A 53,270-nucleotide genomic window follows, 5' to 3' on the forward strand; every position below is an offset into this window, starting at 1 on the left:
TTCTAAAAGTTTCTTTCCTTAGACAGTCAGAAACCTATAGACGGAAAGCGGCGTGCGTCCGTTAAGGCGCGCTCAAAACGCCCACGGAAGAGTCAGGAGAGCCGAAAAATTGATTCAACCTTGAGCCAACCCTTGGCAACTCATGCAGTTGGCGGTCCACGCTGGATTTATCACCACAAGAAAACGGCGGGGAAGCAGGAAGATTCATGGGGAACGAATCAGCTCTGGGCGAGGTCGACGCGGTGGGAGGACTGATCACTGATCACCACCCACTCGACTTCCACACCTTGGGGCTGGCCGGTTGCATTGACCGGCTGACGGGCCCCCTCCGCCAGCAAGGAACGGCAGTCCGCTGGGATACTCCGCACTGGGGCATCGAGATCCCGGCGGACTGCGCGCTCCTCCTCTACCAATCGGCGCGCGAAGCGCTGAGCAACGCCCTAAAATACTCCGACGCCGCCGAGCTCACCGTCCAGTTGTCCGCCGTTGACCACGGCATCCGTCTTGTAGTGTCCGACGACGGCACGGGCTTTGACTGCGACCTCGCGTTAAGCGGCAAGAACCACGGCTACGGGCTGCGGCTGATGTCCGTGGCAGTACATGAGGCCGGCGGCACCGTCAGCGTCTGTTCGAAGCCAGGGGAGGGCACCACCGTGACGGTCACCCTTCCCCTGGACTGAGCCTGTGGGCTTGGGAAGGCTGGACTACCGTGAAAGCTTGTCCGGATCCGGGTCCGGATCGCCGATGTGGCCCGGCGCATTGGCGGCCAGTACCCGCTGGACGAACGCGCTGTATTCCTCCATGTAGTGCCGCAGGAACTTGGCTGTGCCCTCATCCCGGACCTCGCCGTCGTCGCCAAAGACGCCTGGCTTGAAGTGAATGTACACTTCCGGGGCGTTCAATTGGGGGGCGTCCAGGAAGCTCAGCACACTCCGCATGGAGGACTGCATCACCGCCGTGCCGATACTGCCCGGCGAGGCACCGATGATGCCGGTGGGCTTGCGCGCGAAGGAGTTGGTGCCCCAGGGCCGCGATGCCCAGTCGATGGCATTCTTGAGCGCTCCCGGAATGGAGCGGTTGTATTCGGGGGACACAAACAAGATGCCGTCCGAGGCCTCGATCGCTTCCTTGAGGGCGCGGCCTGCCGGCGGGAAATCGGCGTCGTAGTCGTAGCTGTAGAGGGGCAGGTCCTTAATAGGGATCTCGGTGAATTCAAGGTCCGCCGGGGCCAGCTTGATGAGGGCCTTGGCGAGTGTGCGGTTGATGGAGCCGGTGGCCAGACTCCCCACAAAGTATCCAATTTTCTGCGTTGCCATGAGATAGTTTCTTCCCAACAGCCGGCAGAACCGGCTGGCCGTAGAGCTTTACAGGATGAAGCGGGCAAAGTGCGCCCCCAGTCCAGCACAGAACACGTGCCGCCGCCAGAGCTCTGGAAGGGTTCTTGACACCCCGCTTCGGGAGGCGCTGAATGATGGTTGAGGCACATTCCACACACCATAGGAGCGGTTGAGATGAAGGAAAAACCAGTCGTGGCGCAGCGCATCCACAGCGAGGCTCCGGCCGAAGGGGACGAGTTGGCGGACCCCACCGACATCCGAGTGCACTCCCAGGAACCCGCCGAAGGCGCCGACACCGACGACGACTAACCGCCGTCTCCCTCCCCTCTAGCCCACGCGCCCCTGAAGCCTTGCCCCTGACGCCTTGCCTGCAACAGCGACAGGTAAGCATACTGACTGTATTCAGTTTGTCATCAGACCGTTCCAGTCAAAGGAGACGTTGTGAGCAGCAAAGTCGAGAAGCGGATTGTGGTTGACGTGCCGGTCAGCACCGCCTACAACCAGTGGACCCAATTCGAGGATTTTCCGCGGTTCATGGGTGGCGTGGAGAGCGTGACCCAGCTCAGTGCCGACCGCCTGAAGTGGGTGGCCCATATCGCCGGGGTCCGCCGTCAGTGGGAAGCCACCATCGTGGAGCAGATCCCGGACCGCAGGATCGAGTGGGCGTCCACCGAAGGCGCCACGAACTCCGGTGCCGTGGAATTCTCCGACGCCGGCGGCAACAAGACCGAGCTCTCCCTCACCCTGGAGTACCAGCCGGAGGGCATGGTGGAGAAGGTGGGCGACCTCCTCCACGTCGTGGCCCGCCAGGCGGAGCACGACCTGAAGAAGTTCAAGGAATTCATCGAGCACGAGGGCCATGCCACGGGCGCCTGGCGGGAATCCGTGCCCACGGGCGAGCCGTCGGCGTACAACCGGTACACGCACCCGTTCGACCAGACGGGCGGAATGGTGGATCTTGAGGGCGAGTCGGACGGCTCGGCGGAGGGCGAGGCCCACAGCCGGGGTGACCATAGGATCCCCAAGCGGGACGACGGCACCACACCGCCCCTCGGCGGCAACCTGGGCGACCGCTAAGGGCGGAGTCGCACCTAGGGCGCCACGCCGCCGTCGTACTTTGCAACAGCAGTACGCGGCATCAGCTGCCCGGCCCCATACAAGCTGCCCGGCCCCGCACGAGCGGTGCTGCCCCGCACCGCTCAAGCGGGGCAGCACCGTCCCTACGTAAGCGGCCTAATCTCGGGCCGGCACCAGCACTACTTCGTGGGGGCTGGCCGGCCGCATGAACTGCGCATTCACGGCAGCCAGGGTGTTCCCGAACCGCGCAACCGTAGTGGGAACATCGAAGTGGGGACTGGTGATGGTGTCTTCGATCTCGCCGGAGGAGAGATCGTTGGAGAGGTCAATCCGGACGATCTGGTTCAGGAAGTTCTGCACCGCCCAGACGGTATGGCCCCGGACCAGGATGCCGTCAACCTTCGGCACATCCACACCCTCGATCAAGGCACTATCGCCGGTTTCCGGGTCGACGGTGTAGAGGGCCCTGTTGTTCGAATGAGCCACGATCAGGACCCGGCCGCCCTTGGCGGCGGCAATGCCGTTGATGTTGAAGGGACCGGTCAGCCCGGCAGCCGGCCCGCACAGCGGCAGGATCTCAACAGTGCCCAGCTCGCCGTGCCTGCCCACGGGGAGGAAGTAGAGCTCGCCGGCGGCCGAGTTTGTGAACCAGGCGCCGTCCCGCGTCAGGGCGACGTCATTAATGAACCCCGGAGCCAGCGTGAAGTCATCCACCGGCTCGCCGGATTCAGTGTCATAGACGAACGCCTTGCCGGTCGCCCCGCCCGCTACAAACAGCAGGTTGTTTCGCGTATCGGCCTTCATCCCGACGGCGGCCCTCGGCTGCGAATCAAAGTCCGATACGTCGATGAACATCCGCGCTTTGCCTTCACGGATGTCGCCGCGGTAAATGTCCCCAAGTGCCAGGTCTCCGGCGTAGAAGGTTCTTCCCTTGCCGGCGGCTATCCCCTCGGCGGAGGTGGCGCCCTTGAGCACAACGACCGAGTCATCCGGCGGCGACGCCGAGGCCGGGAGGACAGGCACCAACAGCCCCATGAGTGCAATGAACCCAATGGCGGTACGGCGCTGTACTTTTCCTGAATTCTGGGCTGTGCGGACCATGATTCTTCCTTGAATTTAGGTGATCCGCACGGGCCAACCTGCGGCAGGCCCGCACGATTGTCCTGCCAGTCTATGCACCCCGAGAACCACCCCGCCAGACTCCGGTGCCCCCTCCTTGTGCGGTCACACTCCGCCCGCCGGAGCCCCCGGAGCGGCAAGGCGCCGCGGTCTCTGCTTACAATCGAAACCTCAATCAACTACTGAGGGACCCATGAAGAAACTCGCCACCGCCCTGATCGCTGCCGGCCTCGTGCTTTCCGCTTCTGCGTGCACCACGCCCACCAAACTTTCCACCCCCGAAACCTGCGACCGCGTCAAGGCTGTCCTGGCGAACCCCGCGAACAACGTGGGCAAGACCGGCCTGGTGCGCCTCGCCAACCAGATCCGGCCCATCGAAGTTGTGGCATCGGATGACCTCAAGCCTGCGCTCGGATCCATCATCGCGTTCACGGACGAGTCCGCCAAGGAAGCCCCGGACGAGGCCAAGCTCGCCGAGCTGGAGGCCAAGTACCAGGAAGCCGGCGCCGCCTTCACGAAGCACTGCAGCTAAGACGCCTCCTGCGTTAACGTTCGACGGCGGCCGGTTGGCCGCCGTCGTTGGCTTATCCTTGGCTCGTGGATCTCTATCAGTCACTGCTCTCGTTCGGCCTTGTGGCCGGACTCCTGACGCTGGTTCCGGGCATCGACACGGCACTGGTGCTCCGTTCGTCCCTCGCCAGGACCCGCGGTTTCGCTTTCGCCACGGCCCTGGGCATCTCCACCGGACTGATGGTGTGGGGAATCGCGGCAGCCGTGGGCGTCTCGGCGCTGCTGGCAGCATCTGAACTGGCCTACCGGGCGCTCACCATCGCCGGTGCCGCCTACATGGTTTGGCTTGGCGCTTCACTGCTGTGGAAGAGCCGGGCCAAGGACCCGTTATCCGCCTCGCCCGAGGTTGGAGTGCCCGCGGCCTCCCGCCATCAACTGTTCCAGGGCTGGCTGACCGGGACAGGCACTAATCTACTTAATCCGAAGGTGGGGGTGTTCTACATCGCCACGATTCCCCAGTTCATCCCGCCGGGGACACCTCCGCTGCTGATGGGAATTTTGCTGGCCGGCGTCCACTGCGTCCTGGGCCTTGCGTGGCTGACCTTCCTGATTTTCGGAGCAGGTTTCGCCTCCAAATGGCTGAACGACGCCCGCAGCCTCCGGACCATCGACCGCATCACCGGCACCGTCCTGATCGGTTTCGGGCTGCGGCTCGCCCTCGAACCACAGCACTGACGCTAGTTCAGGGACAGCACCACGTAGAGCACGGTCAGGATAACCACTGTGGGTGTCATGACCAGGCGTTCAGGCTTACTGCGGGAGATTCCGTTCAGCACGATGCCCACCGCGAAATAGGCCGTCAGCACCCAACAGAAGACGTCCGTGAATCCTTGGTTCACCAGCGGGGCCGCCATGCCAGCCTTGGCCAGCCCAACATAGGCGAAGACGACGTAAAGGATGATCGAGGTGGCGCTGCCGATCCGCAGCTTGGTGGGCAGGACGTTGTGCTGGCCTCCCCACGCGAACCGTCCCAGTGGTGCTCCCGCGATCAGGGCGGCCTGAAAAACCGCGAGCGCGGCCAAAAGTACACACGCAACAATCGCGGCTAGCTGGGCTAACTGCATCGAAGATCCCCATTCTGCGGGTGCCTGTTGCAGGCGCCGTCCGGACGTAAGCTTAATGTGACCTCCGCCTCATGATGGGACGATCACGCTGTCCCTTCCGTTAAACCATTGGCGAAAGGAGGCCATGTGCTTATTGTCTTAACCGGAATCGACGGCTCGGGAAAATCCACGGCCGCCCGCGCCTTGGTAGATGCGGCCCAGGCTGACGGCGAAAACGCCCTGCTGCTCAGCAACCATGCCGGCAGGCGGAGCATGTCCGTGCTGGCTGAACGGCTGGCCATCCGCTGGCCCCGCCGCCTGGCCGACGCCGTGGAAACCACCCTCCGCGTGGCCAACGTGCTGGTGTCCCATGCCCGAGCCGGCCGTGTCGACGGACTGGTGGTGATGGACCGGCACCTCCACTGCCAGCTGGCCCTGCGCGCGGCCAAAGGACTGCGGCGTGGCCGCCTGCTCCCCTGGCTGATTTCGTCCCTGCCGGAGCCTGACGCCGTGGTGCACCTGGACGTTGAGCCCGCGCTGGCACACCAGCGCATCGTGGCCCGCGGCACCGATTCTGAGACGCTGGCTGACCTGGTGGACCTGCGGGACGCCTACCGCTCCATGCCCGAATACCCCGGTTTCGTACAGCTCGACGCCGACTGCCCGCCGGCCGAGGTTGTGGCCAGGCTCAAGCGGATCGTGCACAAGCGGCTCGTGCGCGCGGAAATTGCCGTGGCTGTATAGCCCCCACCCTAGCCCCGGCAGGCCAGCTCCGACTCAAATCAGCGCGCTCAAATCAGCGCGTGGGATCCCCTGCTCCGCGGCCGACCGAAGGACGCCGTACCCAGGAATTCAATGGCGACGAACGGCTCGGAGCCAACCACCCACTCATCGTGCCCGGGAGGCAACGCATAGGTGTCATGGGCGCGGATGGTGGACCTCACGCCGTCGGACGTTTGAATCTCCAGGCTTCCGGACACACAGTAACCGAGGTGGTTGTGCTCGCAGAAGTCCGTCAGTTCAGTAGGCTTGGCGGACTCGGACCAGCGCCAGCCTGGAGCGAGGATGAGGCGGGCCACCGAGTAGTCGTCAACCGTGACGAGATCGAACTCGGCCTTGTCCGGACACCGCTTCTTGTCCGGGATGTCAAGGGATTTAACAGCCAGTGCTCTGATGAAATTTGCGGTCATGGGGAAACAGCCTTGGGATCATTTGCGGCGGGCGCTTAGGGCTGGGACCAAGCGGTTGTGCGTGGATGCCGGCTAGCGGCTACGTAGTGCGGATCACGTACTGCGGAGACCAGAAGTGCGTACCTCTAACCGTATCCATACGGCGCCTCAAGTCAATGGACCGCCGGACATTCGCAGAACGGGTAACTGACCCCCGCACACGTCCCTGCCCCGGACCAGCCGGAATACTTCAAATGACGCCGGAGTTGTTGTTCAAAGTGGAAAGCCGATTCACTGGTTTCCTGTCTTTTGCCATCAGAGTCTCCCGAAGGAACGCCATGAGCCCCCAACTGACCATCAAACTTCAGCCAGGTACCCAGGCCCCCGAGTTCACGCTGCAGGACGCCGAGGGCAAGGAAACCTCCCTGGCCAACTACCGCGGCAAGAACGTCATCGTGTACTTCTACCCGGAGGCGGCAACCCCCGGGTGCACCACCGAGGCCTGCGATTTCCGCGACAGCCTCTTATCCCTGCAGTCCTCCGGTTATGAAGTCCTGGGCATCTCCCCCGACGCCCCGGAGAAGCTGGCTAACTTCACCGGCGACTTCAACCTGACCTTCCCGCTGCTCTCCGACGAGGACCACGAAGTAGCCCTGGCCTACGGCGCGTGGGGAGAAAAGCTGGTCGACGGCGAGATCGTCGAAGGCCTCGTCCGCTCCACCGTGGTGGTGGATCCGGCGGGCAACGTGGCGCTGGCGCAGTACCAGGTCAAGGCGCAGGGTCACGTCGCTGCCCTGCGGGAGTCCCTGGGGGTCTAGTCTGACGGGGCACAGGTACCCACCAACCGGGAGTCAGGCATGGCGATCGAAGTCCGTCCCGGAACGCTGTTCGAAGACGTCAAAACGCTGGTTGGACCCAAGCGGCCCGATGCCAACGTGTGCTGGTGCCTGAGCTACCGCATCCCGTCCAAGCAGAACCTTGCGCTGCGCGGAACAGCCCGCGGCGACCTGATGAAGGAGCTGGTGGCGCAGGATCCGCCGCCAGGGGTTCTGGCGTACGACGGCGACGAAGTAGTCGGGTGGGCAGCTGTCCATCCGCGCGCCGACACCAGCTTTGCCCGCAACCGCAGGATTCCGCACGTGGACGACCTCGATGTTTGGTCTGTGTGGTGCATCCGGGTCCGGCCCGGTTACCGCGGCAAAGGGATCTCCCATCACCTGCTCAAAGGTGCCGTGGAGCTGGCCCGCGGATACGGCGCGCCCGCCATTGAGGGGTACCCGGTGGACAACGGCGGCAGCAAGGTGGACCTCACCATGGCGTACGTGGGCACGCGCAAGCTCTTCGAGAAGGCCGGGTTCGTCAAGGCCGCTGATACGGATTCGGTACTCAACGGATTCCCGCGCGTCCTGATGCGCCGGGACCTGCGCCGATTCCGCGCGTACTGACGCGGGACCAGCTGACGCAAACTGCGCTACATCAGGGTTTCTTCCACCAGCTGCTCGGCCAGTCGTTGTCTATGAACCACAAGGCCAGCAGCACCGCGTCCATGGTCAGAAGCCCAGCTAAAAGATAAGCCCACCCGGTGTACCAATGCACGGCAATCTCCTGACCTGGTATCCCCCAGCCACTCGATTGTCACCAAGTGTGGCACGGAAAGGGTCAGGAGGGAACGGCTACTTTGCGAGCGCCGCCAGGCGGCCGTGAACTTCGGTTTCGCGGTTGAGGAGGCGGGTGAGCTGTTCGACTTTTTCCGAGAGCTCCACGCCGACGGCCAGCCGGTCCCCCGGCCAGCTCGAGGCCTCCCAGGACTCCCCCAGGGCCTGGGCCAGCGAGCGGGATAGCGAGCGGAGTTTCCAGGAATGGCTCAGGTAGTGAACGGTGCTGCGCGGGCGGCGTCCCTGCTTCAAGAGCCGCCGCCACGAGCGCCCCAGCCTGCCGGGCAGTCTGACGGGCAGTCTGACGGATTCCGCTGGTTCCATAAGTCCTGCACCGTCCTCCGGCAATCCGCGCAATTCCTTCAAAGCTGGTCCTTCGAGTGTGGCCAAGGAGCCTCAAGGTCCCATCAAGGGCGGGCAAGTATTCCGGCAAGTCTGGGCCACGCCAGGCCGGTCAATGGCCGACCGCCCCGGAATGTCGAGTGCTGCACCCGACTTTCAACCCTCGTTGTCAGGTCTATGACATGCTTCACGGGCCCTAATACTGTAGAAGTAGAGGCATGCCTTCCATGCCCGAACCGCGCCGTGCCGTTGTGATTGAGGACGATCCGGACATCCGAGGCCTCCTTGTCCGGATCCTGACCAAGCAGGGTTTCGAGGTCACCCACGCTGAAGCCGGCCTGCCCGGCGTGGAGGAGGTCCGCCGCGCCAAGCCGGATCTCATCACACTGGACCTGAACCTCCCGGACGTGGACGGGCTGGAAGTCTGCAAACTCCTCCGTGAATTCTCTGATGCCTTCATCGTGATGCTCACCGCCCGTGCCGACGAACTGGACAAGCTCACGGGCTTGGACAACGGCGCCGATGACTACATCAGCAAGCCATTCAGCCCGCGCGAACTCCAATCCAGGATCAACGCCCTGTTCCGCCGCCGGCAGCCGTCCGCCGCGGACACAGCCGTGGCGAGCGAGCTGGAACGCGCCACGGAGGTCCAGCAGAGCCTGCTACCCCAGGAGGACGTCCGGGTGGACGGGTACGACGTCGCCGGCGTCTTCCGCCCCTCCCGCAGCGTCGGCGGTGACTTCTACGATTGGTACCGCACGCGGGAGGGCCTGCACCTGACGTTCGCCGATGCCATGGGCAAGGGCATGGGCGCCGCCCTCATCGCGGCCACCGTCCGGGCCGTCATGCGGTCCACGGGACAGCGCCAGGACCTGGACGCCGCCTTCGCCTCCGCCAGCACCACCATCGCGGCGGACCTGGATTCCTCCAACTCATTTGTCACCCTCTTCCACGCCCGCCTGGACGCCGCTTCCGGCGTCGTCAGCTATGTCGACGCCGGCCACGGACTGGCGCTGCATGTCACCGCAGAGGGGTCGGCGCACCGTCTTCCCAGCGGCGGTCCGCCCGTGGGCGCCTGGGCCGGATCCGCCTGGCCGCAGTCCGCCGTCGGCCTGGCCCCGGGAGACTCCCTGGTGGTGGCCAGCGACGGCGTGCTGGACGTTTTTGACTCGGTGGAGCAATTCACTGAGGCGGTGCTCGCCGCAGCCCATGGCCAGGTTTCTGCGCAGTCCGCCAGCGACGCCATCATGGCACTGGCCCCTGCCGAAACCGCCGAGGATGACGTCACCGTAGTGGTGGTCCGCCGCCTGCCTGAGCCAGCCCCGGCATGACGCGCTTCTGGACCCGCCTGGTGGTGGTCCTGACGGTCATATTCGGCCTGAACTATGTGGGCTGGCGCTGGGCGTCCTCGCTGAACTGGGACGCCTGGTGGATCGCCGTGCCCTTGGTGCTGGCTGAGACCTACAGCCTGATCGACGTGATGCTGTTCGGGATGACCGTGTGGCAGCTCAAGATCCGCAAGGGAGCCCCCGCGCCGCCCCACGATGCCACCGTGGACGTCTTCATCACCACATACAACGAAGACCTGGACATGGTGATGACCACTGCCCTGGCGGCCCAGAAGATCCGGCACCCGCACAGCACCTGGATTCTCGACGACGGCGCCCGCCCCGAGCTGAAGGCCCTCGCCGAAGAGCACGGGCTGGGTTATGTGACGCGGAGCGAGGACTGGACCAGCAACGTGCCGCGCCACGCCAAGGCCGGCAACCTGAACAACGCCCTGATGGTCACGCACGGCGAATTCCTGCTGATCCTGGACGCGGACCAGGTCCCCGAACCGGACATCCTGGAAAAGACCCTCGGCTATTTCAACAACCGCCGGGTAGCCCTGGTCCAGACCCCGCAATACTTCAGCAACGTGCCCGCCCACGATCCACTCGGCAGCCAGGCACCCCTGTTCTACGGCCCCATCCAGCAGGGCAAGGACGGCTGGAACGCGGCGTTCTTCTGCGGCTCCAACGCCATCCTGCGCCGCGACGCACTGATGCAGCTGGGCCTGGTGGGCTACGTCAAGGAGACTGAAAAGAGCATCCGCCGTGCCCTCACGGCTTCCCGGTCCGCCATCCGCCAGGCGCGGAAATCCGCTGACATGGACACCCCGCTCGTAGCTGAAGTGCTGGACGCGGTGGAGGCCGCCACCCGCGAAGCCCAGGAGCAGCTGGCCGCCGGACAGCCGTTGAGCGAGATCACCTACCGGGTCCGCCGGCGCGTGGACGCGGCCGTGCAGACGCTGGTCCAGGCTGACATGTCCGCGCTGCAGGCCGACCTCGAAGAGATCGCCGCCATGGAACTCGCCCAGGTGGGTGACGCCGGCGTCCCAGTCGTGGCCGACGACGCCGTCCAGCGCATGTCGGCCCGTGACTGGTCGCCGCTCGGCGCGCTGGAATCCGTGCAGGCCGTCCTGGATGCCCTGAGCGTTGAGCGCAACGACGAAGCCCAGCCGGTCATGCCGCTGGCCACCATCTCCGTCACCGAGGACATGGCCACGGCAATGCGCATGCACGCCATGGGCTGGGAAAGCGTCTACCACCACGAGATCCTGGCCTATGGACTGGCGCCCGAGGACCTCAAGACCATGCTGACCCAGCGCCTCCGCTGGGCGCAGGGGACCATGCAGGTGCTGCTGCGCGAGAACCCGCTGGTGCAGAAAGGCCTGAAGATCGGCCAGCGGCTCATGTACTTTGCCACCATGTGGACCTACCTGAGCGGCTACGCGGCGGTCATCTACTTCGCCGCCCCCATCATCTACCTGCTGCTGGGCGTCCTGCCCGTGGCCAGCCTCAGCTGGGACTTCTTCCTGCGGTTCATCCCGTTTATGGTCGCCAACCAGGTGCTGTTCGCGGTGGCCGGCCGGGGAATCCCCACCTGGCGCGGGCAGCAGTACAGCCTGGCGCTGTTCCCCACCTGGATCAAGGCGTGTTCGACGGCGGCCCGGAACGTCTGGTTCGGCCGCCCCCTCGGGTTCGCCGTCACCCCCAAAGCCCGCCAGACCGGCGGCCCCAGCTGGAGCCTCATCCGGCCCCAGATTGTGGTGAGTGTGCTGCTGGCGGTGGCCGCCGTCGTCGGGATTATCCGCCTGGCCACGGGACTGGCGGAGCCGCTTGGCACGCTGGTGAACGTGGGCTGGGTTATTTTTGACCTGGTGGTCATGAGCATCCTGGTCCGGGCTGTTTTGTACAAGGGCTACGAACCCGCTGTGGACGTTGATGCTGGAGAGAGGAAAGCCGATGGAGTTTAGTTACGTGGTCAAGGATTCGTACGCGGAGGTCAAGGCGGACGGGCGGCTGAACATGGTGTCCGCGCCCAAGCTGCGCGAATTCGTCACCGATGTGATCGCCGGCGGTTCCTCGCGGATCGTGGTGAACCTGGAGAACACGGCGTTTATGGATTCCTCCGGCCTCGGCGCGCTGATCGGCTGCCTCAAGGCCGCCCGTCAGGCCGGCGGGGACCTGCGCATCGCCGCCGTCCAGCCGCAGGTCAAAATGGTTCTTGAGCTGACCAGCATGGACCGGGTGTTGACTGCCTACGCCTCCGCCGACGATGCGTTCAGCAATGACTGAGGTCCTGGCCCGGCGGACGTTCCGGGGACTGTCCGCTGCTGAGTCCATCGACTCCGTCCACAACGAACTGGACAAACTCTGGGAGGACGCCCCGTTCGTCCAGGCCATGGACCAGATGACCTTCACCACGGCGGTGATCGAGGCCGCGTCCAACATCGTCCAGCACGCGCGGCCGGCCAAGGCGCAGAAACCCGTGGAGCTGGGAGTGGACATCAGCGTCCAGCCCACCCTCCTGCAGGCCCGGGTCAGTGCGTTCTTCGCCAAGCCGCCGTTCGGCCCCCTGGAACCGGGAACCCCGGACGACGATTCCGAGTCCGGCCGCGGCCTGGCGCTCATCGAGGCGCTGGTCACCACCGTGACCTTCGAACGGCAGGACGGCACCAACACCTGGATCCTGTCCCGGACGTCACAGCCCTGACCCTCCCCACCCCCGGTTGCTCTATCACCTATAGCTCCCATTCGGCCGTTTTGGCAGCTATACGTGATAGAGCAACGGCAATGATGAGTAGGCTAGAGCGCATGTCTTTTGAAGAATCCCCCGCTGAGCGCCGCGAGGTCACTGTCCGCCGGGCACCGAAATATGTGCCGTTCCTCATCCTCGGCGCCCTGATGGGCGCAGCGGTAGCTGCCGCCGTCGCATACGGTCTCCCCGGTGACGAATCCTTCGAGCGCGGCTCGGTGTTCGGTTTCTTCCTGGTGATGTTCGGCGCCGGCGGCGCGGTGCTGGGCGCCGTGGTGGCCCTGCTGCTGGACCGGCGGAGCGTCAAGCGCCAGAAACGCGCCATCGTGGAAGCCGTCCCGGATTCAGAGCCCGACGACGGCGCGCAGCCCTAGGTTCCAACACCGTCGTCCGGCCTCCGGGCACAGTCACAATGCCGGCGGCGGAAAAGTCGTACCGCATCTCGTGAGATAATCGACCAGTGGCACGCGGCGATGGAAAACTTTCTCATGATCTTCTCCCTGGCGAAAAGGGACCTCAGGACGCTTGTGGCGTTTTCGGGGTCTGGGCGCCAGGTGAAGAAGTAGCAAAACTAACCTATTACGGGCTGTATGCATTGCAGCACCGCGGTCAGGAGTCGGCTGGTATAGCTACCAGTGACGGCAAGCGGATCAACGTCTACAAGGACATGGGCCTCGTATCCCAGGTCTTCGACGAGACCACGCTGAACACCCTCACCGGGCACCTGGCGGTGGGACACTGCCGCTACTCCACCACCGGAGCCAGCCACTGGGCCAACGCCCAGCCCACCCTCGGCGCCACCAGCACCGGCACGGTTGCCCTGGCGCACAACGGCAACCTGACCAACACGGCCGAGCTCAACGCCATGATCATGGAACGCAACGGCGGCCAGCTCAGCGGCGAAATGAAGCAGGGCAACACGTCGGACACCGCCCTGGTCACGGCACTGCTTGAAGGCGAGGAGGGCAAGACCCTCGAACAGACCGCCATGGAGCTGCTGCCGAAGATCAAGGGCGGTTTCTGTTTCGTGTTTATGGACGAAGGCACCCTCTACGCGGCACGCGATACCTACGGCATCCGCCCACTGGTCCTGGGCCGGCTGGAGCGCGGCTGGGTGGTTGCCTCCGAGCAGTCCGCCCTGGCCACCGTGGGCGCCAGCTTCATCCGCGAAATCGAGCCGGGTGAATTCATCGCCATCGACGAGGACGGCGTGCGTTCCAAGCGCTTCGCGGAGGCGACGCCGGCCGGCTGCGTTTTCGAATACGTTTACCTCGCCCGTCCGGATGCCGCCATCGCGGGACGCTCCGTGTACGAGTCCCGTGTGGAGATGGGCCGCCAGCTGGCCCGCGAAAACACCCAGGACGCGGACATCGTCATCCCGGTCCCGGAGTCCGGCACCCCCGCGGCCGTGGGCTACGCCGAGGAATCCGGCATCCCGTTCGCGCATGGCTTCGTCAAGAACTCCTACGTGGGCCGCACGTTCATCCAGCCCTCGCAGACCCTGCGCCAGCTGGGCATCCGGCTCAAGCTGAACGCCCTCGAGTCCGTGATCCGCGGCAAGCGCGTCGTGGTGGTGGATGACTCGATCGTCCGCGGCAACACCCAGCGCGCCATTGTCCGGATGCTCCGCGAGGCCGGCGCCGCGTCCGTCCACATCAAGATCTCCTCCCCGCCGGTCAAATGGCCGTGCTTCTACGGGATCGACTTCGCTTCCCGCGCGGAACTGATTGCCAACGGCGCCACCATCGAGGAAATCTCCCAGGCCATCGGCGCCGATTCCCTGGCGTACATTTCCGAAGACGGCATGATCAACGCCACCAGGCAGCCGCGCGAGCGCCTCTGCACGGCCTGTTTCACCGGCACGTACCCCATCGAGCTCCCGGGCGCGGACAAACTGGGCAAGAACCTGCTGGAGCGTACCGACCTCGGCGGCCTCACCCCGTCGCCCTCTGCCCTCCCCGGCGCAACGGCGGCCCTTGCGATCGACGCCGAGGAGGACCCGGCGGAGAAGGCCGGCGCCACCGGCTGCGATCCGGGACCGGACGCCGAGTTCGAGAACCTGCTCACCGAAGAAGACCACGTGCCTGCGATCCGCCACGAAGCCACCATCCCCGGCGCTGAAAAGAAAGAGTCCGTATGACTTCCGCAACCCCCGCCGCCGCCGGTAACAGCCCACTGATCCCCGCAGGCATCACGTACGCCTCCGCCGGTGTTGACGTTGAAGCCGGCGACCGCGCCGTGGAGCTGATGAAGGGTGCCGTGAAGGCCACCCACAATTCCTCCGTCATCGGCGGAGTGGGCGGCTTCGCCGGCCTGTACGACGTCTCGCGCCTGCTGACCTTCAAGCGCCCGCTGCTGGCCACGTCCACCGATGGCGTGGGCACCAAGGTTGCCATTGCCCAGGCCATGGACATCCACGACACCATTGGCTTTGACCTGGTGGGCATGGTGGTTGACGACATCGTCGTAGTAGGCGCCGAGCCGCTCTTTATGACCGATTACATCGCCTGCGGCAAGGTTGTCCCCGAGCGTATCGCGGACATCGTCCGCGGCATCGCCGCGGCCTGCTCCGTGGCCGGCACCGCCCTGGTGGGCGGCGAAACCGCCGAGCACCCCGGACTGCTGGGCGAGCACGAATACGATGTTGCCGGTGCCGCCACCGGTGTTGTCGAGGCCTCCGACCTGCTGGGCCCGGACCGCGTCCGCGCCGGCGACGTTGTGATTGGTATGGCCTCCTCCGGCCTGCACTCCAACGGCTACTCCCTGGTCCGCCGCGTCATCAACCACGCCGGCTGGGCACTGGACCGCCAGGTCTCCGAACTCGGCCGCACGCTGGGCGAGGAACTGCTGGAACCCACCCGCGTCTACGCTGCAGACTGCCTGGACCTTGCCCGCGCCTTCCCGGTGAACAGCGCCAACGCCGTGCACGGCTTCAGCCACGTCACCGGCGGCGGCCTGGCCGCCAACCTGGCCCGCGTCCTGCCGCAGGGCCTCGTGGCCACCGTGGACCGCGCCACCTGGGAGCTTCCGGCCATCTTCAAGCTGGTCTCCGAGCTGGGCAACGTCCCGCTGGCCGACCTCGAGCGCACCCTGAACCTCGGCGTGGGCATGGTGGCCATCGTGTCCGCCGAAGCCGCCGACGCCGCCGTGGCCCGCCTCAACGACCGCGGCGTCCCGTCCTGGATCATGGGCACCGTCACCGCGGACTCGGATTCCATCCTCAAGACCGGTCCGGACTACGTCCAGGGCGCCAAGGGTGTGGACGGCGGCGCCGTCCGCTTGGTCAACGCCTACGCCTAAACCCTCATCGAGTGCTCCGCAACCGCCCTTTTGAACCTTGAAAACGGCGGTTGCGGAGCACTCGATGCGTTAAGCGTCAGGCGCTAAACCTCCAGCAGGCTGAACACACCGCCCTGCGGGTCCTTGAGGGTGGCCGTGGCGCCGGGAGTATCGTCGTCATCCGGCTCCGGCGCGATCAGCACTTCCGCGCCCGCCGCCACGGCTTTCCGCACGGCATCGGCCACGTCGGTGACGCCGAAGTAGATCTGCCACCTGGCAGGCGCCTCGGCCGCGACGATCCCGGCCACCTCCGCGCCGTTCACCATCAGCGTGCTGTACGTCCCGCCGTCGTCCTGGGGATACTCGGTCACCTCGTGGCCGAACAGCTGCTGGAAGAACCCGACGGCGGCCCGCGGCTCGGGCGTCATCAGCTCCGTCCAGGACAGCGCACCGGCCTCGTTGTACCGGCCGGAGCCCGTGTGCGTTCCGGGCTGCCACACGCCGGTGGTCCCGCCGCCGGGAGGATCCACAAACACCATCACGCCGGTGTCCGCCACTTCCTCGGGGCCGAACTGCACTGCGCCGCCGGCGTGGGGAACTTCCTCGGCCAGCGCACCGGCGTCCTCGGCCGCGAAGTAGATGTTCCATTGGGCGTGCGTGCCGAGAGATTCCTGGTGCGGGTTCTGCGGCGCCACCACGGCCACCAGGTCCTCCCCCACGAACGCCTGGGCATAGCTGCGCCCATCGGGCGTGGGCAGGTCCTTGAAGGTCCACCCGAACACCGCTGCGTAGAAGGCCTTGGCTGCCTCCACGTCCCGGGTCTGGACGTCAGCCCAGCACGGTTCACCGTGGCGGTAGCTGGTGGATGAGGAGTTTCCTGGCATGGGAGGTCCTTTCGCGGGCGGCACACGCATCAACGCCTCCAGTCAACACCAAAAAGCCCGCCACCGGCACCGGGTTCCGGCGCAGGCAACGGGCCTGCTAACTGAGGCCAGCACCGCGGGTCCGCTGGGATCCGGGGTGCTGAAAAGAAGCGCTGTACTAACGAACGGCGTCCGAACGTACTGCAGCGTCGCGGGGCCGGGCGCCTTGCGGCGGGGCCGGCGTGCAACAACTAGCCGATCCGACGGGTGTGTACCTCGTCGTCGTCTTCTTCCAAATCGTCCGCGTACTTATCCACATAAGCCGAATAATCCGGTTCAACCGGGTCATTCGCGAAATGGCTCGTGGCACGACCTTCAGGACCTTTGAGCTCTCGCTGAAGGGCCGAATAGTCAGTGTTCGGGGAATAGTACTTAATATCCCGAGCCTGCTTGGTAGCTTTTGCCTTTTGACGGCCGCGCCCCATGGCGTGACCCCCTTTTGTACTCGGACCGGAGGTGGTCACCTTGGCTATCGGTGAGGCCCCGGAATGTTTGGTCAATTTGTCGTAACACCTAGATTACATGCTTTCCGCGCCCGGTGCGCCCCGGCCCGTGCGCGCGGACGCCATGTCGGGTACCCTATCCGCGGCGACGCGCGGGGTTCCCGGCTTTTTTGTTGGATAGAGTCTCTTCATCAGCTGCCGATCCGGGTGCATGGGGCGTGCAGCATCACGAGGCGACACCCAGGAGGGGTATCCGGATGGAGAACCAGGAATCGCGCCCCGTCCCGCCCAAACCCGGCGCTCCGCCCACCGCGGGGTTGCCGCAGGTGGCGGTCACGGCGCCTGCCATGGAGGGCCCGGTCCGGAAGCCCCGGCAGGTCGCGTCTACTTTCCTGAAGGCCGTCTTTGTGGTGGTTCTGCTCGGCGTGGTGGGAGGCCTGGTGTGGCTCGCCGTGTGGCTGGATTCCGAGGCGCCCCAGACGTCCGACGACGGCGGCTCGGGGATCGTGGAAATCTCACCCACTCCCCTGGTCACGCCACTCCCGCTCCCCCGTGAGGGTGTGGAGCCGCCGGACTACCGGCTGGGCGACTGCTTCAAGGATTTTGACCCCGAGGCTTTGCGGTCAACGGTGGTGGCCTGCGATACAGGCCACTCAGCCCAGCTTGTGGCCGTTTTCCGCTACCCCGCCGTCGGCTCCTATCCGGGCCGGGAGGCCCTTGCCGCCAAGGCCCTGGAGGCCTGCCAGGCGGCCAAGCTGGGACCGGCAGCGAACGAGTACACGCTGAACTTCCAGCGGGCCTACCCCAGCAGCACCAGTTGGGAATCAGGCGACCGGCGCGTGGACTGCTACGTCACAGCCGACGGCGGGAACGTCATCAACGCCAGCGCACTGCCCTAACAGACCGCATTACACGCGAACGGATACAGAGCCTACGGCTTCATTGCATTCGGCGGTTCGCTGGTTTGACCTTTGGGCTGGGGGTTTAGACTCGGGGCATGTCAGCTCTTTGGGGGACGCAGACTCAGCGCACACGGGTCCTGTTCGTTTCGGCCGCACTTGTGGTATCGCTGACGGGCTGTGAGCACGGTGGCCCGGCTGAGGGTGCGGCTGGCTCCTCGTCCCAAGGCGCAACGGCGCAGCCCGGCAAATACAAACTGCACTTCCTGTGCGAAGGACCCGCCGACGTCGAGTTGTCATTGGCGAGCTGGGCAGGCGCCGCCGTTCTGGAACCAGTCCGTGTCGCGTGCGACGGCGGGGTGTTCGCGGCGCAAGTGAAGCTGGACACCGACGGTGCAGACTTCACCATGAATCCCGGCAGCGGCCCAGACGGACGCTATGCCTTCAGGCTCGTTCCCGCTTCGTAGCGGCTTGGAGGAAATTGAGCGCGATGACTGGCGCAGTTTCTGTTGCCAAGCCTGCTGGCGGCGCCCGACCCGATCATCGTCAACGTGACCTCGCGCCTGGGCTCCCTGTCGGCCAGGCCAGCGGTACGTTCGCAGACCTGTCAACAAGTTATGCCTACAAGATGTCCAAGGCGGCGCCGAACATGCTGACCATCGCGTTGGCTCAGGACCTTCAGGGGCGGGTGTGGCCGACAAGACACAGTCCAACATCTACCTGCCAACAGACCTAGTCAAGCAGGTCAAACACGCAGCAATCGAACGCGGACTATCACTGTCGTCGTTCGTCGAAGAAACGCTGACCCAGGCCCTCAACAAGGAAGGTTCAACCAAATGAGAGTTACTCCGATCCGCTTCGTGCGGAACATCGAGCTCGCCAACAAGTTTTATTCCACCCTTGGGTTGAACGAGAACGCTGCAGCAACAAGCGGAACCTGGGCGGACCTGTACGGCAACGGCGGGCAACTTCGGCTCCACATTGCCCAAGCGGGAACCACACACTCAGATGCCGGAGCAGTAGCGCTGCACTTCTCCACGGACGAAAAGCTGGAGCTCACCGCAGAGCGACTAAGAGCTGCCGGATATGCCCCGTCGGACATCATGGACGAAACGTTCGGCCGTTTCATCACCGTCAATGACCCTGACGGATACCGCATCCAAGTCAACGAAATGGATGCGGACCACCAAAACCTCAGCTATGAAATACGGGAATCTGCTGCCCCGAAATAGGGTTCGCCCGAGCCTTGCAGGACCGCTATTCCTTCCGCCGCACCACCAGGCCCGTGCCGGCCGGAGCACCGCCGTCGGGCGCTGCCAGAGCCTCCAGTCCTTCGATGGTGAGTTCGTCGACGTCGGCCGCGGTGTCCACGAGCACCGTGTCACCGTCCGCGATGTCGCCGGACAGGATGGCCCTGGCCAGACGGTCACCGATCTCGCGCTGCACCAGCCGGCGGAGCGGCCGGGCACCGTACGCGGAATCGAAGCCGGACATGGCCAGCCAGGCGCGGGCGCCGTCAGACACGTCCAGGGAGAGCCGGCGATCACGCAGCCTCCTGCCGAGCTCGGCCACCTGCAGTTCCACAATCTCCGCCAGCTCGTCAACGGTCAGGGCCTCGAACAGCACAATCTCGTCCAGCCGGTTCAGGAACTCCGGCTTGAAGGACGCGTTGACGGTGGCCATGACCGCGGCCCGCTTGGCCTGCGCGTCCAACGACTGGTCCACCAGGAACTGACTGCCCAGGTTGGACGTCAGCACCAGGATGGCGTTGCGGAAGTCCACGGTCCTGCCTTGGCCATCGGTGAGGCGGCCGTCGTCGAGCACCTGCAGGAGGATGTCAAAGACCTCCGGATGGGCCTTCTCCACCTCGTCCAGCAGGATCACGGAGTACGGCCGACGGCGGACGGCCTCCGTCAGCTGGCCGCCCTCCTCGTAGCCGACGTATCCCGGAGGGGCGCCCACCAGCCGCGCCACCGAGTGCTTCTCGCCGTACTCGGACATGTCCAGCCGCACCATGGCGCGTTCGTCGTCGAACAGGAAATCCGCGAGCGCCTTGGCCAGCTCCGTCTTGCCTACGCCCGTGGGCCCCAGGAACAGGAACGAACCCGTGGGCCGGTTGGGATCGCTGATGCCGGCCCGGGCACGGCGGACAGCGTCGGACACCGCGGCCACCGCCTTGGACTGGCCGATCAGGCGCTTGCCGAGCTCCTGCTCCATATGGAGCAGCTTCTGGCTTTCGCCCTGCAGCATTCGCCCGGCCGGAATGCCGGTCCACGCCGAAATGACCTCGGCAATGTCGTCCGCCGTGACCTCGTCAGCCACCATCTGGGCAGTCTTGTCCGTCACCGCCTCTTCGGCTGCGGCGGCCGCGTTCAGCTCCCGCTCCACTGCCGGAATCTCGCCATAGAGGATCCGCGACGCAGTCTCCAGGTCGCCTTCACGCTGCGCCTTGTCCGCCGTGGAGCGGAGCTCATCCAGCTTGGCCTTCAGGTCGCCCACCCGGTTGAGTCCAGCCCTTTCTGCGGCCCAGCGCGCATTCAGCGCGTCCAGCTCCTCGCTCTTGTCGGCCTTGTCCGCGCGGAGGGCGGCCAGGCGCTCCACCGAGGCGGCATCCTTCTCGTTCGCGAGGGCCAGTTCCTCCATGGTCAGCCGGTCCACGGCACGGCGCAGCTGGTCGATCTCCTCCGGTGCGGAGTCGATCTCCATCCGCAGCCGCGAGGCGGCCTCGTCCACGAGGTCGATGGCCTTGTCCGGCAGCTGGCGGCCGGAAATGTAGCGGTTGGACAGGGTTGCGGCGGCTACCAGCGCAGAGTCGGCGATGGTGACCTTGTGGTGCGCCTCGTAGCGTTCCTTGAGTCCGCGGAGGATCCCGATGGTGTCCTCCACGCTGGGCTCACCCACGTACACCGGCTGGAACCGGCGCTCCAGGGCCGGGTCCTTCTCGATGTTCTCACGGTACTCATCCAAGGTGGTGGCACCGATCAGCCGCAGCTCACCGCGGGCCAGCATGGGCTTGAGCATGTTGCCGGCATCCATCGATGACTCCCCCGTGGCACCGGCGCCCACCACCGTGTGGATCTCGTCGATGAAAGTGACAATCTGGCCGTCCGAATTCTTGATCTCCTCCAGGACGGCCTTGAGCCGCTCCTCGAACTCGCCGCGGTACTTCGCCCCGGCCACCATGGACGCGAGGTCGAGGGCGATCAGATTCTTGCCCCTCAGGCTTTCCGGGACATCGCCCGCCACGATCCGTTGGGCGAGCCCTTCGACGACGGCGGTCTTGCCTACGCCCGGCTCGCCGATGATGACGGGGTTGTTCTTGGTGCGGCGGCTCAGCACCTGGATGATGCGCCGGATCTCGGTGTCGCGGCCAATCACCGGGTCCAGCTTGCCCGCACGCGCCATCGCGGTGAGGTCAGTGCCAAACCTCTCCAGCGACTGGAATGTGTTTTCCGGGTCCGGCGTGGTGACCTTGCGGTCGCCGCGAACACCCGGCAGGGCGGCGAGCAGCGCTTCATGGGAGGCACCGGCGTCGCGCATTAACCGCCCGACGGCGTCGCTCCCGGCAGAGAGCCCCAACAGCAGCACTTCGGTGGAGACATACGTGTCACCCAGCCGGTCCGCTTCATTCTTGGCGTTCTGGATGGCCTGCAGGGCGGGCCGGGACAGCTGCGCCTGCTGTGTGGAGCCGCCCGACGTTGCCGGCAGCGCCTTGATGGCACCGCTCGCCTGCACGCTGACGGTATCCGGGTCGGCGCCCGTGGCGCGGAGAAGCGCGACGGCGACGCCCTCCCGCTGATCCATCAGCGCCTTGAGCAGGTGGGCGGGTTCCACCTGGGGATTCCCTGCCGTGGAGGCGTTCATGGCTGCTGCCGAGAGAGCCTCCTGGCTCTTGGTGGTGAATTTGACGTCCAAAGAGAGCTCCTTCCGGGGATGCGCTTTTTCGCTAAGTTGAGTCTACAACGCTCAACTTTGAGGAAATGCCCTCTACGCCCCATGTTTGCCGACGGCGAACTGCCTGTCCAGAGCCGAGCGCTGCCCATGGAAGAATCCGATCCCGGCACCCCTCCGCCACGGCCCGCAAAGCCCTGGCCGAAGCGAGCCCCGAAGCGGCCGAGCCGGCATGAAAATGTGGATGGACTGGGCGGCCAAGGCCGGCGACGGCATTGTTGACCTCGGCACACCGCTGGGCGCCACCAAAGTCATGGACGGCTCGTCCGTCGCTGATACGGCAGCCACAGTGGGCGGCTACAGCATCATCCAGGCCGAGGATCTGGACGCCGCCGTTGCCCTGATGGACGGCCACCCGCACTTCATGTCCGGCGCAGGCGCCACTATCGAGATCCACGAAACCCTCGATATCCCGGGGATGTAGGGCAGGCGGCTCCCCCAATGAGCCACCCGCCCGGTGGTCTGTTAGGCCAGTCAGATCAGGAGCAGGACATCGCCAGCGCAGGACGGATAGCGGGCGGCCACCGTTTTCACCGTTCCGCCGGTTTCCAGGTACGTGGTGCCCAGGCGGACGGACTTCAGCGATGTTGAGTTGCAGTGCTTGGCCGTGATGACCCAGCTTGCGACGCTGACCAGCCTACCCGCGTATTCCGCCTCTTCAGCCGGGGTAGATGGCGACGGCGCCGGCCTTGATCACGAAGTACACCTGCATGCCCGGCGCCAGCCCGAGATCAACAGAGGCAGCCGGCGTGATGTCCGCACTCAGCTGCCCGCCCTCCCCGGCGCGGACCCGGATCCCGTCCCCGTGCGGCTCCAGGTCGGTAATGGTCACGGCGAAGGAGTTCCGCGGGCTGCCATGCGCTTCGGTGAGGAAAACGGAAACGGCCGACGGCGGAAAGACAGCCACGCCCGGCTGCCCGGTAGGGAGCGGGGCGGCTGCGTCGCGGTGGCCATAGAGGTTGAGGGCACCGGCCCGCAGACCGTGTTCGGTCAGGTGGCCGGCCACAAAGTTGAGCCCGGCGAGTCCGGCCGCGAACCGGCTGCGCGGGCGCTGGAGGATGTCGCGGGTGGGGCCTTCCTCGCTGATCCGCCCGTTTTCGAGGATGACCACCCGGTCGGCCAGCATCAGGGCATCCAGGACGTCGTGGGTGATGATGACGGCGCGGCGGCCGGCCAGCACGCGCTTGAGCAGGCGCCGGAGCAGCGGCGCCGCATGGATATCCAGAGCGGCCATCGGTTCGTCCAGGAGGAGGAGCCCGGGGTCGGCGGCGAGCGCCCGCGCCACCGCAACGCGCTGCGCCTGGCCGCCGGAGAGCTCGGCCGGTCGGCGGGACTGCAGCTCCGTCGCCTCCACTTCCGTGAGCCACCGCAGGGCGGACTCCCGCGCGGCCTGCTTCGAGGCCCCCGCACTCCGGGGTCCGAAGGCCACGTTCTCCAGCACGCTCAGGTGCGGGAACAGCAGCGGTTCCTGGGCCAGGAGCGCCGTGCCGCGCCGGTGCGGAGCCGTCCATTCGCCGCGTCCGGCGGTGAGGTCGAACAGCGTCTTGCCGTCCAGTTCGGCCGTGCCCGAGTCCGGGTGCAGCAGGCCCGCGATGACGTTCAGCAGGGTGGATTTGCCCGCGCCATTGGCTCCCATAACGGCCACCGTTTCGGCCGGGCCCAGCGCGAGGGAGACGTCGAACTCGCGGCTGGCCACGGCGGCCTGAACCGAGAACGTCACCGGACCGCACCGCCCTGGCCGGGCGCCGGCGTCGTGCGTTCCCCGCTTAGTGCTGGGGCCCGTTCGGCGGCGCGGGGACTGCGGTACGCGAGCGCCACCACGGCAACCGCCACCGCCACGAGGACCAGGGAAAGCGCGACGGCGGCATCGGCGTCCGTTTCCCGCTGCAGGTAGATTTCCAGCGGCAGGGTCCGGGTCACCCCCTGCAGGCTGCCCGCGAACGTGAGGGTGGCGCCGAATTCGCCCAGGCTGCGGGCGAAGGACAGCACTGCGCCGGAGGCCAGCCCCGGCAGCACGAGCGGGAGAGTGACACGGCGGAGCACCGTGGTGGGCCCGGCGCCGAGCGTCGCGGCCACCGCTTCGTACCGGTTCCCGGCGGTCCGCAGTGCACCCTCGAGGCTGACCACCAGGAACGGAAGGGCCACAAACGTCTGGGCCAGGATGACCGCCGTCGTTGAAAAGGCGATCTGCAGGCCAGCCACTTCCAGCGTCCGGCCCAGCAGCCCCTGCCGCCCGAACGTGTACAGGAGTGCGATGCCGCCCACCACGGGCGGAAGAACCAGCGGGAGCAGGACCAGTGAGCGGAGGAAGCGCTGGCCGGGGAAGCTGCCGCGGGCCAGGACCAGGGCCAGCGGCACACCCAGCACGATACACAGGACGGTGCTGGCCGCGGACGTGCGCAGGCTCAACCCAAGGGCCTGCAGCGACGCTTCCGACGTGATCAGCGGGATGAACTGGGCCCAGTTGACCTTCGCCACCATGGCCGCGAGCGGTAGCACCACGAACAGGCCACCCGCAGCCGCAAGGACGTAAATCCAGCGTGGGACGCCGCCATACCCGCCGTTCCTGGCCTGTCTCATGCTCTCCTTGGGTGCGGCTTACTTACGGGGCGCCGAAGCCGGCCGCGCGCAGGGTTTTCTGCCCGTCGGCGCCGGTCACCATCGCGATGAAGGCTGCCGCCAGTTCCTTGTTCCGGCTCGAGCCTACTGTGGCGATTGGATACGTGTTGACTGCCTTGCCGGATTCGTCGAACGGGATCCCCTTGACCTTGCCTCCGGCGCCTTTGACGTCGGTGACGTAGACCAGCCCGGCGTCGGCCTCGCCCGAGGTGACCTTGCCCAGGACGTCCGTCACCGATGACTCCTCGCTGACCGGCGAAAGGGTCACTCCCGCCGCCTTTTCCACTGTGTCCGCAGCCGCCCCGCACGGAACCTGGCTGGCACAGACAACCACCTTGACGCCTGGCTTGGCCAGGTCCGCGAAGGACGCGATCGACGCCGGATTGGACGGCGGGACGGCGATCTCCAGGACGTTGGTGGCGAAGTTCTTCGCGGTCCCGTCCAGGAGCTTGGCCTCGGCCAGCTTGGTCATGTTCTTGGTGTCGGCGGAGGCAACAACATCGGCCGGTGCGCCCTGGGTGATCTGGGTGACCAGGTCCGAGGAACCGGCGAAGCTCAGCACGATCTTGGTGCCGGGGTTCTTCGCCTCGAAGTCGCTGGCCAGCTGGGTGAATGTGGCCTTGAGCGACGCGGCTGCGAAGACCATGATGGTCCCGGAGACCTGGCCGGCGGCGTCCGGGGAATGCGACGCGGCGGGCTGTGTGGCCGTGGACGTCGTAGCCGGTGCGCACGCGGCGAGGCCCAGCATGAGGGCAGCCGTGATTATGACGGGGGTGCCGTGTTTGAGGGTGCTCAAATGATGCTCTTTCCGTGCGGGGTTTCGATGATGACCGTGGTTGCTTTGACCACCGCGGTGGCCACGGAGCCCAGTTCCAGGCCCAGGTCGCGGACGGCTTCACTGCTCATCAGCGACACCACCCGGAACGGCCCGCACTGGAGTTCCACCTGGGCCATGACTTTGTCCGCAGTGATCCCCGTGACCAGGCCGACGAACCTGTTGCGCGCCGAACTTCCTGAACGGTGCGGGTCCTCGGGAAGCTGCGCGAGCTTCTGGGCGTGCCTTGCCAGTTCCAGGCCGTCGACTGCCAGCCGGCCGGCGTCGTCCTTCACGGGGGTGAGGCTGCCGTTCTCTATCCAGCGCCGGACCGTGTCGTCACTGACGCCGAGGAACCGTGCTGCTTCGGATACGCGAATAGTGGGCATTTCATGATTCTAGTCCGCATTTGCGTGTTTTCTTAGTAGCTTTCGCCGCGGATCAGAAAAGGACGTGGACGCTGGTTTCGCCTCCGCCTGAGGGTTCGGGTCAACTGCCTATGGAAGGTGGTGGGCCCAAGTCCTACGCTATGTGGAGGGGAGGGGCCGCAGTCGCTGAGGAGCGTTTGTGATGAAGTGGATCAGGCCTGACAGCCCCGACTATGACCCGGCCCGGAAGGTCTTCAACGCCATGATTGACCGGCGTCCGGCGGTGATTGCCCAGTGTTCGAATGACGCGGACGTGGCCGAAGCCCTCCGCTATGGACGGGAAAATTCCCTCGCCATCGCTGTCCGTGCCGGCGGCCACTCAGTGGCCGGAATGTCCATGAACAACGACGGCCTGGTAATCGATGTCCGGCCCATGAAGTCGATCGACGTGGACCCCGAATCCGGCATCGTCACCGCCGGGGCAGGCGTCACATGGGGCGAGTTCGACCGCGCCACCCAGGAGCATGCCCTGGCCGTCACCGGCGGGCGGGCCTCCACCACCGGCGTCGCCGGCTTCACCCTGGGCGGCGGGTCAGGCTGGCTGGAGCGGTCCTTCGGGTTCGCGTGCGACAGTCTCGTCTCGGTGGACCTGGTGACGGCCGACGGCGAGCGCGTCACCGCGAGCGCCCGGGAAAACCCGGAACTCTTCTGGGCCCTCCACGGCGGCGGCGGCAATTTCGGCGTGGCCACGTCCTTCACGTTCCAGGCGCACAGGCTCGGCCCCGTGGTCCATGCCGGGATGTGGCTGTGGCCCGGGGAGGCGGCCACCGACATTTCCCGGGCGTTCCGGGACCTGGCGCTGGCAGCCCCGGACCGAGTGGGCCTGGCGCTCCTCTATTTCACGGCACCGCCGGAGCCGTTTGTGCCGGAGCACCTGGTAGGAAAGATGGCCACCCTCATCGCGTACGTCTACGCGGGTGAGCCCGAGGAGGGCTCCGAACACGCCAGACCGTTCCGCGAGCTCGGGCCTGCAGTGGACCTCGTGGCCGACACCCCGTACGCCGATTTCCAGTCCTCCCTGGACGATCCGCCGGACCACTACAACTACTGGAGCGCGGACTACCACAACGAACTTCCCGACGCGGCCCTGGACTTGTTCGTGGAATCCGCCCGGAACCTTCCCGATGCCACGTCCCAGCAGCTCATCGCCCGGTGGGGCGGCGCCGTCGGCGGGAACGCTGGCGCGGCCACGCCCCTGATCAACCGGAACGCGGCCTGGGTGAGCCATCCCTACGGCATCTCGCCAACACCCGAGGAAGGCCAGCTGGCCAAGGCCTGGGTGAAGGACTTCCGCGGCAAGATTGCGCCCTATGCCACAGGCGGGGTGTGGCTCAATTTCATCGGCAACGAGGGCCAGGAGCGCATCCGCGCCGCGTTCGGAAACGGGAATTACGCGCGGCTGGCCAGGGTCAAGCATGACTTCGATCCGCGGAACGTCTTCCAGGGAAACCAGAACATCCTGCCGGCCGGCTCCTGACCGGCCCCGCGGAGAGCCGCCGCACTAGACTTCCCCCATGGCGATTTACCTTGATCCGCCGCTGTGGCCCGCCCACGGCACGCATTTTTCGCACCTCATCTCGGACACGTCGCTGGCGGAACTGCACGCCTTCGCTGCCGCGGCCGGCATCCCGGACCGGGCGTTCGACGGCGACCACTACGACGTTGCCGAGCGCCGGTTCGACGACCTCGTCGCCGCGGGCGCCATCGCCGTGGAAGCCCGGACCCTGGTTCGCAAGCTCATCGCCAGCGGGCTGCGCATCCCGGCCCGGCAGCGCAACAAGTCACTCAAGGTCCCGTTGCTGAACCGCTGGGAAGCCATCATGCCCGGACACGACGCCCTCTTCCTGGATCTGCTGGACCGCTGGAGCGAGGACCACCGCCGGTATCACGGCTGCACGCACCTGCTGGCCGTACTTGAGGCCATGGACCTGCTCACCGACCCCGCCGATCCGCCGCGGACAGTGCTGCTCGCAGCCTGGTTCCACGATGCCGTGTACCGCGGGGTCGCCGGCCAGGACGAGGAGGAATCGGCCCGGCTCGCAGAGGAGCGCCTCACGGACGCGGGGCTCCCGGCCGCCGATGTTGACGAGGTGGCCCGGCTGGTGCGGCTGACATCGGACCACCGCCCCGAGCCAGGGGACGACGACGGCGCCCTCCTCTGCGACGCGGACCTGTCAGTCCTTGGCGGCGAACCTGAGCCGTACGCCCGGTATGTGGCCGCCGTCCGGGAAGACTACGCGCACATCGGCGACGCCGACTTCGCGGCCGGCCGCGCCGCCGTCGTCCGTCATCTGCTGGAACTGGACCCCCTTTTCCACGGCGACCGCGCACGGGAACTGTGGCTCGATGCCGCCCGCCGGAACCTGCAGGGCGAGCTGGCCTGACTCTCCGCGCGACCGCCGGGAGCCTTTACGGGCACCCCGGCCGGTGCAAGACTGCTCGGATGAACCTGCGCATCCAAGCCCTCAGCATCGATTCCACCGACCCCAAAGTGCCCGCCGATTTCTGGGAGAAGGCCCTGGGGTGGCGCCGCACCTATGAGGCGGAGGACGAAATCGTGTTGGAGCCGCCAGCAGGCAGTCCGGCCGACGGCGTCAGCCCGGACCTGCTCTTCGTGAAAGTCCCGGAGCGGAAGGAGCTCAAGAACCGGCTGCACCTGGACCTTCGTCCGGACGACCAGGCCGAGGAGGTGCAGCGGCTGGAAACCCTTGGCGCGTCGCGCATTTCCGTCGGGCAGGGGCCGGAGGCCACCTGGGTGGTCATGGCTGACCCGGACGGCAACGAGTTCTGTGTGCTGCGCGCGCTGCGGTCAGAAGAGCTCGAAGCCCAGGGACTGGTCCCCGGATTCAGCGAAACCCCTGGGAACGCCGCCGGCTAGCGGTATGCGGTAACGAACGGGCTGTTAGTGGGAACGATCTGCTTGCCCAGCGGCATCAGGCTGACCGGGATGAGCTTGAGGTTGGCGATGGCCAGCGGGATGCCGATGATGGTGACCGCCATGGCAATGGCTGTCAGCACGTGGCCGATCGCGATCCAGATGCCCGCCACCACCAGCCAGATGACATTCCCCAGGAGAGGGAACACGCCCGTCCCGCCCGGCTTGTCCACCACCATGCGCCCGAACGGCCAGAGCGTGTACGCCGCAATCCGGAACGACGCGATGCCCCACGGAATGGTGACGATCAGCAGGCAGCAGATGATGCCGGCGAGGAAATAGCCCAGGGCAAGCCAGAGTCCGCCGAATACCAGCCAGATGATGTTGAGCAGTGTCTTCATCTGTCCATTGTGCCCCGCGGGGTCTGACAAAAACGTACGGGTCTGCCCTGATTGGCCCCTGAACTTGGGACCTGAAGCTTGGACCGGGCCTCAGCCCTTGGCGGCCTTCACGAAGGCCCGGATCTTGTCCAGGTCCTTCACGCCGCGGGAAACCTCGACGCCGGAGCTGACGTCCACGCCCCACGCGCCTGCTGCTGCGGTGGCGTGCGCCACGGTATCCGGATCCAGTCCGCCGGCCAGCAGCCACTTGCGGTCCTGGAGTGCTGTCACGTCCACCATGGAGGCGTAGTCCCAGGCCTGTCCGGAGCCGGGCACGGCGGCGTCAATCAACAGGAGTTCCTCGCCCCAGTCGGCGAACGCGTCCGCAGTGGCTGCCATGGTGACGGCCCTGATCAGCTTCATGCCGGCGCCGTGCACTGTTGTGACGTCTTCCGGGGTGAGGTCTGCGTGGAGTTGGACCCACTCGAGTCCGGCGGAACGGGCGATGGCAAGGGCATCGGCGACAGGTTCATGCCGGAAAACGCCGACGGCAACCATGCCTTCCGGCACATCGGCCAGAAGAGTGGAAACCTGCGACGGCGAGACCACCCGCGGGCTGGCCGTCAGGACAAACCCGACGGCGTCCGCCCCGGCCTCCACGGCGGCACGGACTGATTCGGGCGTACTGAGACCACAGACTTTGACGAACATTTCCGGCTCCTTCAGGCTGTCTTCGTGACGTCCCCCGGGAGGAGAGTAGCAGGGAAGTGCCCCCTGCGCCGATGTGGGTCGGTTCCATTTCAGGCGCCGGACAGCACGCGCTCCACCATGGCGCGGCCCGTCTGTTCAAACGCGGTGTCGCCCACTTGGTTGGCCCACACCACCGTGCCGATGGCCTGGTGCAGGTTCTCCAGCCGCCACAGGTCAGCCTCCGCCGGTGCCACCGTTTTGCCCAGGCCGGCATGGAACGCGTCCGCCAGTTCGGGCCGGTGGACGAACCGCTGGTGACTGAGCCGCACCAGATCGTGCACCCACGGACGCGGTTCGGCTCGGCCAAAGTCGATGACCTTGATCTGCCCGTTGTCCTGCAGCCAGTTCCTCGGCTGGTAATCGCCGTGCGTTGCGACCAGCTGCGCCACGCCCGGGCGCAGTGCACCGAGCGCCTGTTCAAAGCTTTCGAGCTGCGATCCCGGCAGCAGCCTGTGGGCACGGTCCATCCACGCACGGGTCTTGGCCGTGAGGGCTGATGCGTACGTGGACGAGACCCCGGCGGGCCGGTGAATCCTCGCCAGCAGCGCCCCCGCCTGGCGGTACGTTTCCGGATCATCCTCGGCCGGCGTCCCCTCGACCAGGACCCCCGGCAGGAACTCCGTCACCAGGATGCCCGACGCCGCCGAGGCATGGCGTAACGCCGGGACCCGGCCGTGGAGCCCGTCGAACCCGCCGGCATGGGCGGCGATCTCGCGGCGGATATGGTGGCTTGTGGTGCTCGCCTTGACGATGAATCCTTCGCCCGACGGCGTTACAACGTGGAGGACGTTCGTGTCCTGCAGGGGCCACGAGTAGTCCTGCACCACGCTGAATTCCCCGAGCCAGGATGTCAGCAGGCGGCTCTGTCCGTCGGTGATCCCCTGGCGCATTTGCCCAGCATGCCACGCGTGGCGGGGACGCCCAAACAAACTAGGCTGGTCCGATGGAGATCATCCGCTTCGCAGAACTCAGGTCCGAACCGTGGCGTAACGGCGGCGGGGTGACCCGTGAGCTTGCCAGCCACCCGAAAGCCGCCTCGGCGCAGGACGGCGCCTGGGACTGGCGGGTCAGCATCGCCGACGTCAGCAAGGCCGGGGATTTCTCGGCGTTCCCGGGCATGGAACGCGTGCTGACCGTGATCGACGGCGAGCTGCTCCTTCTCACCGTGGATGGCGCCGAGCACCCCCTGGAAAAGTACCGGCCGTTCAGGTTCTCCGGCGAAGCTGCCGCGCACGGTGCCCTGCCCACCGGGGACATCCGCGACCTGAATGTCATCACCCGGACGGGGTCCTTCAAGGGCTTCACGTCCATCATCGAGCTCTCCAAAAAGCGCGCGCACCCGGTTTTTGAGGGCCAGCTCGCGGTGCTGCTGCAGGGCCAGGCCGCTGTCAGTGCGGGCAGCCTCAGCGTCAGCGCGGAAGCCGTGGACGCAGTGGAAGCCGCTGCCGCCCCGGAAGCCGACGCCGACGAAGCTGCCCCCGTACCCGGGGAGCCCGAGGCACTCAACCGGTATGACGCCGTCGTCGGTTCCGATACCGGGACCCCCGAAATCCTGGGCCGCGGCTTCCTGGCCGTGGTTTCGATCGACCGCGTGACTGCCTGATCCAGCGCTGCAGGCTAGCCTCGCCTTCGTTATCTGAGCCTTTCCACACTGGTCAGCGGCGTACGGCGCTCCTAGACTCGGCCTATGACCTCCACACCCTTTAATGCGCTCCTGTCCACCCAGATCGGCAACGAGTTCGCGGCCTCGCAGCAGTACATTGCCGTGGCCACCTGGTTCGCCAACCAGGACCTCCCGCAGCTGGCCCGCTACTTCTACCGGCAGTCGGTGGAAGAGCGGAACCATGCCATGATGATGGTGCAGTACATGCTGGACCGCGACATTGAATTCACCATCCCGGGCGTCCCCACCGTGCGCAACGACTTCTCCTCCGTGACCGAGCCGCTGGCCCTGGCGCTGGAGCAGGAGAAGGAAGTGACGTCCGCGATCGAGGCCCTGTTCCGCGCCGCCCGTTCCGAGGACGACGCCCTGGGCGAGCAGTTTATGCTCTGGTTCCTCAAGGAGCAGGTGGAGGAGGTCGCCGCCATGACCACCCTCTTTAACATCGCCGAGCGCGCGGACAACCTGTTCGACATCGAGAACTTCATCGCCCGCGAAACCGTGGGCAACGGGGGCCGCGACTCCTCCGCCCCGGAGACAGCCGGCGGCGCCCTGTAAGCACCCTGCCCTCCCCCAACTAGGTAGCGCTAAGTGTCGTTTTGAGCCCTCAAAACGACACTTAGCGCTACTCAGTTGGGCGGGGACCGCTGCGGTGAGGTTGGCCACCAACCCGGCCACCCTCCGTCGGGCGTTGCTAAGCTGGAAACAAGGCTCCGCGAAGGACCCTCCGGACGACGGTTCAGTACCCGGCACGCGACAAGACTGGCCAAAGGATCTGTCATGTCGTGGTTAATCCTCATTCTTTCCGGGGCGCTGGAGCCCGTCTGGGCCGCCGCCCTGCACTGGACATTCCAAGCTACCGGCCGGCGCCGCCTCGCGCCCGCCCTCCTCTTCCTGGTCTCCGTCCTCGCCAGCATGGCCGGCCTCGCCATCGCCATGCAGTCCATCCCAACCGGCACCGCGTACGCCGTGTGGGTGGGCGTGGGCGTGGTGCTGACGTCCGCCTACGCGATCATCACCAGGGCGGAACGTCCGACGACGGCGCGCCTGCTGCTGCTCACCGGCATCGCCGCTTGCGTGGTTGGCCTGAAGGTGGTGGCGTAATGAACCAGCGTTCCACTGCCTGGCTGATGCTGCTGGCCTCCGCCGTACTGGAAGCCGTCTGGGCCACCGCCTTGGGCCAGTCCGACGGTTTCACCCGGCCCCTGCCCACTCTTGTTTTCGCCGTGACGGCCACCCTGAGCATGGTCGGTCTCGGCCTGGCCATCCGCAGCATTCCGCTGGGAACGGCTTACGCCGTCTGGGTGGGGATCGGGGCTGCCCTTACGGTGGGCTGGGCGATGGCCACCGGCGTCGAACCCTTCAGCTTGTTGAAGGTGCTCTTCATTGGGGGGATTGTGGGCTGCGCGGCCGGACTGAAAGCCCTGCCGGCTAAACCTGCTGCGGCCCCCGTCCCTTCCGCCGCTGCCCCCCGCTGAGTCTCCCCACCTCTGAGGCCGTCCGACTGCGTGTCCCGGCGACCCGCCGTCGGAATCCCGTGGGTGCGCGCGAAAGCCGGGGAGACCCAGCGGCCGGTTTAGGCTTTTGCCATGGACTCCCCCGAAGTACAGCAGGCACTCGACGCCCTGCGGCACAGGCTCGATAGCGGCCGGCGCACACTCCTGGGCATCACGGGTGCGCCCGGCTCGGGTAAATCGACTTTTGCGGCCCGGCTGCAGCGGGAGTTCGGTCCTGATACCGCCGTCGTGGTGCCGATGGACGGCTTCCACCTGGGCAACGCGATCATCAACGGCACACCGCTGCGGCAGCGCAAGGGCGCAATGGACACGTTCGACGTCGGCGGCTACCTCTCGCTGTTGCAGCGGCTCGTGCGGCGAGAAGAGGCAGTGGTGTACGCGCCCGAGTTCCGGCGGACTTTGGACGAACCGGTGGCCGCGTCCATCGCAGTCCCCGCGTCCGTGCCGCTGGTGATCACCGAGGGAAACTATCTGCTGGCGGAGACGCCTCAGTGGAAGGACGTCAGGGCGCAGCTGGATGAGGTCTGGTTCATGGACAGCCCTCCCGCGCTGCGGCTGGCCCGGCTGGTGGACCGGCACGTGGAGTTCGGCATGGAGCGGGCCGCAGCGGAGGCATGGGCGGCGGGCCCGGATGAGGCCAACGCGGTGATGATCGAGGCCACGCGCCAGGGCGCCGACCGGATCATCCCGTGGGGCCAGGACATCGGCTAGGAATACGGGGCTAGGACCGGGGTTCTTGGCTGGGACGAGAGTCCACAAACGAATGGAGAGCGCTCATGACTGCACCATTGGTACACCTCGGCGACGGCCTTAACGTCAGCCCCCTGGGTTTCGGCGGCATGGCCCTCACCCCGGTCTACGGCGACGTTGACCCGCACGATGCCCTCAGAACCCTGCACCATGCAGTGGACACCGGCGTCAGCTTCATTGACACCGCGGACATCTACGGCGGAGGCAGCAACGAGCAACTCATCGCGCAACTGCTCAAGGACCGGCGGGGTGAAGTGCAGCTCGCCACCAAATTTTCCCTGGTGGGCTCGCCGGCTGATGGCTACACGGATGTCCGGGGAGATGCCGCCTACGTCCGGCAGGCTGTCGACGCCAGCCTGAAGCGGCTTGGCACGGACGTGATCGACCTCTACTACATGCACCGCCGTGACCTCCGCGTTCCGATTGTGGAAACCGTGGAGGCCATGGCGGGGCTGGTGCAGCAGGGCAAGGTCAAACACCTTGGCCTGTCAGAGGTGACCGCGCAGGAGCTGGCCGAAGCCGACTCCGTGCACCCCATCGCCGCGGTCCAAAGCGAATGGTCCATCTGGAGCCGGGACGTGGAACGCAACGTAGTTCCGGCCGCGGCCAGCCTGGGCGTGGGCTTTGTGCCGTATTCGCCACTGGGCCGGGGATTCCTCACCGGCACGGTGGACGCTTCCAGCCTGGGAGCCAACGACTTCCGACGCCGGATCCCGCGGTTCGCCGCGGACGCCTTTGACGCGAACCAGGGAGTCGTGGCCACCGTGCGGACGATAGCCGCCGAGCTTTCCGCAACGCCCGCCCAAGTTGCACTCGCGTGGCTACTGGAGCAGGGCAAACGGTTGGGACTGGCCGTGGTCCCCATCCCCGGCACACGCAAGACGCACCGGATCGACGAAAACCTGGGCGCCCTGTCCCTGGACCTGACCCCGGCGCAACTGGAGGCGCTGGACCAGGCTGCGGACGCCGTCGTCGGCTCCCGCTCGGCGGATCCCAACTGGGTGTCCCAGGGCCGTGAATAGACTGAAGCCCATGGACAAGCTCATTCACGACCTACGCGACATCACCATCCGCAGCATCTCCGTCAGCGAGATGAACAACAACGTGTACCTGCTGACCGCGAAGGCCAGCGGCGCACAGCTACTGATTGATGCCGCAGACGACCTTCCGGCCATCCAGGCGATGCTCGCGGACGCCGCTGCAGATACCGCGGCCACAACCAAACTGGCGCAGATTGCAACGACGCACCAGCATTGGGACCACGTGCGGGCACTGCCGGCGTTGGTGGAAGCGACCGGCGCCCCAACCGTTGCCGGAAAGGACGACGCCGAGGCGCTGCCAGTACGCGTGGACCGGGCCCTGGAGCATGGGGACACCTGCGCCGTGGACGGCTTCGAGCTCACCGCCGTGCACCTGCGCGGCCATACTCCGGGATCGATCGCGTTTGTGTATCAGGACCCGGAAGGTCCTGCCCACATTTTCAGCGGGGATTCGTTGTTCCCGGGCGGCGTGGGCAACACCGAGAATGACCCTGAGCGGTTCACGTCGCTGCTGGACGATGTCACCGCGCGATTGTTCGAGGCCTACCCGGATGACACATTGGTGCACCCGGGCCACGGCAGCCCCACCACCCTGGGTGCGGAACGCCCGCACCTTGAGGAGTGGCGTGCCCGCGGCTGGTAGTTCCGGTTAACAACCAATCGAGTGCTCCGTAACTGCCGTTATGAACCTTCTAAACGGCGGTTACGGAGCACACGATGGCGGTTAGGGCTGCTTAGCGGCTGCGGCGTTCGTTCGAGGCCGGGGCCGACGCGCGGCGGGGACCGCTGCGTGCCGGACGGCCACTGCCGCCACCGTTACCGTTACCGTTACCGGCGTACGAGCCACCGGACGTGCCGCCGGTGTTGGAGGACCAAACAGCCTTGTTCCCGGCGTTGCCGCCGTTGCCCGAGTTGCCCGTGGAGGCTCCGGCGCGCTGGCCGGATCCACCCGTGCGGGCACCTGCACCGGCGCCTGCGGTGCGGGCCCCGGCTGCGCGCTGGCCCGTTGCCGGACGTCCGCCGCGCTGTCCGCCGGTGGTAGCCGGGCGGCCCGTGCCGCCGCGGGGGGCATCGCTGCGGGTAACGCGTGAATCCGTGCGGCCTTCAGCAGAACGGCCGTCTGAACCGCGGCCGGCCGCTGCACGGCCACCTGCTGCGGGGACGTCGTTGCGGTGCGTGGAGGCTGTGACGCCGCGGGAATTGCGGCGAGCAGCAGCTGCTGCAATGGCGCGGTCCTCGTTCTGCTCAGCTACACGGTCAAATGCTGCCCGTGCCTCCGTGCGGCCTTCGTAGGCAACAGCGCGGCGCTCGGCCCTCGGAAGATCGGTGCGGGTCGGCTCAGCGGAGACGCGTCCACGTCCACCTCGGCCGCCACGGCCACCGGCTGTGGGGCCTTCCTGGCTGCGACGGGCGCGCTTGCGCTCGGCGTTGGCACCCGTAGAGGTGCCGCCACCCTGCGCGGACTTCTTGGCCAACAGAGCGGCGCGGGTGCGCGGATCGATCTTGTCGGCCATTTCGCCCACGAGCTCAGCAACCAGCGGGGAGTTGGCGGTGACGCGCTCGAAGTTAACCTCGACGCCGGCAGCCTTCATCAGCTTCTTGACGTCGGACTGCTGCTCCGGGAGGGTCAGCGTGACAACGGTGCCGTCCGAACCTGCGCGGGCCGTACGGCCTGAGCGGTGGAGGTATGCCTTGTGCTCTGTGGGCGGATCCACGTGGATCACCAGTTCGACGTCGTCCACGTGGACGCCGCGGGCTGCGACGTCCGTGGCCACCAGGACGCGGACGTCACCGGAGGAAAACTCGGCCAGGTTGCGGTCACGGGCGTTCTGCGAGAGGTTGCCGTGCAGGTCGACGGCGGGGATCCCGGCGTCGGTCAGGGTCTTGGCCAGCTTGCGAGCGTGGTGCTTGGTCCGCATAAAGAGGACGCGGCGGCCGGCACCCGAGGCGAGCTCAACGATCAGCTGCTTCTTGACGGTCTGGTCGTTGACCACCAGGACGTGGTGCTCCATGGTGGTCACGGCGGCCTGTGATTCGTCCACAGCGTGGGTCAGCGGGTTGGACAGGTAACGCTGGACGATCTTGTCCACGCCGTTGTCCAGGGTTGCGGAGAACAGCAGGCGCTGGCCCTGGCTCGGGGTCATGTCCATGAGCTTCTTGACCACCGGGAGGAAGCCGAGGTCGGCCATGTGGTCGGCCTCGTCCAGCACGGTGATCTCGACGCCTTCGAGGGTCAGGATGCGCTGGCGGATCAGATCCTCCAGGCGGCCCGGGCAGGCGATGACAATGTCGACGCCGGCGCGCAGTGCCTTTTCCTGGCGAGCCTGGGAAATGCCGCCGTAGATCACGGTGGTGGTCAGGCCCATGGCCTTGGCCATGGGCTCGATGGTGGCGTTGATCTGGGTGGCCAGTTCACGGGTCGGGGCGAGGACCAGGCCCATGGGGCGGCCGGGCTTGCGGAAGTGCTTGGCTTCCCGCTCAGCGAGTCGTGCTACAAGCGGGATGGCGAAAGCGATGGTCTTGCCGGAACCGGTGCGGCCGCGGCCCAGGACGTCGCGTCCGGCCAGGGTGTCCGGGAGGGTCTTGACCTGAATGGGGAACGGCTCAACAATTCCCTGTGCGGTGAGGGTGTCGGCGAGTGCTTTGGGCGTGCCGAGGGCAGCAAAAGTAGTCATATATTTCATGGTCTTTCAGGCGGTATCCGTGCGGATATCGGCCCCCGATGCCGGTTGGCTCAAGGGTTTCGCCGAAGAAAAGTCAGGTGATCAACCGTGCTGCTGCCCAATTCAGAGCGGCGGCTGGGACCAAATGGAACGCGTTCATCGACGCAGGATGTGCCTCTCACATGAAAAAACCCGCTTCCCAAATCAAGGGACGAGCGGGCATCACTGCACATCAAGTCCCATAAGCGTACCATCCCCGCGCCTTGGCCTCTCTCATGCAGGTGGGGCAGGGGTGCTGGCGTTGCCTTTGGGTGCCCGGCAGGCGCAGGCTTGAGGCATGACTGAACAGGGTGCGGACCACCACCACACAACGGACGACGGCGACACCCGGCTGGGGGATGCACCGCAGCGCAGTGCCGCCGAGGCGTGGGACGAAAGGTACCGGAGCAAGCCGAAATTCTGGAGCGGGAAACCCAACCCGCAACTGGTCCGCGAAGGCGCGGGACTGAAGCCGGGCAAGGCCCTGGACCTGGGCTGCGGCGAAGGGGCCGACGCCATCTGGCTCGCCCAGCAGGGCTGGACCGTCACCGGCGTCGACGTTTCCGCTGTCGCGCTGGATCGGGCGCTCGGCCACGAAAAGGCGGCCCTGGACCGCGAGAGTGTGCACGCGCAGGGAGCCGGTGAAATTCCCAGCCGCATCCACTGGGAACAGTGTGACCTGGAGGAGTGGCAGCCCGCGGCCACCTTTGATCTGGTGACTTCGCAGTTCCTGCATTCGCCGCACCTGGCGTGGCAGGGTCCGCTGCGGATGGCGGCTGCGGCGGTCAAGCCGGGCGGCACGCTGCTGATCGTGGGCCACCATCCGGACCACCTGCCGCCATGGGGAAACCACACCAGACCGGAGATGTTCTACACCCCGGCGCAGCTCGTGGCGGAACTCGGCCTGGACTCGCCGGACTGGCAGCTGGAGGTCAACACCACGCGGGAGCGGACGGCAACAGGCCCGGACGGCGAGGAAGCCATCATCGGCGACACCATACTCCGCGCCACCCGGCTGGCCTGACTTTTTGTCCAGATAACGCGCCTTCCCGGGCGCGCAACTCGGATTATCTGGACAAAAACTCCGGGCGTTAGCGGGAAACCCGCGGCGCCACCGCAACCGCGGCGACGGCCACCACCGCCGTCAGTGCGAAGACCCCCGCGAACGATCCCGCCGTCGTCGTAAACGCCGCGAACACGATGCCCGTGGCGGCGAGCGCCAGCGCCCCGCCCAGCGAGTCCGAGATGGACATCGCCGAGCTGTTGAAGCCCTCGTTTTCCTTGGTGGACATGGCGAGCGTCATCACGCTGAGCCGCGGATACAGCAGCCCCATGCCGCCGCCGGCGAAGAGCCAGCCGGCAATCGCGACGGCGGCGGGCCAGTGGAGCGCCGACGTCGCCAACGTGAGGAGAATGGCTCCCAGCACCAGCGCTGAGCCGATGCGCACCGCCGCCCGGTGCTGCAGCCGGGTGCCGAGGCGGCCCTGAATGGCGGCGGCGGCTGCCCACGACAACGCGCCTCCGGTGAGTGCCAGGCCGGCGAACGTCGGTGGGAACTGGTACTCCTCGATCAGCAGGTACGGCAGGTAGACCTCGGCACCGAAGAATGCGGCAGACGCCAGGCCGCGGGTCAGGATCACGCTGGGGAGGCCGCGGCGGGCGAGCAGCGTTCCGCGCGGTACCAGCGGCCGCACGGCCACGAGGGCAGTCACGACGGCGGCCGCGGCCAGGAGTGCCGGGGCTGCGGGAACGCCCGCGATAGTGACTCCGGCGGAGAGGTTCAGCCCCAGCACAGCGAGCGCGGCGAGCGCCGCCCAGGCCAGCCGGCCCAGCGCCCAGGGCGGGACCGTGGCCTGCACAGAAGGCCGGTCGATGCCGCGGAGCACTGGAACAATCATCACGAGGGCGGGCACCACCAGGCCCACCACGCCCAGGAACACCCAGTGCCAGCTCAGGACCTCCGCCACGATGCCGGCCGCGAACGGGCCCACCAGGGACGGGATCACCCACGCGGCCGAGAAGGCGGCAAAAATCCCGGGGTGCAGGACGGCCGGGTAGACGCGGGCCACCACCACGTAGAGCGCAACCGTCAGCGCCCCGCCGCCAAGCCCCTGCACCAGGCGGCCGGCAACCAACATGGGCATGGACACGGCCGTGCCCGCGATGATCAGGCCCAGCACGAACAACGCCACGGAGGCGTGCAGCGGGACTGTTGGGCCGCGGCGGTCCGACCAGTTTCCGGCCGCCACCATCCCGATCACACCGGTGGCCAGCGGCCCGGCGAAGGCCAGCGCATACAGGCTGGCGCCGTCGAGCTCGCGGCTGACGACAGGCATGATGGTGGTCACGGCGAGCGATTCGAAGGCCGCGAGGAACACCAGGGCACACGCGCCGATGGTCACCCACAGGTACGGTCGCTGCAGGATCCCGGCTGTGGTGGCGGAATGCGTGGCCGGCAGGGCGGAATCGGGCACGCTAATGGCCCGATCGGCTGGAGCCGCCGACGTAGCGGTTCCGGCCCGCGCGGTAACCGAACACCGCGGCCAGCGAACCGACCACCAGGAACAGCACCCCGGCGGCCGTGAACGATCCCGTGGCCTGGTGCAGCTGGCCCACCATCAGCGTGCCGGTGGAACCCAGCCCGTAGCCCACGCCCTGCATCATCCCGGACAAGTGCGCGGCGGTGTGGCCGTCGCGCGTCCGCAGCATGATCATGGTCAGGGCCACCGCGGTGAGGCTTCCCTGCCCCAATCCCAGCAGCGAGGTCCACCCCCAGATGAGTTCCAGGGGTCCGAAGATGCTCAGCGCAAATCCGCCGCCGGTCATCAGCGCCACCACCACCGCGATGGCCCGCTGGTCACGGAACCTCGCCGCCAGTGCAGGGGCAAACAGCGAACCCGTCATCTGGAGCACGATCGAAACGGACACCATCAGGCCTGCCGTTGCGCCGTCCACGCCGCGTTCGCGCAGGATCGGCGCCAGCCAGGCAAAAACGCTGAAGGACATCATGGCCTGCAGCACCATAAAGATGGTCACCTGCCATGCCACCGCCGAACGCCACACGTTGACGCCGAGGTTGCCGGCCTGGTGCCGGACAGGGTGCTGGCGAAGTGCCACCGGAAGGAACAGCAAAAGTACGACGGCGGCAGGAACCGCCCAGAACCACAGCGCCGAGGTCCACTCCCCCGTCGCCGAGAAGACGGGGTAGGTAAAGCCGGCTCCGAGGGCGGCAGAGGCGCAGATGGCCGTGGTGTATAGCCCGCCCATGAGTCCCAGCCGGTGCGGGAAATCGCGCTTCACCAGCCCTGGCAGCAGCACGTTGCACAGGGCGATGGCGGCACCGCAGGCAGCAGTTCCCGCCAGCAAGGTAGGCAGATGGCCGGCACCGGGAACCAGGCCGCCGATGTCCGCGGGCCGCAGCAGCAGCCCCGCCGTGAGTACTGCCATGGCGCCTAGCAGGACACGTTCGGCGCCAAACCGGCGGGCAAGGACAGGGGCCAGCGGTGCGAAAACACCCAGGAGCGTGACTGGCACGGTGGTGAGCACCACAACGGCCCAGCCCGGGAGGCCGGCGTCGGACGTGATCTCCGGAAGAACCGCGGCGAAACTGGAGAAAACCGTGCGGAGGTTCAGCCCGATAAGCACCAGGCAGAGGCCCAGATAGGCCAGGGCCCGGCGGCTGCTCTGCGGGCTCTCCGGTCCGCTGCCCGATTGGCCCGGAAGGCGCGTCGGGGCTGCTGGGGGGATGTCGTCGATTTCGGCGTCGATCAGCAGTCCAGGCACGTCAACGTTGTCAGCACGGGTCACGGGACCCATTCTGTCAGGCTTCGTTGCCACGCGGAGTTATCCACATAGACCAGAAAAGGGCTGGTTGCCCGCCTGGAGCGAACCTACCGTGGGATCAGCATGCGGTACCCAGCCATAACATTCGGGAGAAGCCATGAGCCTCGCACCATTGCACGATCCGTCCGTTGCGTCCGCCCCGGCCTCGCCGAAGGCGCATGGCAGTGGCGAGGGGACAGCCAGCCTCGCCTTCAGCCTCATTGCCCCGGCGAGCATGTTTCTGACTGTGCCCTTCAGCCTATTGGCGGCCTTCTTTACGAGGCCTTCGGAGGGCCCTGGGCGGCTGGACTGGGTCGCACCGTTGGTGCTGTGGAGCTATCCGGCGCTGTTTGGCCTGCTTGCAGTGACGCTCGGAATTGTTTCGCTCCGCGTATTTGTGCGTCGGTCAAACGGTTGGCGGGCTGGTGTGGCCGCGTTGTGGATATCGGCGGCCGAGGTTGCCGTGGGCCTGGTGCTCGTGCTCAGGGACGGGGACTTTATGATCCTCTTCTGAGATTTCATTTCCTTTCCGACCTCGCAGGGCGACCATTTTCGCGTTCCATCGCGTCCCGTTCGTGGCTCAGGTGAGTGCCCAAGCCGTGGGCGTGGGCCCCGGGTATTCTGGAAGGGATGAGCGAATCCCCAGAATCCCCCCAGCCTCCGCATGTCCCGCGCCCGGTGACGCCCGGTACCCAGGCGTCTTTCGGCACGTACGGGGGCAGGCCGGTGAGCTTTGTGCGCCGCGGCACCCGCCTCCAGGGGCGCCGTCAGACGGCGTGGGAAGAACACTCGGACCGGTGGGCGCTGGACGTGCCCCGGCACATCGCGAACACGTCGGTCCACCCGGACTACACCTTCGACGCTGAGGCCGAGTTCGGCCGCAAGGCACCGCTGATTGTGGAAATCGGTTCGGGGCTGGGCGATGCCATCTGCCACGCGGCCGAGGAGAACCCGGACACGGACTTCCTGGCGGTCGAGGTCTATACACCGGGGCTGGCCAACACTATCATCAAAATCAACAGCCGCGGGCTGAACAACGTCCGGGTGGTGGAAGCCAACGCGCCCGAGGTCCTCGCCACCATGCTGCCGGCAGGATCCGTCAGCGAGCTGTGGGTGTTCTTCCCCGATCCCTGGCACAAGTCACGGCACCACAAACGCCGCCTCATCCAGCCGGAGTTCGCCGAGCTGGCAGCACGGGCACTCACCAAGGGCGGACTGTGGCGGGTCGCCACGGACTGGTCCAACTACGCTGTCCACGTCCGCGACGTCCTCGCGGACTCTCCGGACTTCGAAAACCTCCACACCGGCGAGCGCCACGGGCCGGAAAGTCCGCTCACCCAGGTGTGGCAATCCGGCGTCGAAACTCTCGTGGGCGGCGCGCCCGTCCGCGAAGGCCGGGCGCCGGTGAGTACCGCGCATACAGGCCCCAACGAGGGTGTTGATGAAACGGGCGGCTGGGCGCCGCGCTTTGAAGGCCGGATCCGCACGAGTTTCGAGGCGAAGGCCCACGAGGCCGGCCGGCTGATCTTCGACCTCTGCTACCGCCGGCGCTGAGCCTTGAAATGTAAGTAGCGCTAACTGCCGTTTTGAAGGCTCAAAACGGCAGTTAGCGCTACTTAGTTGGGGTCAGTTCACGCTGATGGAGGCGACGATCTCCTTGAGCATCCCCAGCCGCGGCTCGATCTCCGGGTTCACGCACGGCCAGATCACCACAACACCGATGAAGCGGTTGTTCTCCCAAACACCCACAGTGGCCGCGACCCTCGCCTCGCCTGCCGGATCCGTGTATCCAACCACGACGGCGTACGAGGACTTACCGGGTACGTTCAGTTCGCCTTCGGTGAGGATGGTCCCGGCCCGGTCTTCAAGGTAGAAGCCTGACATCAGGTGTGTCCAGCCGTTAGCCTGCGCGGCGCCGGTCACGGAGGTGTCGTCCTTGATGACCGTCACCAGGACACCGCCCAGCAGGCCATACTGCTCGGTGTTTGGCCCGGCGGCGGAGTCCTCCAGAACCTGGGTGTGCTCGGGGAAGTCTGCCGTGAATCCCAGCGGGGACTCGATATGAACTGACATGGTTGCTCCTTAGCGGTAAGACTTGGCTGGGCTGGCTGGCAGGTGCGGATCCGGCACGGGACGTCAGAGCTTCTCGAGCTTGGTGTCGTTTGAACGGGCCGTTCCCGTCTTCGCCTTCGATCAGGTATTTCCGGTCCGCCTCGGACAGGCTGGCCCACCACTTGGCTTGCTCTTCCGGGCTGGCCTTGAGCATGCCATCCATGTCCTCCTTCAGCTCCTGGCGGTAGGCCTCAGCCGCTGCCGCCTTCGCTACCCGTTCCTCCAGCCAGTTCTGGGCGCGGCTGCCCAGGTCCTTGATTTTGTCCAGGACGCTGGTCCCGCCACCCGCCACTGCTGCCGCCGCCGGTCGCGGCAGAGGACTGTTCCTGTTCGTTTGCGTGCTGCAGGAGCAGCTTGGAGTTGTGGCGGAGGCTGGATGCCACCCGCTCCAGGCTGGGGCGGTGGTTGCCGGACCAGTCCTGCCGGAACAGCTCGCCGTCGGCACCCTTCCATGGCGCGGACTGGATCTGGCCCTGCAGGGAGCTGGCCCGGCTGCTGAGCAGCGCGGCCGCCTTGTCAACGGCCCTCGCCAGCTCCCGCAACTGGCTGACGTCCGCGCCGTAAAAAGTCAGGGTGTCTCCCCCGGAGAGTATTAAGAGTTAGTTCTATCGCTGGACATATCGTCGCATGGTGGCAATTCTCCCGCGATGGGGAACCCTCCCCATCGCCGGGCACACCAACGCACACGCAGTTACTGTCGGTCCGCGGTGCGCAAAAGTTGGTACTGTTCGGGGCCGGCTTCGCGTGGCACGATGGGGTTGTGCGGGGGGCACGCAAATCTGCGCCCCTCGGGCGCTGGCCCGAAGGAAGCGCCATCAAAAGAGAACTCAAAGACGCCGCAGGTGCGGCGGAGGACGTCACCAACTCACGCGCACTGGAGTTGCTGGCGAGGGTGGGTTTCGCGGTAAGCGGCCTATTGCACTTCCTGGTGGGCGCCATCGCAATCCGCCTCGCCATGGGTGGTTCGGGGAATGCTGACTTCAGCGGGGCTGTTTCCGAACTGGCCAGCCAGCCCGCCGGGCCGTTCCTCCTGTGGGCAAGCTTTGCCGCCTGCGCGGCCCTTGCCGTCTGGCAGGCCAGCGACGCCGTCTTCGACTACAACCGACTGCCCACCAAGGACAAAGTCGGTAAAAAGGCCAAAGCGGCAGCGCAGGCCGTGGTGTTTGCCGGGCTCGCCGTGACACTGGCCAGCTTCGCCATGGGCACAGGGTCCGGGGGCGACAACCAGCAATCGGCGAGCGACCTCACCGTCGCCGTCATGAAGGCCCCCGGCGGCGTAGCACTGCTGGTCCTCGTGGGTCTGGGCATGGCCATCACCGGGATCATCTACGGCATCCGCGGAATCAAGAAGACGTTCGAAAAGCACCTCACGATGCCCGTTTCCCGCTCTGCCCGGACGGCCGTCTCCGCCTTGGGCGTGACCGGCTACGTCGCCAAAGGCATAGTCCTGCTGCTGACCGGGATGCTCATCTCCATCGCCACCCTGCAGGCCCATCCGGATGAATCCACGGGCCTGGACGGTGGACTCAGGGCCCTGCGCGACCAGCCCTTCGGCGTGTATTTACTGGCCGCCGTGGGCGCCGGCCTCATCTGCTACGGACTCTATATGGTGGTCCGGGCTCGTCTGGCCAAAATGTAGGGATGGGCGCATTCTCCGGGACCGGCCCGGAATGCCCACCAACCCGGAACACCCGGCCTCCGGTTAGGGTGGGTCCATGCCCCAGGTACGCGCCGAACGACTCATCCGCCTCGATCCGGAGACAGTCTTTGCCCTCTCCCAGACCACCGGCGCGTTCCGGCTCAAATGGGACCCGTTCATCTCGGCCCAAGGTTTCCTGAACAGCGCAACGTCCGCCGGAAAGGGCGTCCGGACACGGACCGTGTCCCGCCTGGGCCTGGTGATGGTGAGCGAATACGTTTCCTATTCGCCACCCAGGAACGTGGGTATGACCATGGTGTCCGGACCGTGGTTTTTCGGGAAGTTCGGTGGCGGCTGGCGTTTCACCGCGGACGACGGCGGCACCCGCGCGGTCTGGAAGTACACCTTTTCGTGCCGCCCGGCCTGGTTGCGGCCGGTGGCTGAACGGATGGGCGCCTGGCTTTTGGGCCGTGAGATCACTAAGAGGATCGACGCGTTTGCCCGGGCCTGCGAGGATCCGGCCCTGGTGGCCGAGTTCCGCGCCCGCCAAGCACCGTGAACACCGGACCGTGATCGCCGGCAAAGGGATCACGGCACCGTAATCACAGCCACGGCGTGCTGGGTTTCGTCCCGCAGTTCCAGGCTGGCGATGCTGGCCAGCTGAAGTGGCGTGGCGCCCATGACCTTCACCCTCCCGCTCGGCGTCGCGGTCCAGGCAAATGCCCGGTCCTCGCCGCCGTCGCGGTCCCGGATCCAGAGCGAGAGGGTTCCGTCCAGCGGCAGTTTGCTGCCGTTCACGGCCAGCTCGGTGCCCCATGTTTTCCGGGCAAGGTCGATGCTGAACTGAAGGCCATTGCCGGACTGGACCGAGTAGCTGGCGTCCGGCTCCGGCGGCCGGCTGAGCAGCGGGGCCGCGGCCACCCCCAAGGCGAGGCACGCCGCGGCGACGGCGCCCACCACGGCCGCCCACCGCAGTCGTAATTTACGACGCCGGGTGGCCAGTTCATCGAGGACCCTGCGCGGCACGGAGCTGGCTGGCTCAGGGGCCACCCCGGGGCGGGCGCTCCCGGTGAGCGCCACCGCATCCGGGATGGGAAGCGCATCGAGCAGGGCCGGCAGGCTTTCGAGCTCGGCGAGTTCGGTCCGGCAGTCCGCGCAGTCTTCGAGGTGGGCTTCGAAACGTTGCGAATCCGCGGGGTCAAGCCCGCCGAGCACGTAGGCGCCCAGCAGCTGGTGCAGCTCAGAGGCGTTCACCGCTCCACCCCCATCTCATCGAGGATGGCCCGCAGCGCCCTAACGGCGTAATGGGCCCGGGACTTCACGGTTCCGCTGGGGATGTTCAGCTGCACGGCGGCCTCGTTGACGGTGAAACGGCGGTAGTGGAGGGCGACGAGGACATCGCGGTGTTCGGTACTGAGCCGCAGCAGCGCCTCTTCCATCAGCACACGGTTCAGGAGTTCATCCACGCGTTCCACGGCCTCGGCGGGATCGGCGAGTTCGCGTTCCATCACTTCGGCCGGGCGCCTTTGGGCTTTGCGGTAGTTGTCGATCATGATGTTCCGCGCTGTACGGAACAGGTAGCTGCGCAGGCTTCCGGTGATGTCCGGGGCCTGCTGCCAGACGCGCAGCACGGTCTCCTGGACCACGTCCTCGGCCAGCTGCGGGTCACGGGAGGCGCTGAGCACAAAACGGCGCAGGGCGGAGCCGTGTTCGCGGTAGATCGCAGCCACCACGTCCTCGTCCAGCGGCATGCCGCCCTCCTGTCCCTGATCCGGTCTGCGGTTACACGCCTGCGGGCCCACAGCTACGCATCCACAGCGACGCTGCAGCTCCGCGTACATGCGATATAACGTCGGCAGACGGAAAACGGTTCACTTTGAACCATTCTTCACCTTGGTGCGTCGTACCGGTTAGGGTCCGGTGATCCGACGCCGGGCCCCAACCGAGGAGTATCCCCATGAAACAGCATTTGGGCACAGGTCTTGCCGCAGCGGCTCTCATAGCCGCACTTGCAAGCTGCGGCGGCAGCCCCGGAACCACCACAACCACAACCGCCGCTCCCACCACTCCGGCGGCCACCAGCCCCGCGGCCACCTCCGCCGCCCCGACCGCAACAACAGCGGCCGCCGTCGACGTCAAGACAGCAACCTCGACCGCCGGCGAGATCGTGGTGGATGCCAAGGGCATGAGTCTCTACTACTTCACCAAGGATGTGAAGGACTCCGGCACCAGCGCCTGCACGGGAGGGTGCCTGACCGCGTGGCCGCCGCTCCTCACCACCGCGGCCACGCCTGTTGCTGACGGGGTCACCGGCAAGCTCGGGACAATCACGACGCCGGAGGGGGCCAAGCAGGTGACACTGAACGGAATGCCGCTGTACTACTACCAGAAGGACACGAAGACCGGCGACGTCACGGGCCAGGGTGTTGGCGGCGTCTGGTACCTGTCGGACCCGGCCGGCGAAATGATCAAGTAGGCGGGTCAGCCTCCTGGCCGCAGCTCACCAGGGCAACTACGGCTGGACGCCGGGCAGCGGGACTGGAGGCGTGGCCGGCAGGGGCAGAGCCGGGGGCTGTCCCTCACCGTTCAGCGGCCCACCCGGCATACCCGGTGTGACGTTTCCGGGGAGGGGAAGGTCCGGCAGGGGCACTGCCGGCGCTGAACCTGAAGGGGCCGGAGCGGGCTGCGTGGCCTGGCTGGAACCGGATCCCGGTACGGCCGGAACCGGCACAGTGTCAGCCGTCCCGGTGGGTCCTACGGCAGGGACGGCGGGCTGGCCCGGTCCCGGAGCCGGGGTCTCCACCGGCGCGGGGGCAGGCCCGCCGCCAACGGTGGACACGAAGGATGTTACTGCGTGGTTGACCTGGCCGATGGAATCCCGGATCCCCTGGTCGGAGGCCACGGCAACGGCGCCGCCAGCCGCCAGCGAAACGGCCACGGACAGCGTGGTGAGGGTGATCCTCCGCTTGGCCCGACGGCGGGCGGCGAGCTCGTCGGTGGCGGTCGTGAGCTGGCCGGTTGCCTCGGCGGGGGCTACGGTGGGCTCTGATTGAGGGGATGCCGCCACCGCCAGGTGACGGGTGGCTGCCGCGCGGCTCGGCGCAGGCGTCGGGACAGCAGTGTGTGTCACGGCAGGAGTCTGTGTCACGGCAGGCCTCATAAGCGCGGCAACCGCATCGGAAGGTACCGGCCGCTCGGCTGCGAGCGCCCGGAGCTCCAGCAGGACCGGGCGGAGGCCGCCGTCGTCGTGCAGCCCTGCCTCCAGCAGCAACCGGTCAACAGACGCGTCCTCGCGGGAACCGTTGCGTGAGCCTGCGGTGTCACTCATGATCTGCCTGGTTTCTTCTAAGAGTCTGGTCCTTGAGGTTTTGCAGGGCCCTGCGTTGGAGCTGCTTGATGGCACCCTGGGACTTGCCCATGATGCCGGCCACCTGTTCGATGGAAAGGTCCGCCACCACCCGCAGTGCCAGCACCTCGCGGTGTTCATCGGCGAGGCCTTCAAGCAGGGCAGCCGCGCCGCCGCTGTGGCCCAGGGCGTGGTCCTCCGCGGACGCCGTGCTGCGCCCGTCCTGCAGGGGGTCGTACGGAGTGAAGTCCGGCCTGCGTTCAACCCGCCGGTAGTAATCCACCATCCGGGCGTGGGCGATGGAGAATACCAACGACTTGGCGCCCTGAAGGCCGCCGGTCAGCTCACCAATCTTGGGGAAAAACGCCAGGAACACATCCTGGGTGACAGCTTCGGGATCATCCACGCCACGGGCCTTGAGGTAACCCAGGACCGCTCCGGACAAGGTTCGATAGACAGCGCCGAAGAGCACAGCCGGATCAGCACCGGCTGTGTCTGCAAATGTATCTATGTCTTCTTCGGCCAAAGTGTCTAGCACCAGTGGCTCCTCCATCCCGGGCAGCGTAGTCGCTCATCCCGGTATTCGGCGCGGCGTGCTCCGCTGCTGTCGGTCAGCTGCGGTCGGTCCGGTATCTGGCTGCCATGTGGACTGCGGGAATCCGGTCCGTCCGGAGCCGGTTCCCGCAGTCCACACTAGCTGCGCAGGTCCTAGTGGCCCGAAACGGCGGGAACGTCTACAACGTCGCCCGGTACGGCGGGAACAGCAGGAACGGCGGGAACGGACGGCTCGCCGTCGACACCCGGAACTGCCGGCACGGCAGGAACAGCGGGCAGCTCGGGGCGCTCAGCCTTGGCGGAGGCAGAGCCCTCGCCAGCAGCGTCGGCGTCGGCCGAGGCGGCGCCCTGTGCGACGACGTCCGTGCAGAAGGCGTCAACGTTGCCTTCGCCCTCGGCGGCGATGATCAGCGACGAGAAGCCCTCGGAGGCTTCGTTCAGTCCACCGTTGGCGAAGGCGGTGCAGAGGCCAAAGGCTGCGGCGCCAGCTGCGTCCACGGCGGTGCCGGCAGCGGCGGATGCGTTGGCCTCGGCTGCGACCTCATCTTCGGAGACGGCTGCTTCGCCGGTTACTGCTGCATTACCGGAAGCGTTTGCGGAAGCCGACTCGGTGGCGTCAGCGGCCAGCTTGGGGGCCGGGGCGCCGAGCAGTTCGTGGGCGGTCTGCTGTGCATCGGCCGGGAGGGCGCCGGAAGCAGCTGCGACGCCGGTTCCACCGACGGCCAGGGTGCCCGCGGCGAGTACTCCTGCGGCGATTTTGCTGGTGGCGAGAACAGTGAACAACGACATGTGACACTCCAAAACCTAGAGAACAATTCAGATCCGGCTCCGTGAGGAACCCTTCACCCCCTTCATCGCTGGCCGGACCGGGAAAGTTACGGCGCCTCCCAAATTTCTTTCCAGGGCCCGGCTCCGGCCCATGGACCGCACTAGCATCGAGGCATGGCGATCACTCCGGAATCCGGAATTCATGCTGCGCGACGCCGACGAGCTCATCGATGGCCAGTACATCAACCAACCGGAGCTGCGGCCCATCGCCGACGCGCTCCTGGCGTGGGCGGCGGCCACCGAGGGCGTGGAGATCCAGATGCGGAAGGGCTACGTCTCGCTCCACAGCCCGCGCCGGAAGTTCGCCCAGGTCACCCGGACCACCAACACCGCCGTGGACGTCGCGCTGCGCCTGGACACACTCCACATCCTGGCCAGGGCGCTGGACCAGAACACCTAATAGCTGAAACGACGGCGGGCCGGGTCGCCGGAAGCTTCCGACGAACCCGGCCCGGGACCGTGGTGAGGGTCCTACGCGTCGATCATCTCGTCGTCGTCCGCTTCCTCGAACTCAACAGCGGCGACGATTTCCTGGGTCTCCGGGTTGATCATGAACGCCTCTTCGTCATCCTCGACCATGATGAAGTCGCCGTGGTCCGTGGTGAAGTGCCAGGCCAGCGTCTTCTCGCCGTCGTGCATGTAGTTGGGGTCGCCCATGGTGATCTTCTGCAGCGCATAGCCGGCGATGTCGCACAGTTCGCGGATGATGACCTCGAAGTCCGGGGCGTCCTCCAGTGCTTCCTCGTCGGCCGCGGCCTGGCGCTCCTCCAGGTTGGGGATGAGCGCAACCTGGCGCTCGATGTACGCGTCGAGCTCCTCGTCGTCGAGCACCAGCAGGCCCTCCTGGGACAGGAGCCAGGCGGCGTTGAGGGCCGTGATGTTTTCGGTTTCGAACAGCTCCTCGAACTCGCCGTCGAGCTCTTCAATGGTGCGCACGGCGTCGTTGGACTCTTCCTCAGTGTCGAGGTCGCCGTCGAGGTAGCGCTCCTCGTCTTCTTCGGACAGGGCATCAAAGGCCGCTACGGTCCGGTTGAAGAGCTCCAGGTGGGCGGTTGCGCCCATCCCGGCGAGGCCCTCGCGGATGAGCGGGTCCACTTCGTCGCGGTCCGCGGTGAACACGTACTGGGCGAAGCCGCCCTCCAAGGACTGCGTGACGTAGAAGTCAACGTAGTAGCTGCCGAGCGCCGCGGGCGCGATCTCGCCGGCGTCGAGCAGTTTCCCGTACATGGCGTTCACCACGTGAACGTTGGCATCTACGACCTCCTCGCTGCCTGCATCGATGCTGGCCTTGGTCAGGACGACAGGGTTCTGGCTCATGGTCATGGGATTCCTCACTGCTGAATGCTTCGGTGCTGCTCAGGACACTTTCACGCTACGTCGGCGGGGGCGGCGGTGTGTTGAGGCGGAAGTGAACGTCAGGCGAAGTTTCAGGCTCCCGCCGGGCGAACTAAGATGAAGCAGATAACCTCCGATCGGACACGGCACCCCCGTGGCCAGCTGAAAGTAGCGCGCACCATGCCATCCCAACCGGACGAGAGTGCGGCACTGGCAATACAGACCCCCGCCATTAACGACCGCTCCCTCGCGGCCGGGTTGGCGTATGCCATGGGCAGCCGGGTTTCCGGAATGTCGTTCGACGCCGCCACCGGACTGATGCTGGGCAAGGTCCGGGGAGGTGCCGACGTCCCATACTCCACCACGGCAAAGCTGGTGCGGAAATCCGGCGGCTGGAGCTGCACCGTGGGTGTCTGCAGCTGCCCCGTCCGCAAGGACTGCAAGCATGTGGCCGCGCTGCTGTTCGCCGCCGAGGACAACCCTGCCATCCGCGTCCAGCTCCTGGCCCCGGCTGAAGTTTCCCGGCTTTCCCGCCAGCCCGCCAACCTGGACCTGGCCGACTGGGAGCAGGCACTGAGCCCGCTCATTTCGCAGCCCGGCATCACGCAGTCCATCAGCGGCATCCCGCTGGCACTCCAGTTCGACATCGAGGAACCGGCGCCGCACTTCTCCTACACAGGCCGCCGCGACCCGCTCCGCAGCGTCCGCCAGCTCAAAGCCCGGCCCGTGATCATGGGCGCCAAGGGCAAGTGGATCCGCGGCGACGTCTCCTGGAACACCCTGAGCTACCTGAACTTCCGCCGCGAATGCAACGAGGCGCACATCGAGTGGATGCAGGCATTCCTGGCCGCACACACCGCCGCCGCCAACCGGGTTCATAACTCCTCCGCGCTGTGGCTGGGCCTGAACACGTTCGCCGGGAAGAACATGTGGAGCCTGCTCACCGACGCCAAAAAGATCGGCCTCGCCCTGGTGCACAGCCGCGGCACCGAGCCGGTGCGGCTCGCCGAGTCTCCCGCCGCCGTCGGGCTTAATTTGAGCCGTTACGGCGCGTCCGTGGGTGGGGACGCTGCGGCTCCGGGCGCAACGCACGACGACGGCGGGCTGGAGCTCGCGCCCACCATCACCGTTGTGGGGGAAGACGTTGATCCGGCGTCGGTGGGGACCATTGGCCGCCCCGCGCACGGCATTTTCCTGACCACTGGCGGGGAGGCTTTGCCCGGGGTTTCCGCGGAGAATGTGATCACGCTGGCGCCGCTGGAGAGCGGGCTGAGCGAGGAGCTGCTGACCTTCGTCACGGCCGGCAGCACGCTGCACATTCCGGCGAAGGACGAGACGCGCTTCCTCACCGGCTTCTACCCGAAGCTGAAGCAGGCAGCCCGGGTCACGGCGACGGACGAGTCGGTGGCGCTGCCCGCCCTGGCCCTCCCGACCCTTTCCCTGCTGGCCAACTACGGCGCGGACCACCGGGTCCGGCTGCATTGGGAATGGCACTACAAGTCCGGAAACCTGGTCACGGCCCAACCGCTGTGGCGGCACCCCGGCGACCACGGCTACCGCGACGACCCCGCCGAGGCCCGCATCCTGGAGGGCATCGGCCAGCCGTGGAACGTTGTTCCGGCCCTGGGCGAATCGGCCACCGGCGGCTGGGGCACGCCACGCCTGTCCGCGTCCGCCGAACTGAACGGCCTGGACACACTCGCTTTTACCGAAGACGTCCTGCCCGAGCTCCGGAACGCCCCGGACGTTTCAGTGGACACTGCCGGGGACATCGCCGACTACCGCGAGGCCGAGGAAGCGCCGGTCGTTTCCATCTCCACCAAGGCCACCGAACAGCGCGACTGGTTCGACCTTGGCATCCAGATCTCTTTGGAGGGGCAGCCGGTTTCCTTCGCCGCCGTATTCTCCGCGCTGGCCGCGGGCCAGACCAAGATGCTCCTGCCCAGCGGCGCGTACTTCTCGCTGGATTTGCCGGAACTGCACCAGCTGCGCGCCCTGATCGAGGAAGCCCGCTCGCTGCAGGACAACAAGGATGCGCCGCTGCAGATCAGCCGTTTCCAGGCCGGGCTCTGGGACGAGCTCGCGCAGCTTGGCATTGTCGATGAACAGGCCGCCGCCTGGCGTGAGGCCGTGGGCGGGCTGCTCGAAGGCGGGATCAACGGGCTGCCGCTGCCTCCCTCGCTCAATGCCGAGCTGCGGCCGTACCAGCTC

General features: G+C 66.6%; 64 protein-coding genes and 1 riboswitch (1 of these 65 running past the window's edge). Of the genes, 38 read left to right on the top strand and 26 right to left on the bottom strand.

The annotated features are described in order from the left end of the window. Positions 1 to 206 precede the first annotated feature (206 nt). Positions 207 to 680: a sensor histidine kinase gene (locus NG697_RS11275; protein WP_252614233.1), complete on the top strand. Its 474-nt coding sequence runs from the start codon at positions 207 to 209 to the stop codon at positions 678 to 680. Between the two features lie 24 nt (positions 681 to 704). Here the strand turns inward: NG697_RS11275 and NG697_RS11280 are convergent, their stop codons facing one another. Further along, on the bottom strand, positions 705 to 1,316 hold the full coding sequence (locus NG697_RS11280) for an NADPH-dependent FMN reductase (RefSeq protein WP_252614234.1): 612 nt from the start codon (positions 1,314 to 1,316) through the stop codon (positions 705 to 707). A gap of 195 nt (positions 1,317 to 1,511) precedes the next feature. On the opposite strand from NG697_RS11280, the gene NG697_RS21060 reads away from it, so the two are divergent. Then, positions 1,512 to 1,646, top strand: a complete 135-nt coding sequence (locus NG697_RS21060; protein WP_256468737.1) for a hypothetical protein — start codon at positions 1,512 to 1,514, stop codon at positions 1,644 to 1,646. 132 nt (positions 1,647 to 1,778) lie between these two features. Beyond that, the gene (locus NG697_RS11285) at positions 1,779 to 2,414 is read left to right on the top strand and encodes an SRPBCC family protein (protein WP_252614235.1); all 636 of its coding nucleotides are present in this window, start codon (positions 1,779 to 1,781) and stop codon (positions 2,412 to 2,414) included. Positions 2,415 to 2,570: 156 nt separating this feature from the next. Here NG697_RS11285 and NG697_RS11290 read toward each other — a convergent pair whose 3' ends face one another. Continuing rightward, on the bottom strand, positions 2,571 to 3,515 hold the full coding sequence (locus NG697_RS11290) for an SMP-30/gluconolactonase/LRE family protein (RefSeq protein WP_252614237.1): 945 nt from the start codon (positions 3,513 to 3,515) through the stop codon (positions 2,571 to 2,573). Positions 3,516 to 3,726: 211 nt separating this feature from the next. Here NG697_RS11290 and NG697_RS11295 point away from each other — a divergent pair, with 211 nt between their 5' ends. Then, complete coding sequence (locus NG697_RS11295; protein WP_056341133.1) at positions 3,727 to 4,065, top strand: hypothetical protein; 339 nt, start codon at positions 3,727 to 3,729, stop codon at positions 4,063 to 4,065. 65 nt (positions 4,066 to 4,130) lie between these two features. Next, on the top strand, positions 4,131 to 4,778 hold the full coding sequence (locus NG697_RS11300; protein ID WP_252614238.1) for a LysE family translocator: 648 nt from the start codon (positions 4,131 to 4,133) through the stop codon (positions 4,776 to 4,778). Positions 4,779 to 4,780: 2 nt separating this feature from the next. Here the strand turns inward: NG697_RS11300 and NG697_RS11305 are convergent, their stop codons facing one another. Next, on the bottom strand, positions 4,781 to 5,167 hold the full coding sequence (locus NG697_RS11305; protein WP_252614239.1) for a hypothetical protein: 387 nt from the start codon (positions 5,165 to 5,167) through the stop codon (positions 4,781 to 4,783). Between the two features lie 126 nt (positions 5,168 to 5,293). On the opposite strand from NG697_RS11305, the gene NG697_RS11310 reads away from it, so the two are divergent. Then, entirely contained in the window at positions 5,294 to 5,890 is a 597-nt protein-coding gene (locus NG697_RS11310) for a dTMP kinase (protein ID WP_252598973.1), read from the top strand. Between the two features lie 47 nt (positions 5,891 to 5,937). On the opposite strand, the gene NG697_RS11315 is transcribed toward NG697_RS11310, so the two are convergent. Continuing rightward, a complete protein-coding gene (locus NG697_RS11315) occupies positions 5,938 to 6,336 on the bottom strand; it encodes a cupin domain-containing protein (protein ID WP_056341140.1) in 399 nt (132 codons plus the stop codon). Between the two features lie 317 nt (positions 6,337 to 6,653). Between NG697_RS11315 and bcp the strand changes: the two genes are divergently transcribed. Together bcp and NG697_RS11325 are read left to right on the top strand one after the other, a co-directional pair. Further along, on the top strand, positions 6,654 to 7,133 hold the full coding sequence (gene bcp / locus NG697_RS11320) for a thioredoxin-dependent thiol peroxidase (RefSeq protein ID WP_252598974.1): 480 nt from the start codon (positions 6,654 to 6,656) through the stop codon (positions 7,131 to 7,133). A gap of 39 nt (positions 7,134 to 7,172) precedes the next feature. Further along, a complete protein-coding gene (locus NG697_RS11325) occupies positions 7,173 to 7,760 on the top strand; it encodes a GNAT family N-acetyltransferase (protein WP_252598976.1) in 588 nt (195 codons plus the stop codon). 228 nt (positions 7,761 to 7,988) lie between these two features. On the opposite strand, the gene NG697_RS11330 is transcribed toward NG697_RS11325, so the two are convergent. Continuing rightward, on the bottom strand, positions 7,989 to 8,336 hold the full coding sequence (locus tag NG697_RS11330) for a hypothetical protein (protein ID WP_252614241.1): 348 nt from the start codon (positions 8,334 to 8,336) through the stop codon (positions 7,989 to 7,991). A gap of 194 nt (positions 8,337 to 8,530) precedes the next feature. On the opposite strand from NG697_RS11330, the gene NG697_RS11335 reads away from it, so the two are divergent. From NG697_RS11335 to purM, 7 genes are all read left to right on the top strand, one after another. Beyond that, complete coding sequence (locus NG697_RS11335; protein ID WP_252608169.1) at positions 8,531 to 9,643, top strand: PP2C family protein-serine/threonine phosphatase; 1,113 nt, start codon at positions 8,531 to 8,533, stop codon at positions 9,641 to 9,643. Further along, positions 9,640 to 11,610 (top strand): glycosyltransferase family 2 protein, encoded by a 1,971-nt coding sequence (locus tag NG697_RS11340; RefSeq protein ID WP_252614242.1) that lies wholly within the window; start codon positions 9,640 to 9,642, stop codon positions 11,608 to 11,610. Before NG697_RS11335 ends, NG697_RS11340 begins: the two co-directional genes overlap by 4 nt. Next, the gene (locus tag NG697_RS11345) at positions 11,600 to 11,932 is read left to right on the top strand and encodes an STAS domain-containing protein (protein ID WP_252598980.1); all 333 of its coding nucleotides are present in this window, start codon (positions 11,600 to 11,602) and stop codon (positions 11,930 to 11,932) included. Before NG697_RS11340 ends, NG697_RS11345 begins: the two co-directional genes overlap by 11 nt. Further along, entirely contained in the window at positions 11,925 to 12,350 is a 426-nt protein-coding gene (locus NG697_RS11350; RefSeq protein WP_252598981.1) for an ATP-binding protein, read from the top strand. Before NG697_RS11345 ends, NG697_RS11350 begins: the two co-directional genes overlap by 8 nt. Before the next feature lie 101 nt (positions 12,351 to 12,451). After that, positions 12,452 to 12,766 (top strand): hypothetical protein, encoded by a 315-nt coding sequence (locus NG697_RS11355; protein ID WP_252608164.1) that lies wholly within the window; start codon positions 12,452 to 12,454, stop codon positions 12,764 to 12,766. A gap of 86 nt (positions 12,767 to 12,852) precedes the next feature. After that, positions 12,853 to 14,532 (top strand): amidophosphoribosyltransferase, encoded by a 1,680-nt coding sequence (gene purF / locus NG697_RS11360; protein WP_252598982.1) that lies wholly within the window; start codon positions 12,853 to 12,855, stop codon positions 14,530 to 14,532. Then, positions 14,529 to 15,692, top strand: coding sequence for a phosphoribosylformylglycinamidine cyclo-ligase (gene purM / locus NG697_RS11365; RefSeq protein ID WP_252598984.1), 1,164 nt, complete (start codon positions 14,529 to 14,531; stop codon positions 15,690 to 15,692). The genes purF and purM overlap by 4 nt, the downstream gene beginning before the upstream one ends. An 83-nt stretch (positions 15,693 to 15,775) precedes the next feature. On the opposite strand, the gene NG697_RS11370 is transcribed toward purM, so the two are convergent. Together NG697_RS11370 and NG697_RS11375 are read right to left on the bottom strand one after the other, a co-directional pair. Next, on the bottom strand, positions 15,776 to 16,555 hold the full coding sequence (locus tag NG697_RS11370) for a VOC family protein (protein WP_252608162.1): 780 nt from the start codon (positions 16,553 to 16,555) through the stop codon (positions 15,776 to 15,778). 230 nt (positions 16,556 to 16,785) lie between these two features. Continuing rightward, positions 16,786 to 17,019 (bottom strand): DUF3073 domain-containing protein, encoded by a 234-nt coding sequence (locus tag NG697_RS11375; RefSeq protein WP_056341155.1) that lies wholly within the window; start codon positions 17,017 to 17,019, stop codon positions 16,786 to 16,788. Positions 17,020 to 17,294: 275 nt separating this feature from the next. Here NG697_RS11375 and NG697_RS11380 point away from each other — a divergent pair, with 275 nt between their 5' ends. The 4 genes from NG697_RS11380 to NG697_RS11395 all read left to right on the top strand — a co-directional run bounded on the left by NG697_RS11380 (position 17,295) and on the right by NG697_RS11395 (position 19,168). Then, positions 17,295 to 17,936, top strand: a complete 642-nt coding sequence (locus NG697_RS11380; RefSeq protein ID WP_252598988.1) for a septum formation family protein — start codon at positions 17,295 to 17,297, stop codon at positions 17,934 to 17,936. A gap of 98 nt (positions 17,937 to 18,034) precedes the next feature. Then, positions 18,035 to 18,403, top strand: coding sequence for a hypothetical protein (locus NG697_RS11385; protein WP_252598990.1), 369 nt, complete (start codon positions 18,035 to 18,037; stop codon positions 18,401 to 18,403). Between the two features lie 223 nt (positions 18,404 to 18,626). Further along, positions 18,627 to 18,776, top strand: coding sequence for a ribbon-helix-helix domain-containing protein (locus NG697_RS11390; protein WP_252598992.1), 150 nt, complete (start codon positions 18,627 to 18,629; stop codon positions 18,774 to 18,776). Further along, positions 18,773 to 19,168, top strand: coding sequence for a VOC family protein (locus NG697_RS11395; RefSeq protein ID WP_252598994.1), 396 nt, complete (start codon positions 18,773 to 18,775; stop codon positions 19,166 to 19,168). The genes NG697_RS11390 and NG697_RS11395 overlap by 4 nt, the downstream gene beginning before the upstream one ends. 25 nt (positions 19,169 to 19,193) lie before the next feature. On the opposite strand, the gene clpB is transcribed toward NG697_RS11395, so the two are convergent. Next, a complete protein-coding gene (gene clpB, locus NG697_RS11400) occupies positions 19,194 to 21,851 on the bottom strand; it encodes an ATP-dependent chaperone ClpB (RefSeq protein WP_252608161.1) in 2,658 nt (885 codons plus the stop codon). Positions 21,852 to 22,059: 208 nt separating this feature from the next. Between clpB and NG697_RS11405 the strand changes: the two genes are divergently transcribed. Beyond that, entirely contained in the window at positions 22,060 to 22,311 is a 252-nt protein-coding gene (locus tag NG697_RS11405; protein WP_252598997.1) for a YciI family protein, read from the top strand. A gap of 234 nt (positions 22,312 to 22,545) precedes the next feature. Here NG697_RS11405 and NG697_RS11410 read toward each other — a convergent pair whose 3' ends face one another. From NG697_RS11410 to NG697_RS11425, 4 genes are read right to left on the bottom strand one after another with little or no spacing between them, the layout of a single operon-like run. Then, positions 22,546 to 23,607 (bottom strand): sulfate/molybdate ABC transporter ATP-binding protein, encoded by a 1,062-nt coding sequence (locus NG697_RS11410; protein WP_252598998.1) that lies wholly within the window; start codon positions 23,605 to 23,607, stop codon positions 22,546 to 22,548. After that, positions 23,604 to 24,467, bottom strand: a complete 864-nt coding sequence (locus NG697_RS11415) for an ABC transporter permease (protein WP_252608160.1) — start codon at positions 24,465 to 24,467, stop codon at positions 23,604 to 23,606. The genes NG697_RS11410 and NG697_RS11415 overlap by 4 nt, the downstream gene beginning before the upstream one ends. Before the next feature lie 22 nt (positions 24,468 to 24,489). After that, positions 24,490 to 25,254 carry a molybdate ABC transporter substrate-binding protein gene (modA, locus tag NG697_RS11420; protein ID WP_252608296.1) on the bottom strand — a complete coding sequence of 255 codons (765 nt, stop codon included), beginning with the start codon at positions 25,252 to 25,254 and terminating at the stop codon, positions 24,490 to 24,492. 44 nt (positions 25,255 to 25,298) lie between these two features. Continuing rightward, positions 25,299 to 25,709, bottom strand: coding sequence for a TOBE domain-containing protein (locus NG697_RS11425; protein WP_252608159.1), 411 nt, complete (start codon positions 25,707 to 25,709; stop codon positions 25,299 to 25,301). A 181-nt stretch (positions 25,710 to 25,890) separates the two neighbouring features. Between NG697_RS11425 and NG697_RS11430 the strand changes: the two genes are divergently transcribed. Genes NG697_RS11430 through NG697_RS11440 form a run of 3 tightly spaced genes read left to right on the top strand, consistent with a single transcriptional unit; the run spans position 25,891 to position 28,626 of the window. Beyond that, the gene (locus NG697_RS11430) at positions 25,891 to 27,225 is read left to right on the top strand and encodes an FAD-binding oxidoreductase (RefSeq protein WP_252608158.1); all 1,335 of its coding nucleotides are present in this window, start codon (positions 25,891 to 25,893) and stop codon (positions 27,223 to 27,225) included. Positions 27,226 to 27,262: 37 nt separating this feature from the next. Continuing rightward, positions 27,263 to 28,132, top strand: coding sequence for a DUF4031 domain-containing protein (locus NG697_RS11435; protein ID WP_252608157.1), 870 nt, complete (start codon positions 27,263 to 27,265; stop codon positions 28,130 to 28,132). 59 nt (positions 28,133 to 28,191) lie between these two features. Then, a complete protein-coding gene (locus NG697_RS11440; RefSeq protein ID WP_252608156.1) occupies positions 28,192 to 28,626 on the top strand; it encodes a VOC family protein in 435 nt (144 codons plus the stop codon). Here NG697_RS11440 and NG697_RS11445 read toward each other — a convergent pair. The 3 genes from NG697_RS11445 to NG697_RS11455 form a co-directional block, all read right to left on the bottom strand. After that, positions 28,623 to 29,024 (bottom strand): YccF domain-containing protein, encoded by a 402-nt coding sequence (locus NG697_RS11445; RefSeq protein WP_248763765.1) that lies wholly within the window; start codon positions 29,022 to 29,024, stop codon positions 28,623 to 28,625. The two genes, NG697_RS11440 and NG697_RS11445, sit on opposite strands and share 4 nt — an antisense overlap. 90 nt (positions 29,025 to 29,114) lie before the next feature. Further along, on the bottom strand, positions 29,115 to 29,714 hold the full coding sequence (locus NG697_RS11450) for a phosphoribosylanthranilate isomerase (protein WP_252614244.1): 600 nt from the start codon (positions 29,712 to 29,714) through the stop codon (positions 29,115 to 29,117). An 89-nt stretch (positions 29,715 to 29,803) separates the two neighbouring features. After that, complete coding sequence (locus NG697_RS11455) at positions 29,804 to 30,643, bottom strand: aminoglycoside phosphotransferase family protein (protein WP_252614245.1); 840 nt, start codon at positions 30,641 to 30,643, stop codon at positions 29,804 to 29,806. Positions 30,644 to 30,696: 53 nt separating this feature from the next. On the opposite strand from NG697_RS11455, the gene NG697_RS11460 reads away from it, so the two are divergent. The 7 genes from NG697_RS11460 to NG697_RS11490 all read left to right on the top strand — a co-directional run bounded on the left by NG697_RS11460 (position 30,697) and on the right by NG697_RS11490 (position 35,363). Beyond that, a complete protein-coding gene (locus NG697_RS11460; RefSeq protein ID WP_252599061.1) occupies positions 30,697 to 31,356 on the top strand; it encodes a HutD/Ves family protein in 660 nt (219 codons plus the stop codon). Between the two features lie 84 nt (positions 31,357 to 31,440). Beyond that, the gene (locus tag NG697_RS11465) at positions 31,441 to 31,971 is read left to right on the top strand and encodes a ferritin (protein WP_252599062.1); all 531 of its coding nucleotides are present in this window, start codon (positions 31,441 to 31,443) and stop codon (positions 31,969 to 31,971) included. Positions 31,972 to 32,118: 147 nt separating this feature from the next. Beyond that, positions 32,119 to 32,184, top strand: a riboswitch (guanidine-III (ykkC-III) riboswitch). A 9-nt stretch (positions 32,185 to 32,193) separates the two neighbouring features. Then, complete coding sequence (locus NG697_RS11470; protein WP_252614246.1) at positions 32,194 to 32,517, top strand: DMT family transporter; 324 nt, start codon at positions 32,194 to 32,196, stop codon at positions 32,515 to 32,517. Then, positions 32,517 to 32,891, top strand: a complete 375-nt coding sequence (locus NG697_RS11475) for a DMT family transporter (protein ID WP_252608146.1) — start codon at positions 32,517 to 32,519, stop codon at positions 32,889 to 32,891. The genes NG697_RS11470 and NG697_RS11475 overlap by 1 nt, the downstream gene beginning before the upstream one ends. Positions 32,892 to 33,002: 111 nt before the next feature. Continuing rightward, positions 33,003 to 33,641, top strand: a complete 639-nt coding sequence (locus NG697_RS11480; RefSeq protein ID WP_252608144.1) for a nucleoside/nucleotide kinase family protein — start codon at positions 33,003 to 33,005, stop codon at positions 33,639 to 33,641. 65 nt (positions 33,642 to 33,706) lie between these two features. Then, complete coding sequence (locus NG697_RS11485; RefSeq protein WP_252608142.1) at positions 33,707 to 34,702, top strand: aldo/keto reductase; 996 nt, start codon at positions 33,707 to 33,709, stop codon at positions 34,700 to 34,702. 10 nt (positions 34,703 to 34,712) lie between these two features. After that, positions 34,713 to 35,363, top strand: a complete 651-nt coding sequence (locus tag NG697_RS11490; RefSeq protein ID WP_252614247.1) for an MBL fold metallo-hydrolase — start codon at positions 34,713 to 34,715, stop codon at positions 35,361 to 35,363. A 91-nt stretch (positions 35,364 to 35,454) separates the two neighbouring features. Here the strand turns inward: NG697_RS11490 and NG697_RS11495 are convergent, their stop codons facing one another. Beyond that, positions 35,455 to 37,395, bottom strand: a complete 1,941-nt coding sequence (locus tag NG697_RS11495; protein ID WP_252614248.1) for a DEAD/DEAH box helicase — start codon at positions 37,393 to 37,395, stop codon at positions 35,455 to 35,457. Positions 37,396 to 37,720: 325 nt separating this feature from the next. Between NG697_RS11495 and NG697_RS11500 the strand changes: the two genes are divergently transcribed. Next, positions 37,721 to 38,446 (top strand): SAM-dependent methyltransferase, encoded by a 726-nt coding sequence (locus NG697_RS11500; protein ID WP_252599074.1) that lies wholly within the window; start codon positions 37,721 to 37,723, stop codon positions 38,444 to 38,446. A 67-nt stretch (positions 38,447 to 38,513) separates the two neighbouring features. On the opposite strand, the gene NG697_RS11505 is transcribed toward NG697_RS11500, so the two are convergent. Both NG697_RS11505 and NG697_RS11510 read right to left on the bottom strand, forming a co-directional pair. Next, the gene (locus NG697_RS11505) at positions 38,514 to 39,896 is read right to left on the bottom strand and encodes an MFS transporter (protein WP_252599075.1); all 1,383 of its coding nucleotides are present in this window, start codon (positions 39,894 to 39,896) and stop codon (positions 38,514 to 38,516) included. Between the two features lies 1 nt (position 39,897). Beyond that, the gene (locus NG697_RS11510; RefSeq protein ID WP_374209919.1) at positions 39,898 to 41,238 is read right to left on the bottom strand and encodes a CynX/NimT family MFS transporter; all 1,341 of its coding nucleotides are present in this window, start codon (positions 41,236 to 41,238) and stop codon (positions 39,898 to 39,900) included. Positions 41,239 to 41,362: 124 nt separating this feature from the next. Here NG697_RS11510 and NG697_RS11515 point away from each other — a divergent pair, with 124 nt between their 5' ends. After that, on the top strand, positions 41,363 to 41,758 hold the full coding sequence (locus tag NG697_RS11515; protein ID WP_252599077.1) for a hypothetical protein: 396 nt from the start codon (positions 41,363 to 41,365) through the stop codon (positions 41,756 to 41,758). Positions 41,759 to 41,874: 116 nt separating this feature from the next. Continuing rightward, positions 41,875 to 42,798, top strand: a complete 924-nt coding sequence (gene trmB / locus NG697_RS11520; RefSeq protein WP_104063208.1) for a tRNA (guanosine(46)-N7)-methyltransferase TrmB — start codon at positions 41,875 to 41,877, stop codon at positions 42,796 to 42,798. Positions 42,799 to 42,870: 72 nt separating this feature from the next. Here trmB and NG697_RS11525 read toward each other — a convergent pair whose 3' ends face one another. Both NG697_RS11525 and NG697_RS11530 read right to left on the bottom strand, forming a co-directional pair. Further along, a complete protein-coding gene (locus NG697_RS11525) occupies positions 42,871 to 43,317 on the bottom strand; it encodes a hypothetical protein (protein ID WP_252614249.1) in 447 nt (148 codons plus the stop codon). A 230-nt stretch (positions 43,318 to 43,547) separates the two neighbouring features. Then, a complete protein-coding gene (locus NG697_RS11530; protein WP_252614250.1) occupies positions 43,548 to 43,898 on the bottom strand; it encodes a hypothetical protein in 351 nt (116 codons plus the stop codon). Between the two features lie 218 nt (positions 43,899 to 44,116). On the opposite strand from NG697_RS11530, the gene NG697_RS11535 reads away from it, so the two are divergent. Both NG697_RS11535 and NG697_RS11540 read left to right on the top strand, forming a co-directional pair. Continuing rightward, positions 44,117 to 44,995, top strand: coding sequence for a DUF1206 domain-containing protein (locus NG697_RS11535; protein ID WP_252599080.1), 879 nt, complete (start codon positions 44,117 to 44,119; stop codon positions 44,993 to 44,995). A gap of 76 nt (positions 44,996 to 45,071) precedes the next feature. After that, positions 45,072 to 45,554, top strand: a complete 483-nt coding sequence (locus tag NG697_RS11540; protein WP_252599081.1) for a type II toxin-antitoxin system RatA family toxin — start codon at positions 45,072 to 45,074, stop codon at positions 45,552 to 45,554. A 29-nt stretch (positions 45,555 to 45,583) separates the two neighbouring features. Here NG697_RS11540 and NG697_RS11545 read toward each other — a convergent pair whose 3' ends face one another. Beyond that, complete coding sequence (locus NG697_RS11545) at positions 45,584 to 46,249, bottom strand: anti-sigma factor family protein (RefSeq protein WP_252599082.1); 666 nt, start codon at positions 46,247 to 46,249, stop codon at positions 45,584 to 45,586. Beyond that, the gene (locus NG697_RS11550; protein WP_252599083.1) at positions 46,246 to 46,746 is read right to left on the bottom strand and encodes a sigma-70 family RNA polymerase sigma factor; all 501 of its coding nucleotides are present in this window, start codon (positions 46,744 to 46,746) and stop codon (positions 46,246 to 46,248) included. Before NG697_RS11550 ends, NG697_RS11545 begins: the two co-directional genes overlap by 4 nt. Positions 46,747 to 46,952: 206 nt before the next feature. Between NG697_RS11550 and NG697_RS11555 the strand changes: the two genes are divergently transcribed. Then, complete coding sequence (locus NG697_RS11555; protein ID WP_252614251.1) at positions 46,953 to 47,471, top strand: COG4315 family predicted lipoprotein; 519 nt, start codon at positions 46,953 to 46,955, stop codon at positions 47,469 to 47,471. Positions 47,472 to 47,507: 36 nt separating this feature from the next. Here the strand turns inward: NG697_RS11555 and NG697_RS11560 are convergent, their stop codons facing one another. The 3 genes from NG697_RS11560 to NG697_RS11570 all read right to left on the bottom strand — a co-directional run bounded on the left by NG697_RS11560 (position 47,508) and on the right by NG697_RS11570 (position 49,685). After that, complete coding sequence (locus NG697_RS11560) at positions 47,508 to 48,323, bottom strand: hypothetical protein (protein WP_252614252.1); 816 nt, start codon at positions 48,321 to 48,323, stop codon at positions 47,508 to 47,510. Next, positions 48,316 to 48,894: an RNA polymerase sigma factor gene (locus NG697_RS11565; protein ID WP_141138651.1), complete on the bottom strand. Its 579-nt coding sequence runs from the start codon at positions 48,892 to 48,894 to the stop codon at positions 48,316 to 48,318. The genes NG697_RS11560 and NG697_RS11565 overlap by 8 nt, the downstream gene beginning before the upstream one ends. Before the next feature lie 155 nt (positions 48,895 to 49,049). Continuing rightward, positions 49,050 to 49,685 (bottom strand): protein tyrosine phosphatase, encoded by a 636-nt coding sequence (locus NG697_RS11570; RefSeq protein ID WP_252599089.1) that lies wholly within the window; start codon positions 49,683 to 49,685, stop codon positions 49,050 to 49,052. Positions 49,686 to 49,815: 130 nt separating this feature from the next. Here NG697_RS11570 and NG697_RS11575 point away from each other — a divergent pair, with 130 nt between their 5' ends. Then, positions 49,816 to 50,124 carry a hypothetical protein gene (locus tag NG697_RS11575; RefSeq protein ID WP_252614253.1) on the top strand — a complete coding sequence of 103 codons (309 nt, stop codon included), beginning with the start codon at positions 49,816 to 49,818 and terminating at the stop codon, positions 50,122 to 50,124. Between the two features lie 71 nt (positions 50,125 to 50,195). Here the strand turns inward: NG697_RS11575 and NG697_RS11580 are convergent, their stop codons facing one another. After that, positions 50,196 to 51,047, bottom strand: a complete 852-nt coding sequence (locus NG697_RS11580; RefSeq protein ID WP_252614255.1) for a DMP19 family protein — start codon at positions 51,045 to 51,047, stop codon at positions 50,196 to 50,198. A gap of 192 nt (positions 51,048 to 51,239) precedes the next feature. Here NG697_RS11580 and NG697_RS11585 point away from each other — a divergent pair, with 192 nt between their 5' ends. Continuing rightward, a protein-coding gene (locus NG697_RS11585; RefSeq protein ID WP_252614257.1) for a DEAD/DEAH box helicase crosses the window boundary here: on the top strand, positions 51,240 to 53,270 show its 5' portion. 1,422 nt of this gene lie beyond the right edge of the window; the window shows 2,031 of its 3,453 coding nt (coding positions 1–2,031); the start codon lies at positions 51,240 to 51,242; its stop codon lies off the right edge, out of view.

Origin of the sequence: Pseudarthrobacter raffinosi (assembly GCF_023913835.1) — a bacterium.
Taxonomy (GTDB): domain Bacteria; phylum Actinomycetota; class Actinomycetes; order Actinomycetales; family Micrococcaceae; genus Arthrobacter; species Arthrobacter raffinosi.

Excerpts from the sequence above, each read along its gene's own strand:
- NG697_RS11275 (WP_252614233.1), top strand. The coding sequence starts at position 207 with ATGGGGAACGAATCAGCTCTGGGCGAGGTCGACGCGGTGGGAGGACTG.
- NG697_RS11280 (WP_252614234.1), bottom strand. The coding sequence starts at position 1,316 with ATGGCAACGCAGAAAATTGGATACTTTGTGGGGAGTCTGGCCACCGGC.
- NG697_RS21060 (WP_256468737.1), top strand. The coding sequence starts at position 1,512 with ATGAAGGAAAAACCAGTCGTGGCGCAGCGCATCCACAGCGAGGCTCCG.
- NG697_RS11290 (WP_252614237.1), bottom strand. The coding sequence starts at position 3,515 with ATGGTCCGCACAGCCCAGAATTCAGGAAAAGTACAGCGCCGTACCGCC.
- NG697_RS11295 (WP_056341133.1), top strand. The coding sequence starts at position 3,727 with ATGAAGAAACTCGCCACCGCCCTGATCGCTGCCGGCCTCGTGCTTTCC.
- NG697_RS11305 (WP_252614239.1), bottom strand. The coding sequence starts at position 5,167 with ATGCAGTTAGCCCAGCTAGCCGCGATTGTTGCGTGTGTACTTTTGGCC.
- NG697_RS11315 (WP_056341140.1), bottom strand. The coding sequence starts at position 6,336 with ATGACCGCAAATTTCATCAGAGCACTGGCTGTTAAATCCCTTGACATC.
- bcp (WP_252598974.1), top strand. The coding sequence starts at position 6,654 with ATGAGCCCCCAACTGACCATCAAACTTCAGCCAGGTACCCAGGCCCCC.
- NG697_RS11325 (WP_252598976.1), top strand. The coding sequence starts at position 7,173 with ATGGCGATCGAAGTCCGTCCCGGAACGCTGTTCGAAGACGTCAAAACG.
- NG697_RS11335 (WP_252608169.1), top strand. The coding sequence starts at position 8,531 with ATGCCTTCCATGCCCGAACCGCGCCGTGCCGTTGTGATTGAGGACGAT.
- NG697_RS11340 (WP_252614242.1), top strand. The coding sequence starts at position 9,640 with ATGACGCGCTTCTGGACCCGCCTGGTGGTGGTCCTGACGGTCATATTC.
- NG697_RS11345 (WP_252598980.1), top strand. The coding sequence starts at position 11,600 with ATGGAGTTTAGTTACGTGGTCAAGGATTCGTACGCGGAGGTCAAGGCG.
- NG697_RS11350 (WP_252598981.1), top strand. The coding sequence starts at position 11,925 with ATGACTGAGGTCCTGGCCCGGCGGACGTTCCGGGGACTGTCCGCTGCT.
- NG697_RS11355 (WP_252608164.1), top strand. The coding sequence starts at position 12,452 with ATGTCTTTTGAAGAATCCCCCGCTGAGCGCCGCGAGGTCACTGTCCGC.
- purM (WP_252598984.1), top strand. The coding sequence starts at position 14,529 with ATGACTTCCGCAACCCCCGCCGCCGCCGGTAACAGCCCACTGATCCCC.
- NG697_RS11370 (WP_252608162.1), bottom strand. The coding sequence starts at position 16,555 with ATGCCAGGAAACTCCTCATCCACCAGCTACCGCCACGGTGAACCGTGC.
- NG697_RS11375 (WP_056341155.1), bottom strand. The coding sequence starts at position 17,019 with ATGGGGCGCGGCCGTCAAAAGGCAAAAGCTACCAAGCAGGCTCGGGAT.
- NG697_RS11380 (WP_252598988.1), top strand. The coding sequence starts at position 17,295 with ATGGAGAACCAGGAATCGCGCCCCGTCCCGCCCAAACCCGGCGCTCCG.
- NG697_RS11385 (WP_252598990.1), top strand. The coding sequence starts at position 18,035 with ATGTCAGCTCTTTGGGGGACGCAGACTCAGCGCACACGGGTCCTGTTC.
- NG697_RS11395 (WP_252598994.1), top strand. The coding sequence starts at position 18,773 with ATGAGAGTTACTCCGATCCGCTTCGTGCGGAACATCGAGCTCGCCAAC.
- NG697_RS11405 (WP_252598997.1), top strand. The coding sequence starts at position 22,060 with ATGAAAATGTGGATGGACTGGGCGGCCAAGGCCGGCGACGGCATTGTT.
- NG697_RS11415 (WP_252608160.1), bottom strand. The coding sequence starts at position 24,467 with ATGAGACAGGCCAGGAACGGCGGGTATGGCGGCGTCCCACGCTGGATT.
- modA (WP_252608296.1), bottom strand. The coding sequence starts at position 25,254 with ATGCTGGGCCTCGCCGCGTGCGCACCGGCTACGACGTCCACGGCCACA.
- NG697_RS11425 (WP_252608159.1), bottom strand. The coding sequence starts at position 25,709 with ATGCCCACTATTCGCGTATCCGAAGCAGCACGGTTCCTCGGCGTCAGT.
- NG697_RS11430 (WP_252608158.1), top strand. The coding sequence starts at position 25,891 with ATGAAGTGGATCAGGCCTGACAGCCCCGACTATGACCCGGCCCGGAAG.
- NG697_RS11435 (WP_252608157.1), top strand. The coding sequence starts at position 27,263 with ATGGCGATTTACCTTGATCCGCCGCTGTGGCCCGCCCACGGCACGCAT.
- NG697_RS11440 (WP_252608156.1), top strand. The coding sequence starts at position 28,192 with ATGAACCTGCGCATCCAAGCCCTCAGCATCGATTCCACCGACCCCAAA.
- NG697_RS11445 (WP_248763765.1), bottom strand. The coding sequence starts at position 29,024 with ATGAAGACACTGCTCAACATCATCTGGCTGGTATTCGGCGGACTCTGG.
- NG697_RS11450 (WP_252614244.1), bottom strand. The coding sequence starts at position 29,714 with ATGTTCGTCAAAGTCTGTGGTCTCAGTACGCCCGAATCAGTCCGTGCC.
- NG697_RS11455 (WP_252614245.1), bottom strand. The coding sequence starts at position 30,643 with ATGCGCCAGGGGATCACCGACGGACAGAGCCGCCTGCTGACATCCTGG.
- NG697_RS11460 (WP_252599061.1), top strand. The coding sequence starts at position 30,697 with ATGGAGATCATCCGCTTCGCAGAACTCAGGTCCGAACCGTGGCGTAAC.
- NG697_RS11465 (WP_252599062.1), top strand. The coding sequence starts at position 31,441 with ATGACCTCCACACCCTTTAATGCGCTCCTGTCCACCCAGATCGGCAAC.
- NG697_RS11470 (WP_252614246.1), top strand. The coding sequence starts at position 32,194 with ATGTCGTGGTTAATCCTCATTCTTTCCGGGGCGCTGGAGCCCGTCTGG.
- NG697_RS11475 (WP_252608146.1), top strand. The coding sequence starts at position 32,517 with ATGAACCAGCGTTCCACTGCCTGGCTGATGCTGCTGGCCTCCGCCGTA.
- NG697_RS11480 (WP_252608144.1), top strand. The coding sequence starts at position 33,003 with ATGGACTCCCCCGAAGTACAGCAGGCACTCGACGCCCTGCGGCACAGG.
- NG697_RS11485 (WP_252608142.1), top strand. The coding sequence starts at position 33,707 with ATGACTGCACCATTGGTACACCTCGGCGACGGCCTTAACGTCAGCCCC.
- NG697_RS11490 (WP_252614247.1), top strand. The coding sequence starts at position 34,713 with ATGGACAAGCTCATTCACGACCTACGCGACATCACCATCCGCAGCATC.
- NG697_RS11495 (WP_252614248.1), bottom strand. The coding sequence starts at position 37,395 with ATGACTACTTTTGCTGCCCTCGGCACGCCCAAAGCACTCGCCGACACC.
- NG697_RS11500 (WP_252599074.1), top strand. The coding sequence starts at position 37,721 with ATGACTGAACAGGGTGCGGACCACCACCACACAACGGACGACGGCGAC.
- NG697_RS11510 (WP_374209919.1), bottom strand. The coding sequence starts at position 41,238 with ATGGGTCCCGTGACCCGTGCTGACAACGTTGACGTGCCTGGACTGCTG.
- NG697_RS11515 (WP_252599077.1), top strand. The coding sequence starts at position 41,363 with ATGAGCCTCGCACCATTGCACGATCCGTCCGTTGCGTCCGCCCCGGCC.
- trmB (WP_104063208.1), top strand. The coding sequence starts at position 41,875 with ATGAGCGAATCCCCAGAATCCCCCCAGCCTCCGCATGTCCCGCGCCCG.
- NG697_RS11525 (WP_252614249.1), bottom strand. The coding sequence starts at position 43,317 with ATGTCAGTTCATATCGAGTCCCCGCTGGGATTCACGGCAGACTTCCCC.
- NG697_RS11540 (WP_252599081.1), top strand. The coding sequence starts at position 45,072 with ATGCCCCAGGTACGCGCCGAACGACTCATCCGCCTCGATCCGGAGACA.
- NG697_RS11550 (WP_252599083.1), bottom strand. The coding sequence starts at position 46,746 with ATGCCGCTGGACGAGGACGTGGTGGCTGCGATCTACCGCGAACACGGC.
- NG697_RS11555 (WP_252614251.1), top strand. The coding sequence starts at position 46,953 with ATGAAACAGCATTTGGGCACAGGTCTTGCCGCAGCGGCTCTCATAGCC.
- NG697_RS11560 (WP_252614252.1), bottom strand. The coding sequence starts at position 48,323 with ATGAGTGACACCGCAGGCTCACGCAACGGTTCCCGCGAGGACGCGTCT.
- NG697_RS11565 (WP_141138651.1), bottom strand. The coding sequence starts at position 48,894 with ATGGAGGAGCCACTGGTGCTAGACACTTTGGCCGAAGAAGACATAGAT.
- NG697_RS11570 (WP_252599089.1), bottom strand. The coding sequence starts at position 49,685 with ATGTCGTTGTTCACTGTTCTCGCCACCAGCAAAATCGCCGCAGGAGTA.
- NG697_RS11575 (WP_252614253.1), top strand. The coding sequence starts at position 49,816 with ATGGACCGCACTAGCATCGAGGCATGGCGATCACTCCGGAATCCGGAA.
- NG697_RS11580 (WP_252614255.1), bottom strand. The coding sequence starts at position 51,047 with ATGACCATGAGCCAGAACCCTGTCGTCCTGACCAAGGCCAGCATCGAT.